This is a genomic window from Chromobacterium vaccinii (assembly GCF_000971335.1).
GTDB classification, from domain to species: Bacteria; Pseudomonadota; Gammaproteobacteria; order Burkholderiales; family Chromobacteriaceae; genus Chromobacterium; species Chromobacterium vaccinii.
This window is the reverse complement of the sequence record NZ_JZJL01000010.1, coordinates 55,719-110,668: the sequence shown is the minus strand read 5'-3', so window position 1 is coordinate 110,668 and position 54,950 is coordinate 55,719. Positions and strand designations below refer to the sequence as shown.

58 protein-coding genes, 1 other RNA gene and 2 riboswitches (2 of these 61 cut by a window edge) are annotated in these 54,950 nt (G+C 63.9%); of the genes, 47 read left to right on the top strand and 12 right to left on the bottom strand.

What is annotated here, in order from left to right; genetic code table 11:
* The 33 genes from VL52_RS07345 to VL52_RS23185 all read left to right on the top strand — a co-directional run.
* On the top strand, positions 1-2,095 hold part of the coding region annotated (locus tag VL52_RS07345) for a LysM peptidoglycan-binding domain-containing protein (RefSeq protein WP_046156420.1) (this coding region is incomplete at its 5' end). 8,933 nt of the annotated region lie to the left of the window's left edge; 2,095 of 11,028 annotated nt are visible.
* Positions 2,092-2,538, top strand: coding sequence for a hypothetical protein (locus tag VL52_RS24455; protein WP_144410183.1), 447 nt, complete (start codon positions 2,092-2,094; stop codon positions 2,536-2,538). The genes VL52_RS07345 and VL52_RS24455, both read left to right, overlap by 4 nt.
* A gap of 631 nt (positions 2,539-3,169) precedes the next feature.
* The gene (gene fliQ, locus VL52_RS07340) at positions 3,170-3,436 is read left to right on the top strand and encodes a flagellar biosynthesis protein FliQ (protein ID WP_046156419.1); all 267 of its coding nucleotides are present in this window, start codon (positions 3,170-3,172) and stop codon (positions 3,434-3,436) included.
* A 10-nt stretch (positions 3,437-3,446) separates the two neighbouring features.
* A complete protein-coding gene (locus tag VL52_RS07335; RefSeq protein ID WP_046156418.1) occupies positions 3,447-4,208 on the top strand; it encodes a flagellar biosynthetic protein FliR in 762 nt (253 codons plus the stop codon).
* Between the two features lie 3 nt (positions 4,209-4,211).
* Complete coding sequence (locus VL52_RS07330; RefSeq protein WP_046156417.1) at positions 4,212-5,273, top strand: EscU/YscU/HrcU family type III secretion system export apparatus switch protein; 1,062 nt, start codon at positions 4,212-4,214, stop codon at positions 5,271-5,273.
* A 37-nt stretch (positions 5,274-5,310) separates the two neighbouring features.
* Positions 5,311-7,362: a flagellar biosynthesis protein FlhA gene (gene flhA / locus VL52_RS07325; protein ID WP_046156416.1), complete on the top strand. Its 2,052-nt coding sequence runs from the start codon at positions 5,311-5,313 to the stop codon at positions 7,360-7,362.
* A 12-nt stretch (positions 7,363-7,374) separates the two neighbouring features.
* Complete coding sequence (locus tag VL52_RS07320; protein ID WP_046156415.1) at positions 7,375-8,055, top strand: flagellar hook-basal body protein; 681 nt, start codon at positions 7,375-7,377, stop codon at positions 8,053-8,055.
* Positions 8,056-8,079: 24 nt separating this feature from the next.
* Positions 8,080-8,859: a flagellar basal-body rod protein FlgG gene (gene flgG / locus VL52_RS07315; protein WP_046156414.1), complete on the top strand. Its 780-nt coding sequence runs from the start codon at positions 8,080-8,082 to the stop codon at positions 8,857-8,859.
* The gene (flgA, locus tag VL52_RS07310; protein WP_046156413.1) at positions 8,859-9,785 is read left to right on the top strand and encodes a flagellar basal body P-ring formation chaperone FlgA; all 927 of its coding nucleotides are present in this window, start codon (positions 8,859-8,861) and stop codon (positions 9,783-9,785) included. The genes flgG and flgA overlap by 1 nt, the downstream gene beginning before the upstream one ends.
* Positions 9,786-9,816: 31 nt before the next feature.
* The gene (locus tag VL52_RS07305) at positions 9,817-10,941 is read left to right on the top strand and encodes a flagellar basal body P-ring protein FlgI (RefSeq protein ID WP_046156412.1); all 1,125 of its coding nucleotides are present in this window, start codon (positions 9,817-9,819) and stop codon (positions 10,939-10,941) included.
* Between the two features lie 13 nt (positions 10,942-10,954).
* Complete coding sequence (locus VL52_RS07300) at positions 10,955-11,296, top strand: flagellar basal body rod protein FlgB (protein WP_046156411.1); 342 nt, start codon at positions 10,955-10,957, stop codon at positions 11,294-11,296.
* Positions 11,297-11,740 carry a flagellar basal body rod protein FlgC gene (flgC, locus tag VL52_RS07295; RefSeq protein WP_046156410.1) on the top strand — a complete coding sequence of 148 codons (444 nt, stop codon included), beginning with the start codon at positions 11,297-11,299 and terminating at the stop codon, positions 11,738-11,740. It begins immediately after the preceding gene.
* The gene (gene fliE / locus VL52_RS07290; protein ID WP_052717671.1) at positions 11,737-12,018 is read left to right on the top strand and encodes a flagellar hook-basal body complex protein FliE; all 282 of its coding nucleotides are present in this window, start codon (positions 11,737-11,739) and stop codon (positions 12,016-12,018) included. Before flgC ends, fliE begins: the two co-directional genes overlap by 4 nt.
* Before the next feature lie 35 nt (positions 12,019-12,053).
* Positions 12,054-13,457, top strand: a complete 1,404-nt coding sequence (gene fliF, locus VL52_RS07285) for a flagellar basal-body MS-ring/collar protein FliF (RefSeq protein WP_046156409.1) — start codon at positions 12,054-12,056, stop codon at positions 13,455-13,457.
* Positions 13,457-14,005 (top strand): hypothetical protein, encoded by a 549-nt coding sequence (locus tag VL52_RS07280; RefSeq protein ID WP_046156408.1) that lies wholly within the window; start codon positions 13,457-13,459, stop codon positions 14,003-14,005. Before fliF ends, VL52_RS07280 begins: the two co-directional genes overlap by 1 nt.
* On the top strand, positions 14,002-14,697 hold the full coding sequence (locus VL52_RS07275) for a FliH/SctL family protein (RefSeq protein ID WP_046156407.1): 696 nt from the start codon (positions 14,002-14,004) through the stop codon (positions 14,695-14,697). The genes VL52_RS07280 and VL52_RS07275 overlap by 4 nt, the downstream gene beginning before the upstream one ends.
* On the top strand, positions 14,697-16,016 hold the full coding sequence (locus tag VL52_RS07270) for a FliI/YscN family ATPase (protein WP_046156436.1): 1,320 nt from the start codon (positions 14,697-14,699) through the stop codon (positions 16,014-16,016). Before VL52_RS07275 ends, VL52_RS07270 begins: the two co-directional genes overlap by 1 nt.
* Entirely contained in the window at positions 16,016-16,456 is a 441-nt protein-coding gene (locus tag VL52_RS07265; RefSeq protein WP_046156406.1) for a hypothetical protein, read from the top strand. Before VL52_RS07270 ends, VL52_RS07265 begins: the two co-directional genes overlap by 1 nt.
* On the top strand, positions 16,453-17,109 hold the full coding sequence (locus VL52_RS07260) for a hypothetical protein (protein WP_046156405.1): 657 nt from the start codon (positions 16,453-16,455) through the stop codon (positions 17,107-17,109). The genes VL52_RS07265 and VL52_RS07260 overlap by 4 nt, the downstream gene beginning before the upstream one ends.
* 8 nt (positions 17,110-17,117) lie before the next feature.
* Positions 17,118-17,534: a flagellar hook assembly protein FlgD gene (locus VL52_RS07255; protein WP_046156435.1), complete on the top strand. Its 417-nt coding sequence runs from the start codon at positions 17,118-17,120 to the stop codon at positions 17,532-17,534.
* Positions 17,531-18,730: a flagellar hook protein FlgE gene (locus VL52_RS07250; protein WP_082113671.1), complete on the top strand. Its 1,200-nt coding sequence runs from the start codon at positions 17,531-17,533 to the stop codon at positions 18,728-18,730. The genes VL52_RS07255 and VL52_RS07250 overlap by 4 nt, the downstream gene beginning before the upstream one ends.
* On the top strand, positions 18,727-19,506 hold the full coding sequence (locus VL52_RS07245; protein WP_046156403.1) for a FliM/FliN family flagellar motor C-terminal domain-containing protein: 780 nt from the start codon (positions 18,727-18,729) through the stop codon (positions 19,504-19,506). Before VL52_RS07250 ends, VL52_RS07245 begins: the two co-directional genes overlap by 4 nt.
* Positions 19,503-19,820, top strand: coding sequence for a FliM/FliN family flagellar motor switch protein (locus tag VL52_RS07240; RefSeq protein ID WP_052729202.1), 318 nt, complete (start codon positions 19,503-19,505; stop codon positions 19,818-19,820). Before VL52_RS07245 ends, VL52_RS07240 begins: the two co-directional genes overlap by 4 nt.
* Positions 19,821-19,845: 25 nt before the next feature.
* Entirely contained in the window at positions 19,846-20,253 is a 408-nt protein-coding gene (locus VL52_RS07235) for a flagellar biosynthetic protein FliO (RefSeq protein ID WP_046156402.1), read from the top strand.
* On the top strand, positions 20,250-20,972 hold the full coding sequence (locus tag VL52_RS07230) for a flagellar type III secretion system pore protein FliP (protein WP_200895970.1): 723 nt from the start codon (positions 20,250-20,252) through the stop codon (positions 20,970-20,972). Before VL52_RS07235 ends, VL52_RS07230 begins: the two co-directional genes overlap by 4 nt.
* A 6-nt stretch (positions 20,973-20,978) precedes the next feature.
* On the top strand, positions 20,979-21,698 hold the full coding sequence (locus VL52_RS07225) for a sigma-70 family RNA polymerase sigma factor (RefSeq protein ID WP_046156401.1): 720 nt from the start codon (positions 20,979-20,981) through the stop codon (positions 21,696-21,698).
* Between the two features lie 150 nt (positions 21,699-21,848).
* Positions 21,849-22,529 (top strand): flagellar basal body L-ring protein FlgH, encoded by a 681-nt coding sequence (locus VL52_RS07220; protein WP_052729201.1) that lies wholly within the window; start codon positions 21,849-21,851, stop codon positions 22,527-22,529.
* 40 nt (positions 22,530-22,569) lie between these two features.
* Complete coding sequence (locus tag VL52_RS23195; RefSeq protein ID WP_160298924.1) at positions 22,570-23,145, top strand: tetratricopeptide repeat protein; 576 nt, start codon at positions 22,570-22,572, stop codon at positions 23,143-23,145.
* Positions 23,146-23,173: 28 nt separating this feature from the next.
* Positions 23,174-23,551 (top strand): hypothetical protein, encoded by a 378-nt coding sequence (locus tag VL52_RS24450; RefSeq protein ID WP_144410182.1) that lies wholly within the window; start codon positions 23,174-23,176, stop codon positions 23,549-23,551.
* Positions 23,548-24,708: a tetratricopeptide repeat protein gene (locus tag VL52_RS23190; protein WP_052729199.1), complete on the top strand. Its 1,161-nt coding sequence runs from the start codon at positions 23,548-23,550 to the stop codon at positions 24,706-24,708. The genes VL52_RS24450 and VL52_RS23190 overlap by 4 nt, the downstream gene beginning before the upstream one ends.
* A gap of 228 nt (positions 24,709-24,936) precedes the next feature.
* Positions 24,937-25,527: an Ntn hydrolase family protein gene (locus VL52_RS07195; protein ID WP_046156396.1), complete on the top strand. Its 591-nt coding sequence runs from the start codon at positions 24,937-24,939 to the stop codon at positions 25,525-25,527.
* Positions 25,524-26,408 (top strand): Hsp33 family molecular chaperone HslO, encoded by an 885-nt coding sequence (gene hslO, locus VL52_RS07190; protein ID WP_144410181.1) that lies wholly within the window; start codon positions 25,524-25,526, stop codon positions 26,406-26,408. The genes VL52_RS07195 and hslO overlap by 4 nt, the downstream gene beginning before the upstream one ends.
* A 263-nt stretch (positions 26,409-26,671) precedes the next feature.
* Positions 26,672-29,293, top strand: coding sequence for a M9 family metallopeptidase N-terminal domain-containing protein (locus tag VL52_RS23185; protein WP_052729198.1), 2,622 nt, complete (start codon positions 26,672-26,674; stop codon positions 29,291-29,293).
* Positions 29,294-29,370: 77 nt separating this feature from the next.
* Here VL52_RS23185 and VL52_RS07180 read toward each other — a convergent pair whose 3' ends face one another.
* Positions 29,371-30,444, bottom strand: a complete 1,074-nt coding sequence (locus tag VL52_RS07180; protein ID WP_046156394.1) for a hypothetical protein — start codon at positions 30,442-30,444, stop codon at positions 29,371-29,373.
* 107 nt (positions 30,445-30,551) lie between these two features.
* On the opposite strand from VL52_RS07180, the gene VL52_RS07175 reads away from it, so the two are divergent.
* The 6 genes from VL52_RS07175 (at position 30,552) to VL52_RS07155 (ending at position 35,432) form a co-directional block, all read left to right on the top strand.
* Complete coding sequence (locus VL52_RS07175; protein ID WP_046156393.1) at positions 30,552-31,274, top strand: GAF domain-containing protein; 723 nt, start codon at positions 30,552-30,554, stop codon at positions 31,272-31,274.
* A 60-nt stretch (positions 31,275-31,334) separates the two neighbouring features.
* Positions 31,335-31,952 carry a GTP cyclohydrolase II gene (gene ribA, locus VL52_RS07170; protein ID WP_046156392.1) on the top strand — a complete coding sequence of 206 codons (618 nt, stop codon included), beginning with the start codon at positions 31,335-31,337 and terminating at the stop codon, positions 31,950-31,952.
* A 69-nt stretch (positions 31,953-32,021) separates the two neighbouring features.
* Positions 32,022-32,386: a transfer-messenger RNA gene (gene ssrA, locus VL52_RS23820) on the top strand.
* 270 nt (positions 32,387-32,656) lie between these two features.
* A complete protein-coding gene (gene nirK, locus VL52_RS07165; protein ID WP_235429227.1) occupies positions 32,657-34,087 on the top strand; it encodes a copper-containing nitrite reductase in 1,431 nt (476 codons plus the stop codon).
* The gene (locus VL52_RS07160) at positions 34,084-34,860 is read left to right on the top strand and encodes a formylglycine-generating enzyme family protein (RefSeq protein WP_082113669.1); all 777 of its coding nucleotides are present in this window, start codon (positions 34,084-34,086) and stop codon (positions 34,858-34,860) included. Before nirK ends, VL52_RS07160 begins: the two co-directional genes overlap by 4 nt.
* Positions 34,857-35,432, top strand: a complete 576-nt coding sequence (locus VL52_RS07155) for an SCO family protein (protein WP_046156390.1) — start codon at positions 34,857-34,859, stop codon at positions 35,430-35,432. The genes VL52_RS07160 and VL52_RS07155 overlap by 4 nt, the downstream gene beginning before the upstream one ends.
* Positions 35,433-35,441: 9 nt before the next feature.
* On the opposite strand, the gene VL52_RS07150 is transcribed toward VL52_RS07155, so the two are convergent.
* From VL52_RS07150 to VL52_RS07130, 5 genes are all read right to left on the bottom strand, one after another.
* Positions 35,442-36,134, bottom strand: a complete 693-nt coding sequence (locus VL52_RS07150; RefSeq protein ID WP_046156389.1) for a TIGR02117 family protein — start codon at positions 36,132-36,134, stop codon at positions 35,442-35,444.
* Between the two features lie 190 nt (positions 36,135-36,324).
* On the bottom strand, positions 36,325-36,939 hold the full coding sequence (locus VL52_RS07145) for a trimeric intracellular cation channel family protein (protein ID WP_021478083.1): 615 nt from the start codon (positions 36,937-36,939) through the stop codon (positions 36,325-36,327).
* A gap of 151 nt (positions 36,940-37,090) precedes the next feature.
* Positions 37,091-37,188: riboswitch (glycine riboswitch) on the bottom strand.
* 4 nt (positions 37,189-37,192) lie between these two features.
* Positions 37,193-37,278: riboswitch (glycine riboswitch) on the bottom strand.
* 65 nt (positions 37,279-37,343) lie between these two features.
* Positions 37,344-39,938, bottom strand: coding sequence for a DUF3141 domain-containing protein (locus VL52_RS07140; RefSeq protein ID WP_046156388.1), 2,595 nt, complete (start codon positions 39,936-39,938; stop codon positions 37,344-37,346).
* Between the two features lie 132 nt (positions 39,939-40,070).
* Positions 40,071-40,622 (bottom strand): GNAT family N-acetyltransferase, encoded by a 552-nt coding sequence (locus VL52_RS07135; protein ID WP_052729197.1) that lies wholly within the window; start codon positions 40,620-40,622, stop codon positions 40,071-40,073.
* A 43-nt stretch (positions 40,623-40,665) separates the two neighbouring features.
* The gene (locus VL52_RS07130; RefSeq protein ID WP_046156386.1) at positions 40,666-41,607 is read right to left on the bottom strand and encodes a LysR substrate-binding domain-containing protein; all 942 of its coding nucleotides are present in this window, start codon (positions 41,605-41,607) and stop codon (positions 40,666-40,668) included.
* Positions 41,608-41,714: 107 nt separating this feature from the next.
* Between VL52_RS07130 and VL52_RS07125 the strand changes: the two genes are divergently transcribed.
* On the top strand, positions 41,715-42,323 hold the full coding sequence (locus tag VL52_RS07125) for an FMN-dependent NADH-azoreductase (protein WP_021478078.1): 609 nt from the start codon (positions 41,715-41,717) through the stop codon (positions 42,321-42,323).
* A gap of 55 nt (positions 42,324-42,378) precedes the next feature.
* Here VL52_RS07125 and VL52_RS07120 read toward each other — a convergent pair whose 3' ends face one another.
* From VL52_RS07120 to VL52_RS07095, 6 genes are all read right to left on the bottom strand, one after another.
* Complete coding sequence (locus VL52_RS07120; protein WP_046156385.1) at positions 42,379-43,191, bottom strand: substrate-binding periplasmic protein; 813 nt, start codon at positions 43,189-43,191, stop codon at positions 42,379-42,381.
* Complete coding sequence (locus VL52_RS07115) at positions 43,188-43,985, bottom strand: substrate-binding periplasmic protein (protein WP_082107099.1); 798 nt, start codon at positions 43,983-43,985, stop codon at positions 43,188-43,190. Before VL52_RS07115 ends, VL52_RS07120 begins: the two co-directional genes overlap by 4 nt.
* Positions 43,986-44,090: 105 nt before the next feature.
* The gene (locus VL52_RS07110) at positions 44,091-44,930 is read right to left on the bottom strand and encodes a substrate-binding periplasmic protein (protein WP_144410180.1); all 840 of its coding nucleotides are present in this window, start codon (positions 44,928-44,930) and stop codon (positions 44,091-44,093) included.
* 208 nt (positions 44,931-45,138) lie between these two features.
* Positions 45,139-46,626 carry an aldehyde dehydrogenase gene (locus VL52_RS07105; RefSeq protein ID WP_046156382.1) on the bottom strand — a complete coding sequence of 496 codons (1,488 nt, stop codon included), beginning with the start codon at positions 46,624-46,626 and terminating at the stop codon, positions 45,139-45,141.
* A gap of 44 nt (positions 46,627-46,670) precedes the next feature.
* Positions 46,671-47,063 (bottom strand): VOC family protein, encoded by a 393-nt coding sequence (locus tag VL52_RS07100; protein ID WP_046156381.1) that lies wholly within the window; start codon positions 47,061-47,063, stop codon positions 46,671-46,673.
* Between the two features lie 12 nt (positions 47,064-47,075).
* On the bottom strand, positions 47,076-47,621 hold the full coding sequence (locus VL52_RS07095; RefSeq protein WP_021478072.1) for a cupin domain-containing protein: 546 nt from the start codon (positions 47,619-47,621) through the stop codon (positions 47,076-47,078).
* A gap of 212 nt (positions 47,622-47,833) precedes the next feature.
* Here VL52_RS07095 and ald point away from each other — a divergent pair, with 212 nt between their 5' ends.
* From ald to VL52_RS07060, 7 genes are all read left to right on the top strand, one after another.
* Complete coding sequence (gene ald, locus VL52_RS07090; RefSeq protein ID WP_021478071.1) at positions 47,834-48,958, top strand: alanine dehydrogenase; 1,125 nt, start codon at positions 47,834-47,836, stop codon at positions 48,956-48,958.
* A gap of 17 nt (positions 48,959-48,975) precedes the next feature.
* Positions 48,976-49,731, top strand: a complete 756-nt coding sequence (locus VL52_RS07085; protein WP_046156380.1) for a gamma-glutamyl-gamma-aminobutyrate hydrolase family protein — start codon at positions 48,976-48,978, stop codon at positions 49,729-49,731.
* Positions 49,732-49,843: 112 nt separating this feature from the next.
* Positions 49,844-51,178 (top strand): glutamine synthetase family protein, encoded by a 1,335-nt coding sequence (locus VL52_RS07080; protein ID WP_046156379.1) that lies wholly within the window; start codon positions 49,844-49,846, stop codon positions 51,176-51,178.
* Positions 51,179-51,303: 125 nt separating this feature from the next.
* A complete protein-coding gene (locus VL52_RS07075) occupies positions 51,304-52,683 on the top strand; it encodes an aspartate aminotransferase family protein (protein ID WP_046156378.1) in 1,380 nt (459 codons plus the stop codon).
* A gap of 172 nt (positions 52,684-52,855) precedes the next feature.
* Positions 52,856-53,710, top strand: coding sequence for a flagellar motor stator protein MotA (gene motA, locus VL52_RS07070; RefSeq protein WP_046156377.1), 855 nt, complete (start codon positions 52,856-52,858; stop codon positions 53,708-53,710).
* 18 nt (positions 53,711-53,728) lie between these two features.
* On the top strand, positions 53,729-54,646 hold the full coding sequence (motB, locus tag VL52_RS07065) for a flagellar motor protein MotB (RefSeq protein ID WP_046156376.1): 918 nt from the start codon (positions 53,729-53,731) through the stop codon (positions 54,644-54,646).
* A 4-nt stretch (positions 54,647-54,650) separates the two neighbouring features.
* A protein-coding gene (locus tag VL52_RS07060) for a hypothetical protein (RefSeq protein ID WP_046156375.1) crosses the window boundary here: on the top strand, positions 54,651-54,950 show its 5' end (the start). Its footprint extends 441 nt past the window's final position; 300 of the gene's 741 nt are visible here — the first part of the coding sequence; its start codon is at positions 54,651-54,653; its stop codon lies off the right edge, out of view.

The following is a 54,950-nucleotide window of genomic DNA, read 5'->3' as shown; positions in this document are numbered from 1 at the left end:
CTTGGCGCCACTGTTGGCCCCAACCTTGGTAAGCACGGCCGGTGTCATGGCATCGGGGATGGCGGTGCTGACGAGCGCAAGTACTTTAGGTGCCTTGGCTGCTGCGGGCATTGCTGGCGCGGTCGGCTCTATCGTTAGCCAAGGCGTCGCGATGGCGATGGGCATGCAGGACAAGTTCTCATGGGGACAAGTCGGTTTGTCAGCCTTCTCCACAGCGGCTACTGCCGGATTGGCCGGCGGGTATGGGCCATCTGCTTTTGCCGGTAAGGAGATGGGCGCTACCGTCGCGCGAACGATGGCGGTGAACGCCGCCACCCAAGGCGTGGCGATGGCGACGGGGATGCAAAAGTCGTTCAGCTGGACCTCGGTGGCGGCCTCGGGCGTGGCGGCTTGGGCGACAAGCGGCATCAAGCCAGATGTGGAAACCAATCCGCTTGCCAACATCGGCTATGGCACGATGCGGGGCATGGCCGGCGGCGCCATCCAGTCGGTGTTGGGCAACGATCATCAGCCGAACTGGAGCAGTCTGGCGGCCAACTCGTTTGGCAGCGCGGTGGGCGATCAGGTGGTAGGCAGTTTGCAGGCTACGGAGCGGGATCGTTTCTCGAAGGCTGATGCGGCAAGAGGACTCTTCTCTTACAACGAAGCCTATGATCTGAAACCGCCGGTTGCCGACGATGCCACGGCCCGGGCCTTGGGCTTCCGGGGAGACGATTGGGCATTGATGCCGGAGCGTGGGGATGAGGGACCGACCCGGTATATCGTGCGGAAAGGCGATACGTTCACCAGCATTGCGCGCAATACGGATCGCACGGCGGCAGAAATCGCGCTGGCCAATGATGTTAATCAGTTCAACCTGCGACCGGGCCGACCGTTGGCCATCCCCGGAAAGGGCGCGTATAGCGATGATGAGCTGGCCGCCGCAAGCGCGTTCATGGACAAGCAAAACCGCCAGCGCATCGCCGCGCAGAATGCGGCGCGTCAGCAGGCATTGACAGAGAAAATCCGCGCAGGCGTGCCTTTGCTATCGCTGAAATCGTCGTTTACGCCTGAGAATCTCACCGATGGGCTGTTGATGACGTTCGGCGCGGCGGCGCAGATAGTTGGCAATGGTGAGCATGCTGGTCAATCTACCCAAACTGCACTGGGCTCATACAGGGCTGGCTATGCGGGCCGTGATTTGGGCGTTATGGATGGGTATCCCGACTGGGCTGCGGCTGGGCAGCTAACGGCAAGAGCTGGGCAGGCGTTCGCAAGCTATGGATTAGGTGCGATAGGCTACACGGATATGCAAGCCGCTCGTCAAAGTTGGTCGAATGGATCTTATGGCAGTGCTATCGGATATGGTGTCGCCGCGACCGTAAATGCGGCATTGACGGCGGGGACTGTGATTTCCTTTGGGATGGACTCGCCGTTGACAGAATCGGCTCGTGCAGGGTTCACGTGGTTGCGCGCGGAAGGCAGGGGGCTGTTTGCAGAAGGGCGGGTAGGGAATGGGTTTGGGCCTGTGCTTGATCGGATGTATGATAAGTATGTTCCATTTGGACGATCATATGTCGTATCACCAGAAAGTGCTCCAAGCACGGTTTTTGTGAGTCCTGTAGTTGAGTCAGAGCGTGCGGTCTTGCAACGGATGGGTGTTAATAATCGAGCCGGTACACCGTGGGCTGATTTGCGACAAGCCTACCAACAAGCTCGTGGACAAATCGATTTTGCACACATTGAAGCAGATGTTGTATTGAAAGCTAACGGTCGTTACACCGCACAAGGCGGGCACTTCTCGACATCACCTGTAGTTAATATCGTTCCTGGAACTGAAAATGTTGGTGCTAATGGAACTATTAATGCTCAGGTGAGGTTGCTTGGATCGGATGGTAACTTCTATATGAAGACTAACAATGGTGGATTCTCAAGTTTGACACCTGATTCTTGGTCCTTGGCTCAGGCAAAGGGGGAGATGAGTCAGGCATTTTTGGGGCGGTCTCAACAGCCAAATGGCCAATGGTTTGGAAGTTCAAATGGAGTCGACTTTCGTTTCTTCTCACCAACGAACAAAGTGCCTTTATGGCGCGGTTATCCGATTTATACACCATGAAAATTGTCGCAGAAGTATTTAAGCTGCCTAGTGGCTCTCTGATTCCTCAACTTTACTGCGTAGGTAAGGGAGGAGATGTGGAAAGGGGTACGACTGATACACTTCTTGATCTAATTGCAGAGTCTCTTCCATATCAACTTGAGAAGCTGGTAGCTATTCTTGTCGCTGCACGGAGTGGAAAGTATGAACGATCTGATCCAGATTTGGCAGATTGGAGCGTAAATGATAAGTTCGTCTGGATCGGGCCGCCTCGAGCAGAGATAGGGTTTCTCTTCATTTCCAATGAAAATATTCCTGATTTTTCATCCGATGAAGGCGAGCCTCAAAAGTTTTCCATTGAGCAGTTTCTGAATGCGTTAGCTCATTGGGAAAAATTTTGCAAGATTATTTCTGAGCGTGGTAGAGAGAATGTAGTGGGGGTGCGGTTTGAGATTGTAATTTGAGGTAATTTAGCAAGCTAGAGACGAAAAATGCTCCATACAGCGCCGTCAGTTAAACTTAGCTTGCGAAGCCCAACACTCACCCCGATTTATGGCGATCAATATTTATGCGGTCGTGTATTTTATCGGTAAGCGTTGTGCTCCATTGAATTCAGCCCAAGCTACGGTACTGGCACAAGGTCATTGGCGCCCCGGCGCTGGCATGATCTATCACATAAACGGCGCATCCCCTTAATGGCGATGCGCCGTTTTCTTTTGGCTCAAGAACTCCTTAACAAATTTCGTGGCAAGCCAGGAGCAAACCGTGTCGACGGTGATGGCGCGTGTGGAGGAGGGGCCGCTGTGACGAAGCAGGATCTTGGCGAGGGGCTGGGCCGCATCGGCCGTTGCCCGTGTGCCGGAACGGCTGTCTTTTGAGGTGGCAGGCTTGCCACATTTACATGTAGCAAAATTACGTTGAGAATCAATGCTATGTCAGATTGAATATCATTTATTGAGAAAATATTACATTAAGATATTGTGAAGAAGTGTGAATATTGTTAATATCAATACCTTTCGTATTTATATGGCTTGACTGCTGGGTCGACTGTTGATGCGCGGCCAGTCAGGGTTGATGTGTTAAGGATGGATGGGGATGACGGGCGATCAGTCGCTGCAGTTGATGTCGCAGATGATGTGGATGGCGCTGGCCATTGCCGCGCCGGTGCTGTTGTTCAGCCTGGTGGTGGGGATTCTGGTGAGCGTGATCCAGGTGGTGACCCAGATTCAGGATGCGTCGCTGGCTTTTGTGCCCAAGTTGTTGGCTGTGTTTGCCGCCTTGCTGCTGTTTGGCCCGTGGATGTTGAAATCATTGGTCAATTACGCTTCAGGGGTGATCAGCAGCATTCCGTCGCTGTTCTGAAGCCTTCCCTATGTCTTTTCCGCTGGATATCGGTTGGTTGTACGCGGCTTTCCTATTGTCGGTGAGATTGGCGCCGGTGCTGCTGCTGACGCCGGTGCTCGCCACCGCCAACGTGCCGGGCGTGGTGCGCGGCTTGCTGGGCTTGAGCCTGGCGGCGCTGATGGCTTATGGACTCGAACTGCGGCTGGCGGTGCCGACGAGCGGGTGGGTATTGGCCGGGCAGGCTCTGACGGAGCTGTTCATCGGCGCGCTGCTCGGCTTTGGCGTGCAGTGCGCGTTTGGCGCGCTGGCGTTCGCGGGGCGCTTGCTGGATACCCAGATCGGCTTTGGCCTGTCCAGCGTGATCAATCCCATGACCAAGCAATCCAGTTCGGCGATGGGTTTGGCGTTTGAGTTGCTGGCCGTGGCTTATGTGTACGCGGTGAACGGCCATCACATGTTGCTGCAGGCGATGGCGTTTCTGTTGGAAAGCCTGCCGGTGGGGCAGCCGGTCAGCCTGATGCTAGCCGAGCGGGCGGTGGCGCAGTTTGGCGTGTTGTTTTTGCTGGCGCTGTCTTTGGCGGCGCCATTGTTGATCGCGCTGTTCGCCATTGATGTCGGCGTGGCGCTGATGTCCCGCTCGATGCCGCAGTTCAACGCCTTTGTGATGGCGATGCCGGTGAAGGTGGGCGTGGGCTTGGCCCTATTGGCGGTGATGCTGCCGCGGCTGGGCGGTTTTTTTGAGCGCTGGCTGGCCTCGATGCTGGATTATCTGGCGGCTTTCGGAGGCTAGGCGGTGGCGGAGCAGGAACAGGACCGGTCGGAAGAAGCGACGCCGCATAAACGCGAGGAAGCCCGCAAGAAAGGGTCGGTGGCGCGCAGCCAGGATGTGCTGGGCGCGGTGTCGGCGTTGACGCTGCTGCTGGCGCTGATGACCCTGGGGCCGGGCATGGCCCGCCATTGCCTGGGTATTTTCGCATCGCTGCTGTCTCATGCCGGAGAGTGGTCGTTTTCGCAGGATGCGCTGTCGGTCTGGATGCGGAATCTGGGTGTTGAACTGTTCCGGACCATGGCACCCTTGTGGTTTCTGCTGGCATTGACCGCGGCGTTGGCGGGGGCGGCCCAGGTAGGCCTGGTGTTTTCCGCTGCGCCGTTGAAGCCGGATTGGGAAAAGCTGAACCCGCTGGAAGGCTTCAAGCGTTTGTTCACGCTGCGCTCGCTGTTTGAAGCGGCCAAGTCCAGCGTCAAGTTCCTGGCGTTTTCGCTGGCCTTGTACTGGATCATCCGCGGCATGCTGCCGGACTGGATGCTGCTGACCGGAGCGGGCGCGGGGCGGGTGGCGGACGCCACTGGCGCGGCGCTGCTGCAGGTGTTGCGTTACATGGCGTTGGCCATGCTGGTGGTGGCCGCCGCGGACTGGCTGTTTGTGAAGCGGACGCTGAGCAAGAAGCTGAAGATGTCCAAACGCGAAGTGAAAGAAGAATACAAACGGCGCGAGGGCGATCCGCGGATCAAGTCCAAGCTGAAGGAGATCCGCCAGCAATTCCTGCAAAAGACGCGTTCGGCGTCGCGGGTGAAAGAGGCGGACGTGCTGGTGGTGAATCCGCGCCATTTGGCGCTGGCCATCCAGTACAAGCGGGGCGAGATGGCCGCGCCCATGCTGCTGGCGAAAGGCGCGGGCGAGATGGCGTTGAAAATGAAAGAAACAGCCAGGCGGCATGGCGTGCCGATCTTGGAAAACAAGCCGCTGGCGCGTGGACTGTTTCGCGATGTGGATGTGGACGAGTGGATTCCCGACGCTTATTTCGGCGCAGTGGCAAAGGCGCTGGTCTGGGCGTTTCGGGTGAAGAAGGGCTGAGCCGCTCGATTGGGAGCGGCGTCGCAATGGCGGTTAGATGAGTAGTCTGGTCAAGTTGTTCAAGGAAGGGGCGAATGTTTCGATCATCTTGCTGATGGTCGGCATTCTGTTCGTCCTTTTCACGCCGGTTTCGGCAAGGGTGCTGGACGCGCTGCTGCTGGGCAATTTCAGCCTGGCGCTGTTCGTGCTGCTGCTTACCTTCTATGTGCGAAAGCCGGTGGATTTCTCCACCTTCCCCTCGGTATTGTTGATCGCGACGCTGTTCCGCCTGTCGCTGAACGTGTCCGCCACGCGCCTGATCCTGTCCGACGGCGAGGCCGGCCGCGTGATCGGCGCCATCGGCTCCTACGTGGTGGGCGGCAATTACGTGATCGGCGTGATCGTGTTCCTTATCCTGGTGGTGGTCCAGTACGTGGTGGTGACCAGCGGCGCGCAGCGCGTGGCCGAGGTGGCCGCCCGCTTCACGCTGGACAGCATGCCGGGCCAGCAGATGAGCATCGACGCCGATCTGAACATGGGTTTCATCGACCAGGCCGAGGCGCAGCGCCGCCGCAAGGAGCTGGAAAAGGAAGCTGGCTTCTATGGCGCGATGGACGGCGCCAGCAAGTTCGTCAAGGGCGACGCCGTTGCCGGCATCATCATCATGCTGATCAACGTGATCGGCGGCTTCGCGGTGGGCGTGGCGCAGCACGGCCTGCCCTGGCAGGAGGCGCTGCAGACCTACACCCTGCTGACCATCGGCGACGGCATTGTCACTCAGGTGCCGGCGCTGGTCATCTCGGTGGGCACCGGCATCATCATCACTCGCTCCGCATCCGACGGCCGGCTGAGCAGCGAAGTGCTCGGCCAGTTCACCGCTTATCCCAATATTCTGTTGATGCTGGCGGGCGCGTTTTTCCTCATTGCGTTCCTGCCTGGTCTGCCGGCCTTCCCCGCCTTGTTGTTGGCGGCGATGTTCCTGGCAGGCGGCTTGCTGCTGCGCAAGGTCCGCAAGCCGGAAAGCGATGACGAGGACGCGTCTGCCGAAAAGGCGGAAGAGGCGGCAGGGGATGCGTCTCTATATGACGAATTGAAAGTGGACTTGCTGTCTATCGAGCTGTCGCCCGAGCTGGCGCCCTTGATGGGGCAGGACGGCAGCATTCTGCTTGAGCGGATTTCCCTGTTCCGCAAGCAGTACATGCTGGATTCTGGCCTGGTGCTGCCCAAGATGAAGGTAAGAGAAAGCAAGACGCTGCACGACGGCGCCTACCAGATCCATCTGCAAGGCGGAAAAGTGGGCGAGGGACGCTTGGAGCCGGGATGCTGGCTTGCCATCCATCCAGGCGGCGAGCGCGCCAAGCTGGAAGGCAAGCCCACTACCGATCCCGCCTATAACCTGCCGGCGATATGGATTCAGGACGCCCAGCGCAGCCGGGCGCGCGAATCCGGCTACACGGTGGTGGACGCCGCGACCGTGTTCATGACCCACTTTTCGGAAATCGTCAAACGCCAGTCGGCCGCGCTGCTGACCCGGGACGAAGTGGAGCGGCTGGTCCGGCACCTGCGGCAAAGCCAGGAAAGCCTGGTGGACGAGCTGGTGCCGAACGTGATGACGCTGAGCGACATCCAGAAGGTGCTGCAGGCGCTGTTGCAAGAGAAGGTTTCCATCCGCCGGCTGGACACCATTTTGGAAGTATTGGTGGACGCGGGGCGCGCCGGCAAGGATGTGGACGAGCTCACCTCCCGGGTGCGCCAGCGGCTGGGCAATGTGATCTGCGCGCCGCTGGTGGACGGCGATGGCGCGCTGCACGTGATCACGCTGGACGGCGGCATCGAGCAGACCTTGTACGACGGACTGCGTCGCAGCGAAAGCGGCGCGTCGTCGCTGGCGCTGGACCCGCGCTTCGCCGAGCAGCTGCTGAAAAAGATGCTGGCCGAATCAGAGAAGATGGCGGGCGCCAACCGCATGCCGGTGGTGCTGTGCGCGCCGGAGGTGCGCGCCAATCTGCGCAAGCTGACCGAGCGCATGATCCCCCATCTGCACGTGCTGGCGCTGAGCGAGGTGCCGCCGGGCGTCGGGTTGAAATCTTTTGCCGCGGTAACGTTTTGACGGGATGGCGAGATGAGCGAATTGATGAGCGTGATGGCGGCGTCGATGCAGGCCGATGTGAACCGGGTGAACACCGTGGCGCACAACATGGCCAACAGCAACACCGCAGGCTTCAAGCGCCAATTCACGCTGGGCGGGGATTTGCAGTCCGGTCCGTTGGCCGATACGCGACAGGGCGCGCTGAGCCGCACCGGGTCGGACATGGATCTGGCGATAGAAGGCGCCGGTTACTTCTCCGCCTCGGAAAACGGCAACAGCTATGTCAGCCGAGGAGGCGCGCTGCGGCTGGACAGCCGCGGACGGCTGGTGCTGACGCAGTCCGGCTTGCCGCTTGAGGGCGAGCAGGGCGAGATATTTCTGAAACCCGGCGCGTTCCGGGTGGATGACCGCGGCCAGGTGTTCCAGGGCGAGCAGAACGTCGCCCGCATCAAGCTGGTTTACCCGGCCAAGGACGCGCTGCTGGAGGCGACGGGCAACGGCCTGTACCGGGTGCGCGGCGCGATGGCCGATCCCAAGGATCTGGGCGGCGCGGGGCGGCTGCGTCAGGGTTTCCTGGAGATGTCCAACGTCAACTCTACTCGGGAAATGGTGGAGATGATGGAGGCGACGCGGCATTTCGAGTCGGTGCAAAAAGCGGTGCAGGGCATGGACGCTGTCTGGGACAAGGCATTGAAGACCCTGGGCGAATTTTGAAGGCATTGAAGCAAGGATGGAATCGTGATTGACGCACTGTACGTGGGCGCGACCGGCATGGCGGCCCAACAAGGCAGTCTGGAGGCGGTGGCCAATAACCTGGCGAACATGAACACGCCGGCATACAAGCGTTCGCAGGCGGTGTTCGACGACCTGATGTACCGCGAGGCGGCGCAGCAGGCGGCGGCCCAGGGCGAAGCGCCCGGCGTCGTCAGGCAGGGCCTGGGCACCCGGCTGAGCGCGGTGGAAAAGGTTTTCAGCCAGGGCGACCTGCGCCCGTCCGAGTCGGATTTCGACGTCGCGATCAATGGCGACGGTTTCGTCGCCGTCAGCAATCCGGACGGCTCGCTGGCCTATAGCCGGCTGGGTTCGCTGCGCGTCAGCGAGGATGGCCTGCTGCAGCTGCGCGGCGGCCAGACGCTAGACCCGGCCATCACCTTGCCGAAGGACACCCGCACGTTGAAAGTCGGCGAAGACGGCCTGGTTTCCGCGGTGACCGCGGATGGGCAGACCTTGGAGCTCGGCAAGATCGAACTGGCCATGTTCAGCAATCCGGCTGGATTGAAGCCGGTGGGCGAGGGCCTGTATCTGCCGACCGAGCAATCCGGCGCGGCGCAGATGGGCCGGGCAGCCGAGGATGGCCGCGGCAAGCTGGCGCAGAAATATCTGGAAGGCTCCAACGTGAAGATGGCGGACGAGCTGGTCAACATGATGCTGGCCCAACGGGCCTTTGAGGCGAGTTCCCGCATCATCCAGGCCGCCGACGAAATGCAGTCCATCACCAACAATCTGCGCCGCGGTTGATGCGCGCGCTGCCGCTGCTGCTGGCCGCATGGGCGGGCGCCGCCGCGGCGGAGGCGCTGGTCGTTCCGGCCTCGGTCGAGGTGGAGGGGCGGTCGGTCAGCTTGGCGCAATTGGTAAGCGGGCCTGCAGCCGAGGAGTGGCGCGTTCAGGCCGCCGCCAAGGTGCTGATAGGCGATTTGCGGGCGGGCGAAAGGCGGGATATCCCCGGCGCGCGTTTGCAGGCCGCCTGGAAGCTGGCGCTGGGCGCCGGCGCCGCGCGCTGGACCTTGCAGGCTCCCGAGCGGGTGAGCGTGACGCGAAAAGCCGGCGAGCCCGCGGCTGAGCGGCTGGCGAAGGAAGGTGAAACGGCATTGCGGGCGCGGTTGGACAGCTTCTGCTCCAAAACCGCGCTGCGTCCGGAGGGCTTGCCGAATGCGGCGATGCTGCCGGGCCAGGGCGCCGGCATCGTCGCTCGCCTGTCGCCGCAGCCCGCTTTGGCGCGACGGATGGTGGTGTGGCTGGATGTGTTTGAGGGGCGGCAGCTGTATGGCAGCTGGCCGGTCTGGTTCGAGGTGTCGTGCGAGCGGACCGTGGTGCGGGCGCGGCGGGATATCGCCAAGGGCGAGGCCCTGGCTGCGGGCAATGTGGAGCGAACCATCGCCGACGTCGTCGATGGGCGGTTGTTGTCCGGGTTCGAGGACAAGATCGCCGCGCGGGCGCTGTCCGCCGGCAGCGTGTTGCGGGAAGCGGATGCCGCTGCCGCGCCGATGGTGCGCAAGGGCGGGAGAGTCGTGGCCCGCTTGAACAGCGGCCCGGTCCGGCTGGAGCTGGAGGCGGTGACGATGGAAGACGCCGCGCTGGGCGAGGTGGTGTACGCCAGGCGTCCCAAGGAGCAGGCGGTTTTCAAAACCCGGGTAGCCGGGGCTGGCATGGTGGATGTGTTGTGAAAACAGGCTGTGTGATAGGGCCGGAGTGGACATGAACAAGAACAAGTGGTGGGTCCGGATTCTGCAGGGCGGCGCGTTGCTGGTGCTGTCCATCTCGCTGGCCCAGGCCGGCGAGCGCATCAAGGATCTGGGCCGTTTCGGCGGCTGGCGCGACAACCAGCTGATCGGCTATGGCCTGGTGACGGGTTTGGCCGGCAGCGGCGACAGTCCGCGCAGCCAGATGACCCAGCAGTCGCTGGCCAATATGCTGAAGCAGTTCGAGGTCAATCTCGGGCCGGATCAACTGAACAGCCGCAACGTGGCTGCGGTGATGGTGACGGCGAACATGCCGCCCTTGCTGGAGCCGGGCGCGCGGCTGGACGTGACGGTGACTTCGGTCGGCGACGCCCGCAGCCTGCTGGGCGGCAGCTTGCTGCAAACGCCTCTGAAAGGCAGCGACGGCCAGGTGTATGTGCTGGCGCAGGGCGCGTTGTCGGTGGGCGGCTATCGCTACGACAGCAACGGCAATATGGTGCAGAAAAATCATCCTACCGTCGGCCAGATTCCGGCGGGAGGCATCGTTGAGCAAGCTGTGGCCACCAGTTTCGTCCGCAACAATATGGCGGAATTTCTGCTGTCGTCTCCGGACTTCACCACCGCCGAGCGCGTCGCGAAGGCGATCAACCGCAAGCTGGGCCGCAGCGTCGCCATTCCGCTTGGCGCAGGCAAGGTGGGCATTAGGGTGGGAGGAGAATCCGCCGCCGGGGTGACCGACCTGCTCAGCCGGATCGAGGCCATCGAGGTGACGCCGGACGAGCGCGCCCGCGTGGTGGTGAACGAGCGCACCGGCACGGTAGTGGCAGGCGGCAATGTGATGCTGTCGGCGGTGACGGTGGTGCATGGAGATTTGAAGATCTCCGTCGAAACCGACTATCTGGTGTCGCAGCCGCCGCTGGTGGTGGGGGGCGGACGCGAGGTGAGGACGGCAGTGGTGCCGCAGACGCGGATCACCGCCCAGGAAAAACCGCTGCCGGGCATCAGCCTGAAGGGCAGCTCGACCATCGCGGATCTGGTGGCGGCATTGAACCGCATCCGCGCCACGCCGCGCGACGTGATCGCGGTGCTGCAAGCGGTTCGCTCCGCCGGCGCGCTGCATGCGGAACTGGTCATTCAATAAGTTAGGACGGGATATGCAAATCGGTTCGGTAAGCAATGTGGTGACCCAGGCGCTGGATGGCCTGACGCTGCGCCAGCAGGTGATCGCCCAGAACATCGCCAATCTCAATACGCCGGGCTACACCCCGCTGCGCGTGGACTTCGAATCCGCATTGCAAGGCATGGAGGGCGCCGGCCCCCGCATCCTGCCCGATACGCGGATGACTCCGACGGGCAGCCCGTCCGGCGCGGCGGCGGAGCTTAGCCGCCAGGTTTCGCAGCTGGCTGACACCGCGTTGCGTTATCAGACCCTGATCAAGGGCATCAACAAGCAACTGGCCATCATGCAGCTGGTGGTGTCGGACGGGAGGCGCTAAATGCCCGGGATCTGGCAATCGCTGGCCATCAGCCAAAGCGGCATGGATGTGGAGCAGCTACGGGCGGAAGTGGCCGCGCGCAATATCGCCAACGCCAATGTGGCGGCGGCGCCGGGCGCGGCCCTGGCAAAACCGCTGCGGGTCGTGGTGCAGCCGGTGAGCGCGGGTTTCGGCCAAGCGCTGTCGCGCGCCGAGTCCGATCAGCCGCCGCCGGGCGGCGTGCGCGCCGCGGTGGTGGAGTCCGACGCGCCGGCGCGCAAGGTGCTGGATCCATCCAGCCCGCTGGCCGACGCCCAGGGCTATGTGCAGTACGCCGGCGTGAACACGCTGGAGGAAATGTTCGCGATGACCATGGCCGTCCGCTCGTACGAGGCGAACGTGACGGCTTTCAATGCCGCCCGCTCGATGATGCAGAAGGCATTGGATATAGGAGGCAAGCAATGATAGAGGCCATCGCCGGCAGCGCGTTCGCCGACTCCCTGTCGGCGGCCGGAGCCGCCAAGCCGGGGCCGGCCAGCGGTTTCGAAAACGTGCTGACTCAGTTGGAGAAGTCTGAAAACTCGCTGGGAACCTTGCTTAACGATGTCGCGACCGGGCAGGCGGGCAGCCTGCATCAGGTGATGTTGAAGATGGAAGAAACCCGCATGCAGTTCGAACTGTTCATGCAGGCGCGGAACAAGGTTCTCGAAGCCTATCAGGAAGTCATGCGGATGCAGGTGTGACGCCCAGGCGGAAATTTTGATTGGATAGGCAGACGATGGTGGATTTTATCAAGGCGCTCTGGCAGCGCTCTTCTGGGGCGGGCCGGGCTTTTCTGTTGGCCGGCGCGATCGCGGCGGTAGCGGCGCCGGTGGGCGCGTATTGGTGGATGAGCAAGGCGGATTACCAGGTGCTGTTCTCCGACCTGGACGCCCGGGATGCGGCTAGCATCGCGGCCGCGCTGGAAAAGCAGAAGACGCCTTATGTCCTGTCCGACGAGGGCAAGACCATCCAGGTGGAAAAGGACGCGCTGTACAAGACGCGGATGAAGCTGCTGGGCAGCGGCCTGGATTTGAAGGGCTCTGTCGGTTTCGAATTGTTCAACAACGCCGAGTTCGGCGTGACCGAGTTCGCGCAGAAGATCAACTACCAGCGCGCGCTGCAGGGCGAGCTGGCGCGCACCATCATGGGTTTCGACGAGGTGCAGAACGCCCGCGTCCACCTGGTGTTGCCTGAGGGCGGCATGCTGCGCAAGCGCGGCGCCAAGGCCAAGGCTTCGGTCTGGGTCACCCTGAAGGGCGGCAAGAGCCTGCAGCAGGAGCAGGTGGCCGGGGTGCAGCGCTTGGTGGCCGCCTCCGTGCCGGAAATGGACGCCGCCGCCGTCACCGTGCTGGACCAGCGTGGCGTGGCGCTATCCGCGCGCGAAGCCGGCGAAGATGGCGTGACCGGCGGAGACGCCGGTTTGCAGCTGAAGAAGGAAACCGAGACCTATCTCGTGGACAAGGTGACGCGGATTCTGGACACCGCTTTGGGACCGAACCAGGCGGCGGTCAGCGTGGACGTGGCGCTGGATCTGTCTTCGCAGAAGCTGACGCGAGAGTCGGTGGTGGGCGATAGCGGCGACAAGGGCGTGCTGGTGCGCAGGCGCGAGCAATGGCAGGGCGATGGCGCGGATGCCGGCCACGCATCCCAGGCCATGCCGGCTATGGGCGGCGCGGGCGGCAACAAGTCGCTTGATTCCGAATACCAGGTGGGCCGCGAGCTGAAACAGACCAGCATGGCGGGCGGCGCGGTTAAGCACATCAGCGTCGGCATCATCACCAACGCCAGCCTGTCCGACAGCGCGGTGGAGCGCTTGCGCGAAGTGATCGCGATGGCCATCGGCCTGGACAGCGGCCGCGGCGACGGCATCGCTTTCTCGGTGATGGACAATGTGCAGGCGGTGGCCGCGCCGCAAGGCGACGCCAAGAAGCCGGCAGAGGTCGCGGCCGCTAAAGCCGAGCTGGACGCCGGCCCGGCCATTTGGTGGGCGGCAGTGGCCGCGCTGCTGACCCTAGGGGCTGCTGGAGGTTGGTCGCTGCGCCGCCGCATGGCCAGGAAGACGCTGGACGAAGCGGAGCGCGAGCGCTTGCTGCGTCAAGTGCGGCGCTGGCTGGTGGAGCAGCCGGAGGGCGGCAAGTGATGGCGGCGGAGCAGAATAGCCTGCGCGCGGCGCTGGCGGTGTCCGCGCTGAGCGCCGATGACCGCCGTTGGCTGGAGTCCCGCTTGTCGGAAGATGAGCGCGGCCGGCTGGGGTTGGCATTGTCGCAGCTGGACGAGCGACCGCTGGCGGAGCAGGCCGAGGCCATGAGTGAGCATGCAGGCATGGCGTTGCAAACGAGCGAGCAGCGGCTTGCGGGCCGCATAGGCGCGCTGGCGGCTGCGATCGCGGCGGAGCCCGCATGGCTGCAGGCCGCGATCGGACATGCCTTGGGCGCGGAACTGCGCGGCCGCGTGCTTGCTTTCATGGAAAGCAGCGAGGCATGGAGTGGCCGCACCGCAGAACTGCGTCGTAGTTGGGCCGCGAGTCCGGAGCGCGAAGCGCCGGCGCTGCGCGCGGCGGTGTTGGCTGGCTTGGCCGCGTCGAGCGCGTTTTCGTCCGGAGCCGAGCTGGATGTCCCTGTTCGAGAGGACGCGGGTGGCTCTATGTGGCTTGGCCTGGGCGCCTGGCTGAAGAAAGCGATGTCATGAGCGATATCATCCGCAGCCCCCTGATCCGTTCCCGGCCGGAGGCGCAATCCAGCAGCGGTTTTCAAGCCGCCGCGCAGCGGGCGGTGCAGCAACCTGAAGCGGTTCGCCCAGTAGATGCCGAGGCGGAAATCCGCGCGATGCGTGCCCGGGCGATGGCCGAGATAGAGGCTATGCGCGCCAAGGCCAAGGCCGAGTGCGACGCGATGCGCGCCAACGCCGGTGACGAGGGTTACCGGGCCGGCATGGCGAAGGCTGAAGCGGAAATCCGCGATCAGCTGGGCCAGGCGGCCCAGCATGCCAAGGCTTTGCTCGCCTCGATGGAGGACGGGCGCGCCCAGATGCTGGGCGAAATGGAAGACATGGTCGCTCCGGTGGTATTCGAGGCGTTGATCCGCGTCGTCGGCGACATCCCGCAATCGGCGGAGTTGGTCCGTGCCGGCGTGCGGCGGGCGTTGCGGGAAGTCGTTGGCCGGGAACCGGTGCGCGTTCTCCTGCATCCGGCCGACGCGGCGCTGCTGGGCGACGGCGGCGAAATATCCGGCGAGCTCGGCCGGCAAGTCCACGTGGCGGCCGACGACACGCTGGCGAGAGGGGGCTGCATGGTCGAAACCGCTCATGGCGATATCGATGCCCGCTGGTCTACCCAGCTGGAGCGTTTGCACCGGGCATTGCGCGAGGCCGGGCGGGCATGATGCTTAAGCTCGAGCGGCTGCTGGATGCGGTCAAGTCGGCGGATCTGGTGGAAAAGGTCGGCTATGTGAGCCGCAAGGTGGGCCTGTTGGTTGAGTCCAGGGGACCAGCCGGCGTCGGCTTGGGCGATCTTTGCCATATCGAGATGTCGGACGGGCGTCCCCATGTGCTGGCCGAGGTGGCGGGCCTGGACAGCGACCGCCTGCTGCTGTTGCCGTACGGTCCGGTGGATGGATTGCTGCTCGGCGGCCGGGTGGTCTCGGCCGGCCGGGCGTTTTCCATCCCGGTGGGCGATGCCCTGCTGGGGCGGGTGGTGGACGCGTTCTGCCGGCCGCTGGACGACAAGGGATGGTTATCCGAGGAGAGCCGTCGGCCGGTGCGAAGCGCGCCGATCCCGGCGCTGAAGCGCAGCCGCATCGATCAGGTGATGGAAACCGGCGTCAGGGCCATCGACTCCATGCTGACGATAGGCTACGGCCAGCGCCTTTCCATCATGGCGGGCAGCGGCGTCGGCAAGAGCACGCTGCTGGGCATGCTGGTGCGCAACTGCGCCGCGGACATCGTGGTGGTGGGCTTGATCGGCGAGCGCGGGCGGGAAGTGCTGGAGTTCCTCGAAGAAAACCTGGGCGAGGCGGGTTTGGCCCGTTCCGTGGTGGTGGTGGCGACGGCGGATGAGCCGGCGCTGGTGCGTGAGGCCGCGGCGCTGAGCGCGGTCACCATCGCCGAGCATTTCCGCGACCAAGGAAAGTCCGTATTGCTGATCGTGGATTCGCTGACCCGCTACGCGATGGCGCGGCGCGAGGTCGGCCTAGCCACCGGCGAGCCCGCCACCTCGCGCGGCTACACCCCGTCGGTGTTCTCCGAGCTGGCCGGCATGTTGGAGCGTTGCGGCACCCGCAAGGAAGGCGGCTCCATCACCGGGCTGTTCACCGTGCTGGTGGAGGGCGACGACATCCACGATCCGGTGGCGGACAGCGTGCGGGGCATCGTCGACGGCCACATCGTGCTGTCGCGCGATCTGGCCAATGTCGGCCATTTCCCTGCGATCGACGTGTTGGGCAGTGTCAGCCGGTTGGCCTCCGCGTTGGCGACCGAGGAGGAGCAGGCATTGATGCGTGCGTGCCGGAAAACCATGGGCTTGCTGTCGGGCAGCAAGGATTTGCTGGAGCTCGGCGTATACAAGCCGGGCGGCAATCCGGATCTGGATGACGCGCTGGAGCGCAAGCCGGGCTTGGAGCGTTTTCTGCGGCAAGGCACGCATGAGCGCAGCGAACGCAAGGCGGCGCTGGCGCAGCTTGCGGCGATGCTGGGAGGGCGCTGATGCGGAAGTTCCGCTATCGGCTGGAGGCCTTGATGCGGTTTCAGGAATCGTCGCTGCAGCCGTTGAGACAGGCTCTGCAAGAGGCCGAGCACAGATTGGCATCCGACCGAGCGGCCATGCGCGCCGCGGAGTTTGAGGTTTCCAGTTGCGAGCGAACGCTGCCGGCCTTGGTGGGCAACCAAGCGCTGTACCTGTCCGCGCTGGGTTTCATCCGGGAGCTGCGCCTGCGTTGTCGGCAACTGGCGCACATCGTCGAGGATTCGGAGCAATTGAGAGAGCAGGCGATGGCTGCTTTGCTGGAGGCTCAAGCCCGCTTGCGCCAGTTTGAGAAACATGAAAACAGGCAGCGCGCGTCGTGGATGGCTGAGGTTCAGCGCGGCGAATACCGCGAGCAGGACGATGCGTGGCTGCAGCGCCGCATGGCGGGAGAGCGCGCATGAATGTGGGATGGGTAGAGATGGAACGGCGCGGCGCGGCGCCGGGGTCGGAGCGGGACTCATTGGATGAGCGGTCCGGACGGCGGTGGCAGAGGCAACTGGACGATGAGTTGGCAAACCACAGCGTGTGCCGCGCGATCGAGCTTGGCGGCGCGGCGCTTTCCAACCCGGCGCCGGAGAGCGGCATCGCGGCGGCGGGTAAAGATAATGTGGGTTCGACGCCATCTCCTGACGAGCCGCGGGCGCAAGCCGCCGGAATCGACCGGGGGACTTTGGCCCGACAGGCCCTGGCTTTCCGCGGACAAGCGGCTGTGGCGCGAAGCGCGGCCGCCGCGTCTTACGGTTTGTCTGGCGCGCCGCTCGAGCTGTCTGCGCGGGCGGAGGAGACTGGCGCTGCCGAGCGGATCTCGATGGCGAGCGACGCTGAAACCATGCTCCGGTCCTGGCTCAAGCCCTGCAAGATCACGGTATTCGCCGACCAGGGGCAGCTCAGGGTGTGGGTGCGCGACGCGCGCATGGACGCGGGCGAAGCTGAGGCCCTCGGCCAGCGGCTGGAGCGACATATCAGAGAAAAGGGTGGGCGGCTGGCGATGCTGGCCGTCAATGGCGCGGTGGTCTATAGCAACGCCGCCGCCGGCTTGAACGTTTTGAAATAGAGGTGAACATGGCGACAACAGGTTTGGGCATTTCCGGCAGCGACAGCATCGCGCAGACGCGGGGCATCACCCAGCAGGACTTCTTGCGCATCCTTTCAACGCAGCTGACCTTCCAAGACCCGCTGAAACCGATCGACAACCAGCAATTCATGGCGCAGATGGCGCAGTTCTCGTCGCTGGAGCAGACGCGGATGTCCAACGAGAAACTGGATACCCTGCTGGCGCAGCAAGCTGCGAACCAGTCTATCGGCCTGATCGGTAAGACCGTGGAAGTGCAGACGGCCAACGGCAATGTCGCGGGGCAGGTGACGACCATCTCCTTTTCCAGCGGCCAGCCGATGCTGACGGTGAAAGCGGCGAGCGGCGAGCTGATGACCGATGTCGCGTTGACCCAAGTGGCTTTGGTGAGAGGGAGCGCGACATGATAGACACCATGTTCGTCGGCCTGAGCGGCTTGCGTACCTTCCAGAAGGGGCTGTCCAACATCGGCAACAATGTGGCCAATCTGAACACCCCGGGCTTCAAGCGGACCTCGCTGCAGTTCACCGACATGATGTATCAGTACGATGCGCAGGGCGGGCAAGGCGGGCAGCACGGCGAAGGCGTGAAAATCGGGGTGTCCTCGACAGACTTTTCCGCGGGTGAGCTGCAATCGTCGACCAATCCGCTGGATGTGGCGGTGGACGGCGGCGGCTTTTTTGTTTCCAAGAACGGCGAGCAGATCAATTACAGCCGCGTCGGACAATTCGAGCTGAACGCCGATGGCGCGCTTATTAGCCGTCAGGATAAGTCGCGCATCCAGATGTTCGACCCCGCCAACGGTCTGTCCGACTTTTCCGTCGGGACGCTGCGCAGCCAGATGGCCAAGCCGACGGCCACGATCAAGTTCGCCGACAACCTGTCCACCGGCGCGACCAACAGCAGCGCGGAAACCACCGTCTACGACAAGGACGGCGCTCAGCGGCAACTGAAGATCAGCTTCACTAGCAATGCCTCCACGACACCGCGCAGCTGGAAAGTGGAGGTGCAGGACAAGGTGTCACAGAGCGCGGTGGGCAGCGGCGAGATCCGCTTCGATCCCGATGGCTCGCCATCGTTTGCGTACAACCAGCTGACAATGAAGCTGAAAAGCGCTACCGGCGGCGAGTCTGACCTGAAGCTGTTCTTCGGCCAGCCGGGCTCCATTTCCGATACGACCAGCCTGTCCGGCGGCACCTCGTCGACTATCCGGGTGGCCAGCCAGGATGGTTACGGCGCGGGCGCGCTGACCAAGCTGACCTTCGATGGCGAGGGCAAGGGCCAGATCAGCTACTCCAACGGCCAGACCGCGGTGGCGGGACGTTTGGCACTGGCCTGGTTCTCCCAGCCCGACCACCAACTGGAGCGGGCCGGCTCCGGATACTACCGCGCCCTGGCCGGCCAGAGCCCGGAATACGGCGTGGCCGGAGGCGGCGTGTTCGGCAAGGTGGCCGGCGGCAAGCTGGAGCTTTCCAATGTCGAGCTGTCGTCTGAGTTCAGCGACATGATGATCACTCAGCGCGGCTATCAAGCGGCCTCGCAACTCATTTCCGCCGCGAACGAGATGATGCAGCAGGCGCTGCAGATGAAAGGCTCCCGATGAGCCGCGCGTTGCCATTCCGGCTGTATGCCCGAAAAGAGCTGGATGCGGTCGAAGCCGGCATCGAAAAGCGCTATTCGGCTTGGCTGCGGGAGTGGGGGCTGGCGGACGGCGAGGCTCAGGTTTGCGTCCGGCCGGTTTCGTTGGCGGATGCTTCCGCCGGGAAATGGCTGATGGCGGGCGGGGCCTGGCCTGCCATGTCGGATCAGGCAGGCTTTTTCGCCCGTGTCTGCCTGGGCGTGGACAAGAGTCGGGCGGCTATCGAAGGCTCGAATCTGGCGGCGTCCGCGATTCGCGCGGCGCGGGACGCGCTGGCCGCCGCGATCGCGGGAGCGGATGCGCCCCAGAAGGCCTATGACGATCCGAGAGACGGTGGCCAGCTGAACCCGGTGTTTTCGTCCACAGGCGCTTTACGGGCAGAGTTGCGTCATGCGGATCAGACCTTGGTTTTGCTGTTGTCTGCGGACCAGGCGAAGTGCTGGCTCTCCGCACCGCGGCAAGCGGCGGCGCTGGAGCCGATATTGCTGCGCTCGCTGCCGGTGGATGGCCTCGTCGAATTGGAAGTGCGCGCCTCCCCCGCGCAGTTCTCCATTGAGGACCTGGGCTCTCTGCGTCCAGGCGATGTGATCCGTTTGGATCAGAAGGCGGGGACGCCGTTCGACCTGCGCCTGCAAAGCGGCGAACTGCTTGGGCGCGCTCAATACGGGCTGCATCAGGGTCAACCGTCGGTCAAGGTTCGCCGGGCCGACAAAGCAATCAACAAGAGTGGAAAAGCATGAGCAAGGAAGTGGAAATCTTCAGCCCCCCGCAACTGGACGGGAAAACCGAGGCCGGCGCGGCAGGCTTGCTGCAAGGCCGGATGGAGCTGTTGAAAGAAGTGCAGGTGGAGCTGGAAACCCGAATCGGACGCTGCCGCTTGAGCATCGCGGAGCTGGATGCATTGAAGGAGGGTGAGGTGTTGGCTCTGGATAAAGCGCCCGGCGACGCAGTGGAGATTTTGCTGGGCGGACAGGTTGTGGCGCGCGGCAGTCTGGTTGTGGCGGGAGATCATTTCGGCGTCCGCATCGAGCAGGTGGCGCAGCTTTCCGCGTGAATGGCAGATTGAAATGAGATATCTGATGCAGCCGTTGCTGGCCTTGGCGCTTGGTTTGGCGGTATTGAGCGCCGCTGCCGTCGGCGCACCCTGCGTGCAAGGCGCGTCTGCGCCGGCGTGCGGGGCTTCCGCTTCCGAGCCCGTCCACGCGCCCTTGCGGTTCCGCAAGGAGCCCGCTGTCGGCGCCGCAGCCTTGCTTGGGCCTTATGAAATTCTCGGCGGCCTAGCCCTGATCGGCGCGGCTGCATGCTGGTGGCGGCAGCGTTATATGAAAGGGCCGCGGGCAGCGGGCGCGGAGGAGCTCCGTTTGCTTGCCAAGCGCAGGCTGTCGGCGAAGTCGTCGCTGTATGTAATCGAGCATGGAGGGCGGGAAATCATGCTGGCTGAAAGCGAGCGCGGCATCACGGTCATCCGGGATGATTCAAAGCCATGAAGAGATTGCAGAAACTGATGTGGCTGCTGGCTTGCCTGCCTGCGGTCGCGGACGCCAAGGGACAGATGGTGGATGTGGCCTTGAACGGCGCGGGCGTGAGCCAGGCGGTCAATATCGTCCTTGCGCTGACCTTGGTTGCGTTATTGCCGGGCATGCTGGTGGTGATGACCTCCTTCACGCGCGTCATCATCGTGTTGTCGATGCTTCGGCACGCCATCGGCATGCAGGAGACGCCTCCCAATGTGGTGCTGATCATGTTGGCGGCATTCCTGACGCTGCTGTCGATGGGCTCCACTTTCGAAAAGCTGGATCAGCAAGTGGTGACGCCGCTGTACGCGCAGCATATGCCTGCGTCGGCAGCCCTCAAGCAGGGCGGCGCCATCATGAAGGAATACATGGTCAGCCGGACGCGCGAGCAGGATATGGGCTTTGTGCTCGGCATAGGCGGCAAGGACATGCCCGACGATGCAGAGTCCATCAGCCTGGTGCATGTGGTGCCGGCTTTTCTGTTGAGCGAGCTGAGGTTGGCGTTCCAGATAGGCTTCGTGATTTTCTTGCCGTTCCTGTTGGTGGACATCATTGTTTCCAGCGTGCTGATGGCGATGGGCATGATGATGGTGCCGCCGGTGTCCATCGCCCTGCCGATCAAGATATTGATGTTTGTGTTGATAGACGGCTGGACCCTGGTGGCCCGTGCGGTCTTGTCGGACAGCATGTGACCTGCGATGCCTGTCCTGGATTCTCCATCGGCCGGGGGTACGGAGCGGACGCCGGGCGGCGGAGCCGGAGAGGAGGCGCGGGAAGACCTCATTGAGCGCCACTTGCCTTTGGTGCGCATTCTGGCCGCCCAGATTTTCGCGAAACGGATTGGGGAAAGCTTTGAGTTCCACGATTTGTTTCAGTGGGGAATGATAGGTCTGCTGGAGGCGATAAACCGGTACCGTCCCGATAGCGGAGTGGGATTCAAGACCTATGCCGAATATCGCATTCGCGGCGAGATATTGGATCACCTCGCCAGCACGTCGGAAGTGGCCAGCCAGATGTCGGCCCGCAAGAAAGCCTTGCGGGAGCGGGCTCAGAATCTGGATGTCGATGACGATGCTTCCGACCCGTTTGAGATGCTGAAATCCTTGTCCATCGGTTTTGCCATCGGCTTCATGTTGGAAGACAGCGGAATGTACCGGGCGGAAGATGAGCCTGAGGGTCAGGATCTGGCGTATCAGTCCCTGGAGCTCAAGCAAATGAGGCGCAGCTTGCTCACGCATCTGCTCTCTTTGCCGGCCGCGCAGCAGAAAGTGCTGCGATTGCATTATCTGCAGGGGGTGGCGTTCGCGGAGATCGCCGGCGTTCTGAATGTCAGCAAGGGCCGGGTTTCGCAGTTGCATAAAGACGGACTCACGGCTTTACGCTGTCATCTGGCCGGAGGCAAAGGCGGAGAAGGATAATTTTGACGGCGTGCGGCTAAACTTTTCCGCTGAAAGCAGGATAAGACTGTTGTCAGGATGGCGGATGATTTTGAAACGAGTGGGGAGCCGGCGGTATCGCCGCGGCGTCCTCATGCAATAGAAAGACCGATTATGTCTTGTTATGCCAGAATGGCGCCATTGCTGGCGTTGGCATTGGCCGCGTGCGGCAGCGTGCCGCCCAAGCCGCTGGTGGTCGGGCCGACCTCCGCCTCCCCTCAGGTTGTTCCGCAAATGCAGCCGACTCCGGGCAGTTTGTACCAGCCAGGAAGGTATCGCTCTTATTTTCGCGACGATGTGCCGTCCCGGATCGGCGACAATCTGACTGTGGTGATTCAGGAGAGGGCCAGCTCCAGCCTGTCGGAAGAGTCCAAGGGCAGCCGCAATACCGATATCGAGAATGGACTGGATGTAGGCCTGGACGCGCCGGTCATCAACCGCATGTTCGGTTGGGCGCCGGGCAAGAAAACCGTGTCCGGCAAGTTGGGCGCTTCCGGCGGCGAAAAGGTGGATGGCCGCGGCAGCCGCAGCAACAACAGCAGCTTTACCAGCTCCATCTCGGTCACCGTGGTGGATGTGCTGGCAAATGGTTATCTCAGGGTCAGCGGCGAAAAACAGGTGCAGATCAACGATGACAACGAGCAGATCCGTTTGTCGGGAACGGTCAATCCCCGCGATATCCAACCGGGCAGCCTGGTGTCGTCTACCAAGCTGACCGACGTGCGCCTGGAGCAGCAGACCGCCGGCAATCAGCGCCTGTTCACCAACCCAGGCTGGCTGACTCGTTTCTTCATGAGTGTGCTGCCGTTTTGACGTGATAATTTGTTGAATTGGAGTCGTAATGGATTACGCAATGCTGGATCAGGAAGAGTTGTTTCGATTGGCTGTCAACGCCATGGAAAGTCAGCAGCATGCCGAAGCGGTCGTTCTGCTGAAGCAAGGCGTCGCGAACGACGGGCAGGATGCCCGCCTGCATTACCTGCTCGGAGCCGAATACGCGCAGATCGGCATGCCGGACCGCGCGGCGGCTTCCATGGAGCAGGCGGTGGCCTTGCAGCCCAATCTGGTCATGGCGGCGTTTCAGTTGGGCCTGCTCTACCTGACCCAGGGCCGGCCGGACGATGCTAGGCGAGCATGGCTGGGGCTGGACATCCTGCCGAAGGATGCGGCGCTGCAGTTGTTCCGTCTGGGGCTGGAGCACTTGATCCGGGATGAATTCGCCGAATGCCGCGCGCTGCTGACGGAGGGCATCGCGGCGAATCAGGAAGTCCCGGTGCTTAATGCCGATATGGAGCGTATTCTCCAACAGATTGCTTCCCATGAAGCGGAAGCCGCCCAGACGGCCAGCCAGGACGAGGCGTCTTCAGGCTCTGCAAGCAGCCTGTTCCTGCGTGGATACGCGGCATCCGGGGATGAGCAGCTGCATTGATCCCGTCCGCAGTGCCGAAGGGGAATAGATGGAGCCGATAGACAAGGCTGGCATTTTACAGAGGCTGCTGGGTGGAAAGCCGGCAGCCGGCAGCCGTAAATCAGCGGCGGGGCGCAAGGCGCCCGATGGCGGCAAAGCGCCCGACGCCGCGGTTGTCCTGCGTAAGCAAATCGCCGGCCAGTTGAGATCCATCGATCCCGCTTGGCCCGATGCGGAGCAACGCGCGCTGGAGGTGCATGTGCGCGCATTGCTCGCGCAGGAACTGGGCGCCGGCGCCGCATCGGATCCCGCCTTCGGCGGTTTGGTGGCGGATGTGGCGGAAACCATACGGCAGCATCCCAGGTTTGAAACGCTGGCCGCCTATCTGCGGCAGCAATTGCAACAAGCTCATAAACAATCATCATGACCGAACCTACTCAGCGGCAGCGCCAGCTGCATGCCTATCTGGAGGCCGATCCGGCCAACACCCATTTATTGTTTGAACTCGCGGACCTCTATTTGCAGTCTGGGCAGACGCAGGCATGTGAAGAGATTTTGAACCGCTTGCTCGCGGCGGATCCTGGACATTTCGGGGGGCGCTCTCTCGTAGGGGTCTGCCTGATGAGGCAGAACCGTTTGGATGATGCCATCGCGGCCTTTGATGATTTGCGCGGCGAGGGATGGGAAGAGCCTGCGCTGTTTTACAACTTGGCATATGCGTTGATGTTGCAGGGCCGTTATGCCGAAGCGGAGGTTAACGCGGCCAGAGCAGCGTCGCGGCTGGATGTTTTGCCGCAGGCTGGACCGCTGTACGCGCGCGCGCTGCATTTTCTGGGCAAGGTGGATGAGGCCGTTGCGGCGTGTGAGCAAGCCTTGCGCGAGCATCCGGAGCTGTTGCCGATGTATGGCTTGCTGGCAACCCTGTATCTGGATCAGGAAAACCTGGCTGCCGCGGAGATCGTCGCGCGGCAGGTGCTGGATGCGGCGCCGAAGGATCCGGACGCGGCAACCGTGCTGGGCATGCTGGCGATCAGCAAACAGGATCTCGACGTGGCCATTCCCATGTTGGATCAGGCGTGCGCCGGCAGGCCGAATTCCGGCCGCGCCTGGATGGGGCAGGGGCTGGTGTCCATGCTGCAGGGCGATTTGGAGCAGGCCGCGGACCGGGTAGGCGAAGCCCTGCGGCATATGCCTGGGCATGTGGGAAGCTGGCATGTGCTTGCTTGGTGCCGGATTTTGCAGCAAAAACCGGGAGCCGCCAAAGAAGCATTGCTGGAGGCATTGAGGCTGGATCGGAATTTTGCCGACACGCACGGCGGCTTGGCTATTGTCGCGATTATGGAAGGCAAGGCAGTAGAGGCGCAGCAGTCAGTGAAGCGCGCTTTGGGTTTGAATCCCAACAGCTTCCCGGGACTGTATGCGCAGAGTCTTCTGCTCCAGGCCGCGGGCCAGCCAGCGCAGGCGCAAGCCATTCATGGGAAATTGATGGAAAGCGCCGTTTTGCCGGATGGAACCAGTCTGCAGCAGGCCGTTGCCCGAGCGGTGGCGCTGTCGCCATTTGGAAAAGATACGCCTGCCGGTTGAGGTCGCTTTGCAAAAACAGTAGCCGCCCTATGCATGCATGGGGCGGTTTTTTATTGATGTAATTTTTCTCTAATGCGCAGCAGGCATTGGGCGGGCTTTTAGGGCGCGTCACGGCTTGTAGGACGGCTTATGGTAGAATCACCGGTTTCGCTTTGCGCCGGGATTGCAAAATGCCGGCTTCGGTCCCATCTTGAAGGACTGTTTTCAAGAATATGACAAGGTAGCCGCATGACAACCATCGTGGCCGTGCGCAAGGGCGACCAGATCGCCATCGCCGCCGACAGCCAGACCACTTTCGGCGATGATCAGAAGCTTCTCGCGCCGTACGACTGTTTCCACAACAAGATTTTCCGCCACGGCGACAACTATCTGGCCGTGTCCGGCTCCGCCGCGCACGACCTGGTGCTGCAGGGCGCGTTGAAAGAGCTGAAGAAAAAGGATCTGAGCAGCCGCCAGGGCATCTTCGACACCTTCCGCAAGCTTCACCCGAAGCTTAAGGACGCGTTCTACATGCGTCCGGAGGAGGATGAGGAAGATCCGTACGAGTCCAGCCAGATGATGGTGGTGATCGCTAACGCCCACGGCATTTTCGGCGTGTATCCGATGCGCGAGATCTACGAATTCTCCCGCATCTGGGCGATAGGCTCGGGCCGCAAGTTCGCGATGGGCGCGATGCACGCGGTCTACGACCAGGATCTGTCGGCCCGGGAGATCGCCGAGATCGGCGTGCGCGCCGGCTGCGAATTCGACGTCAGCTCCTCGCTGCCGATGTCTGTCTATACCGTTGAAGCGGCCGCCGCGGCGGCCAAGGAAGCATGAATATGAACCACCACGACAAACTGCAACGATTCCTGTTCGATGGCGCGCCGGTGCGCGGCGCGCTGGTGCGCCTGGATGGCGCCTGGCAGCAGGTGCTGGCGCGGCGCGCCTATCCGCAAGCGTTGAAAACCGTGCTGGGCGAGATGATGGCGGCCTCGGTGCTGATGGCGGCCAACTTGAAGTTCGATGGTTCGCTGATTCTGCAGATCCATGGCACCGGCGCGTTGAAGCTGGCTGTGGTCGAGTGCAACAACGACCGCACCGTGCGCGCCACCGCCAAGTGGGATGGCGAGCTGGATGACAAGCCGCTGGCCGAGCTGCTTGGCCAGGGCGGCAAGTTCGTGCTGACGCTGGAGCCGCGTCTGGACAAGAACCAGACTTGGCAAGGCATCGTGGCGCTGGAGGGCGATTCCGTCGCCCGGATGCTGGAAAACTACATGCTGCGCTCCGAGCAGCTGGATACCGCGCTGATTCTGGCCAGCGGCGACAATGCTGCCGCCGGCATGCTGCTGCAGCGTCTGCCGGAGGGCCATGGCGAGGCCGAGGGCTGGGACCGCGTCCAGATGCTGGGCCGCACGCTGAAGGCGGAAGAGCTGCTGGATCTGGGCGCCGAGGACATTCTGCATCGTCTGTTCCATGAGGAGCAGGTGCGGGTGTTCGAGCAGGAAACCGTCAGCTTCAACTGCAACTGCTCGCGCGAGCGCGTCAGCAATATGCTGACCATGCTGGGCGGCCAGGAAGTGGGCGATGTGCTGCTGGAGCAGGGCAGCGTGGAAATCGTCTGCGACTACTGCAACCAGCGCTATGTGTTCGACGAGGAAGATGCCAACCAGTTGTTCGACTACGACGTGGTGGCGGCGGCGCGCGAAGCGCGTCATTGATTCCAGCAACTTCCGTTCAAAAAAGCCGCTTATGCGGCTTTTTTTGTATTTTCTTAAGCCGCAATTGAGCGTGAAAATTAACTGGCCTGTTTTGTTGTTTAAGATCACGATCTGGCCTTAAACACAATATTCAATATCAGTGATATCCATTATGCTTCGCGACGCTTGGCTGATTAGCCTGGCGTCATTTGAACAAGCCATTGGATGACTGAATGAATACAACAACACTACCGCGTCGGTATCGGGCGTGGGGACTTTCCGTGATGGTGCCGTTGGCGCTGTCCGCCTGCCTGACGACGACAGGCGGCGGCCAGGCCGGCTCGCAACAACCCGCGCCGCAGGCCAATCAGCCCAGCGCGCGCTATTCCTCCCACTCCCCGGCGCTGTCGGAAAAGCCGGACTACCCGCACGGCCTGCCGCCGGCGGCGCCGGATAACGGCGGCGCGCAGCCGCCGGCCAAGCCGCAGGGCCAGCAAGCCCAGATCGCGCGCAAGGCGGCCCGGGCGGATGCGGCCGCGCCGGCCTATGCCGACTGCGACGAGGCCAAGCTCGGCCAGCTGTCCGGCCAGGCGCTGGTGCGCTACGTGGCCAGCGTGGACGGCACTTGCATGAACCGCCTGTTCCAGGCGGACAACTTCAGCTACCGCGTGGTGTCGCCGGCCAATATGCAGCTGGTGGCGGCCGAAGCGCGCCAGCGCGCGACTGCCTGGGACGGACAGAACGCCAACGGCCTGTGGCCGCTGGCGGTGTTCCTGAAGGCGGGCTACTTCCTGCAGTACAGCCACGCCAAAGAAGTGGGCGATTACGGTCCGGCGGTGGATCAGCCGGTGATGCAGGTGGTGGAGGCGATGGCCGCCAATCCGGCGCTGTGGAACGTCAAGGCCATTGACAGCCGCGGCGACCGCGACGCCTGGTTCCGCGAGCGCGACGCTAGGCAGAGCGTGGCGGAAACCTTGATCCTGGCGGACTCGGTGCGCAAGGCCGAGTACGCGCTGCCGCTGCTGAACCGCTTCTTCGGCCGCTATAACGCCGCCGCCAAGGACAATTGGGCGCGCTTCGCGTTGCATCCGATGCAGACGCTGCTGTTCAATATGCATTACCAGCCCGAGTTCGCCCAAAAGGTGGAAAAGGGCCAGCTCGATGGTCTGGTGGCCAGCCTGGCAGGGCTGACCCGCGCCGGCCAGCCGGCTTTCGCCGACGAGCAGATGTTCCTCAACACCCTGCGTGAAACCGGCCGCTTCATGCAATACCCGCGCACCGCGCCGCAAGCTGAATCCGCCGTCGCCCTGCATCTGAAGGGCGAGAAGTTCGGCGCCGCCTGGGCCGAGGCCGTGTACGCGCTGAAGAAGCTGGGCAAGGTGCCGTGCGAGCGCTACGGCATCTGCCAGGCCGAGCAGGAGCTGCGCGCCAGCTTGTTCCCCAACCGCTGGAGCTTCGACAACGGCAAGCTGGTGTTCGAAACCCCGCTGAGCCTGGCCGAAGTGGAGCCGCTGTACTATGCGATGAAGCAGGTGCAGACCCAGCTGTTCCGCGTGGCCGGCACCAAGGAGGCGGTGGCGAACGATCCCAACGAAAAGCTGAAGATGGTGATCTACGGCACCAAGACCGCCTACCAGCGTTTCCAGGGCCTGCTCAATGAGCTGTCCACCGACAACGGCGGCATCTACATCGAGAAGGACGGCACCTTCTACACCTTCCAGCGCGAAGTGCCGCGCGAGAGCTATCTGACCCTGGAAGAACTGGTGCGCCACGAGTATGTGCACTATCTGTCCGGCCGCTACATCCAGCCGGGCATGTGGGGCACGTCCGAGTTCTACCGCGACGACCGCCGCATGCCGTGGTATGACGAGGGCTTCGCCGAATTCATGGCCTGGAGCACCTCGCGCGACGGCATCAAGGTGCGCGGCCACGTGGTGGACGTGGTGGCCGGCGGCTGGCCGAACAGCTTCCTGGAGCCGTCCCGCATCATGCGCTCCAGCTATAGCGACGGCTGGGACTTCTACAGCCATTCCGCGCTGTGGTTCTACTACCTGAACCAGCAGCAGCCGGGCAAGATCGCCGACATCCTGGCTTCGCTGCGCGCCGACGACGTCAAGCGCTTCGACGCCTTGGTGAACAGCATGGGCGGCGACGCCTCGCTGGTGTCCGGTTTCCGCCAGTACGTGGAGCAACAGGTGCAAGCGGCCAAGTCCGGCCAGCTGGGCAATACTTCGACTGAAGAGGGCGTGGACTGGGTGGCCAAGGACAAGTGGCAGGCCGGCGACGCCGGCGCGGTGGAAGCTGCGATGCGCCGCTCGCTGCCGGTGGGCTGCCAGGTGTGGGCCGACGGCGAAACCAGCGCGCTGCGCCGCTTCGAATGCAGCGGCACGCTGCCGCTGTCCGCCAGCGACAACACCCGCGCGCGCCAGGAGCTGGACAAGCTGTTGGACGGCGCGTTGCAGAACCTGGTGAAGACCGGCGGCATCAATAACCTGATGGCGACCAACTGCTCGGCCACCGACTACGACTTCAAGCGCAAGACCGCCGTGCTGCGTTGCGAAGGTCCGCTGGGCCTGGCCGGCAGCGCCAAGCCGCAACCGCCGCAAACCGGCGAGCTGAACCTGGCCAAGCTGAGCTACGCGGGGCCGGCGCGCTGCCTGCGCGGCCAGCTTGAGGGCGTGGGCGGGGTGGAGCGCTACCAGCTGGTGCAGGCGCCGCAGCTGGGCCGCGCGGCGATGTCCGACTGGGGTTCGTTCACGTATCGCCGCGACCTCGATCAACCGGGCGTGGCCGACAAGATGACCGTTCGCCTCAGCAAGGGCGCGCAATCGCGCGACGTGGTGGTGGAGCTGAACGCCACGCCGCGCGACATGCCTGAAGAGCAGTGCTGGGCGCAGGCGGGTTGATGGGTTCCTCTGTTTAGAGCATTAGAAAAGCCGGGCTCGCCCGGCTTTTTCTTTGGTCCGCGGCAAGGCGCAGGCGTTTACAGCGGCTGCACGGCGATGGAGCCGGGCTTTTCCAGCCACTCGAGAAAAGCGTCGCCCAACCGCTGGCTTTCCGCCGTGGCGGCGCGCCAGTGCTGGCGGCGCAATTCGTCGCGTCCCAGGTAACGGCGGAAATCCTTGCGGTCTGGCAGGCGGCGGCCGGGGAGGGCGGCCAGGTAGTCGCGCGACGGCGCCAGCAGCACGGTATTGGCGTGATTGGCGGCGCCGGGCTTGCGCCAGGGCAGCGGCTTGTCGAACCAGCCGGGCACGATGCGGTCGGTGAAGTGCGGATACAGCGCGATGTCGTCGCCGTGGGCGAAGGGAAAATCGATGTGGTAGTCGGTGAGCCCGCCGTCGCGGTAGATCGCCGCCGGCGCGTCCGGCAACTGCACGCCGTGCAGTACGCCGGGTATCGCCACCGTTCCCATCAGCGCCTGTTCCAGATTGCCGGCGGCCAGCGGATAGAGCCGGGTGGGAATGGCGTCGGCCGGCTGGAAGCGCAGCTCGCTGCGCGGATCGTGGCAGATCACCCGGCTGAATGCGTGGCGGATCAGTGGGCGGGAGACGGCGTTGAGCGCCGCCGCCAGCGCCAGGCCTGGCAGCAGCGAGGATTTGGCCTCGCGGTTGGCCAGCCCGCGCGATTGCACCAGCAGCAGGCTGAGCCGGTGATGGGGGTGCGCCAGGATGAGCTCGAAGCCATCCGGCCCCAGGATGTCATGCAGCATCCGCCGCGTCTGCGTGGTGATCTGAGCGACGGTGACGCCGGGATGGTAATGCTCGGCGGTGTAGCGCTCGGCCAGCCGCGCCAGCGCCTGGGCGGAGTCCGGCTGCATCGCGCAGGCGAAGCGCCAGCCGCCTATCGATGCGCCCACCAGCTCGCGTTGCCGCGGCGCGCCGGCCAGCCAGTTGAACACCGCCTGGTCCAATCCGGTGAGACCCACGGCCTTGGGGCCGCCAGCCGCGCCGGGCAAGATGCCCACCTGGGCCGGATGGAGTCCCTGTTGCAGCAATCGGCGCGCGCGGGCGCCGGCCTTGATCACGAGCGGGGCTTGGCGGATATGAATGGCGGTCATTACGATATAAAGTGGCGAAATGGCGAAGCGTGGCCGGGTTTGATATCCTGTTGCGTTTCGAATTCAAGCGCGCTGCGACGCGCGGCAGCTCAGGAGCTCCCCCCCCCATGATACCCGCAAGCCATCTGACCGACTATCTGCGAGAGCAGGCGCTGAATCTGGACCTGACCGATGTGCAGATCGCGGTGATGACGCTGCAGGCCGTCATCGCTGTGGACAAACCGATTCCGCAGCGCGATGTGTACCGTTACAAGGTGCCCAAGCTCGGCGAGGGCGGGAGTTGCTCGCTGTTCGACGAGCTGGACGAAACTCCGTACGACTTGTCCGCGGCGCTGGGCGGCGAATCGGTGGAAACCACCGCGGCGCTGGTCAACCTGAACGCCTTGCTGGACTCGGTCAACGCCAAGATCGGAGCCGACTGGTTGGGCATCTATCGCAAGCTCGGTGTCGGCAAGAGCGCGGTGCTGGTCAAGCTGGCCTACAAGGGCGTGGAGAGCCGCGCCGAGTTCCCGCTGACCGAGGAATTCGCCGAGTTCAGCAACAACAGCCGCGTCGGCCTCACCGGCTGGGCGGTGGTGGTGGAGGACGTGGAAAAGTGGCGCGCCGACGGCGGCGGCTACTACGAGTGCGACCCCAAGGTGAAAAGCGAGATCTGCCTGCCGGTCTTGCGCCGCGACGACAACGTGCTGGGCATCATCGACGCCGAATCGTTCACTGCCGGCCACTTCACGCCGGAGCGCCAGGCATGGCTGGCGGCGCTGGCCATCGTGCTGCCGCAGATCCTCGTCAATCTGCCGCCGCTTGAAAACGGGGGAAGCCTCCCCAACTAAGCATCATCACAGGCCGCTGCGCGGCCTTTTCGCATTGCATTCCTCAGCGTTGGAGAAGTCATGTCGCCGCACCCGCAACCCGCTCCCGAACCCATCATCCAGTACATCGCCAGCTGCAAGCTGCCCACGCCGTGGGGAGAGTTCGCCATGCATGGCTTCGAGGAGGAAAGCGGGCAGGAGCACGTGGCGCTGACGCTGGGCGAGGTGGGCGACGGCCAGCCGGTGCTGGCGCGGCTGCACTCGGAATGCCTGACCGGCGACGCGCTGTTCTCCTTGCGTTGCGATTGCGGCTTCCAGCTGGAGGCCGCGATGGAGGAGATCAGCAAGGCTGGCCGCGGCGCGCTGCTGTATCTGCGCCAGGAAGGCCGGGGGATCGGCCTGATCAACAAGATCCGCGCCTACAAGCTGCAGGACGGCGGCGCCGATACGGTGGAGGCCAACGAGCGGCTGGGCTTCCCGGCCGATATGCGCGATTTCCGCATCGCCCGCCACATGCTGGAGCATCTGGGCATAGGCAGCGTCAAGGTGATGACCAACAACCCCCGCAAGCTGGCTACGCTGGAGACTGCCGGCATCAAGGTGGTGGAGCGCGTGCCGCTGCAAGTGGGCCGCAATCCGTACAACGACCGCTACCTTGACACCAAGGCCGCCAAGCTGGGGCATATGTTGTTCAAGTAGGCGGCGCTTGGCGGTGATGGCCGGACTCGCCAAGCGATGATAGTTGTAATATAATGAACATTCTTATCTGGGGGCGACCTGGTTTCGACGGGGGTTGCGAAGCAGATGGGGGCATACCGGGATTTCAGTCACCCCGTAAAACACTGAATTTTTTTAGTCGCAAACGACGAAACTTACGCTCTAGCAGCCTAACGGCCGGCTAGACACTACAACGGTTCGCAGATGGGCCGGGGGCGTCAAAACCCTGTAGTGTCACTCTACATCTGCTAGTGCTGTTCCGGGTTACTTGGTTCAGTGCGAAATAATAGGTAACTCGCCAAAGTCCAGCCTGTCCGTCGGCGTGGCGGAGGTTAAATCCAAATGACACGACTAAGTATGTAGAACTCACTGTAGAGGACTTTCGGACGCGGGTTCGATTCCCGCCGCCTCCACCAGTTTCCAGCCCCGGCTTTCGCCGGGGCTTTTCATTGCCTGAAAGGGCGTTCTGCAAAAAAGCGACGGGCGCTTAGCGGCGACTTGTTCTGCATCAAGCAATCATGCCATTGATATTTTCCTCGAGAACCCAATCCGGCAGACTTTAACATGTATTAATTATGCATTTTAAGGCGGGCCCTTGCGCCCACGGTGTCAGTCTGGCGTGTCCGGCGGCTGCGTCCTTGCTGCATTCGCCTCCGGCTCGCCGATATCAGGCGAGGAGTGTTGCGGTGAAAAGATTGCTGAAGAACGGGTTCCCCTTGTCCGGCGTTTTGGCGGCGGCGCTGTCCTGTTTGGCCGCGCCGGCGGGCGCAGGGCCCTTGCCTATCGTCCATCAGGCGCTGGTGGCGCCGCCCATGACGCCGCCGCCGATCATGCGCAAGACGCCGGCCCGGGTGGTGGTGGATTTGACGGTGGAGGAGGTGGAGCGCGAGATCGCGCCGGGCTCGCGCTACATGTTCTGGACCTTCGGCGGCACGGTGCCCGGCAAGATGATACGGGTGAGGACCGGCGATACCGTGGAGCTGCATCTGAAGAATCTGGCCAGCAACAAGCTGCCGCACAACATCGACCTGCACGCGGTCACCGGGCCGGGCGGCGGCGCGCCGCAGACGCTGGTGGCGCCGGGCAACCAGGCGGTGTTCAGCTTCAAGGCGCTGAATCCGGGCCTCTATGTCTACCACTGCGCCACTGCGCCGGTGGGCATGCACATCGCCAACGGCATGTACGGCATGATTCTGGTGGAGCCGGAAAAGCCGCTGCCCAAGGTGGACCGCGAGTACTACGTGATGCAGGGCGAATTCTACACCGGCACCGGGTATCGGGCCGGCGGGCTGCAGCCCTTCGACATGCAGAAGGCGATAGATGAAAAGCCGACCTATGTGCTGTTCAACGGCGCCGACCGGGCGCTGGCCGGCAACAAGGCGCTGACCGCCAAGGCCGGCGAAAAGGTCCGGATCTATTTCGGCGTCGGCGGCCCCAACCTCGCTTCCAGCTTCCACATCATCGGCGCGATCTTCGACAAGGTGTACAACGAGGGCAGCGCCCATTTCCAGCGCAATGTGCAGACTACGATGGTTCCCGCCGGCGGCTCGGCCATCGTCGAGTTCACGCCGAGGGTGCCGGGCAGCCTGACCCTGGTCGACCACTCGCTGACGCGGGCCTTCAACAAGGGGGCGATCGGCCTGTTGACGGTCAGCGGCCCCGAGCGGCCCGATATCTATTCCAAGGGCGTGATCAGCGCGCTGGGCGCGGCGTCGCCGGTTTCGGCGAAACCTTCCCCGGGCGAAGACGCGCCGGTCAACGCCGAGCCGCCGCAAACGCACGAGGCCGCGCCGGCCGATCATGGCCGGGCGGTGTTCAGCAAAAACTGCGTGGTCTGCCACCAGGCCAATGCCCAGGGGCTGGATGGCGTGTTCCCGCCGCTGGCCAATTCCGATCTGATCCAGAAGCGTCCGCTGGAGGCGGCCAGAATCATCCTGGGCGGCCGCGCGGGACCGATCACAGTCAACGGCGTCAATTACAACGGCGTGATGCCCGCGCTGGATTTGTCGGACCAGGAGGTGGCCGACGTGCTCAACTATGTCAGCGCGCAATTCAACCATGGCAAGCCCGTGGTCACGGTGGACGAGGTGAAGACGCTGCGGGCACAGCGGCAATGAGCGCGCGCCTGGCGCTCGCGCTGGCGTGTTGCGGGCTCTTGGCGTGCCAGACGGTGCCGGCAGCCGACTATGCGGCGGTATCCGGCGGGGCTTTTCGCAGCGCCTTGTCTCCGGATGGCGCGACCGTAGCGGTCAAGCCATACCGGCTGAGGGCGAGGCCCGTCACCAACGGCGAGTTCCTGCGCTTTGCGCAGGCGCATCCTGAGTGGCGGCGAGGGGTGGTTCCCGCCCTGTATGCCGGGGCGGGATATCTCGCCGACTGGCGCGCCTCGGACGATTTTGGCGATCTTCCGGCGGATGCGCCGGTCACTCGTGTCAGCTGGCATGCGGCGCGCGCCTATTGCCGCAGCGAAGGCGCGCGCCTGCCGACGTGGCACGAGTGGGAGATGGCGGCGGCGGCCGATGCCGGGCGCCGCGACGCCCGGGATGATCCGCAGTGGCGGGCGCGCATTCTGCAATGGTACGCGCAGCCGACTGGACGGCTGCTGGCGCCGGTGGGGCGGGAGCCCAATGTCTGGGGCGTCAGCGACTTGCATGGCTCCATCTACGAGTGGGTGGAGGATTTCAACGGCCTGTTCGTCACCAGCGACAGCCGCTCCCAGGGGGAGCAGCGCACACTGGCCACCTGCGGCGCGGCGGCCTTGTCGCTGGGCGACCGGGAAAACTACGCGATCCTGATGCGCATCGCGATGCTGGCGGCGCTGAACGCCGCCGACACCGTGGGCACGGTGGGCTTTCGCTGCGCCAGGGATGAACCGGAGGAAAAGTCATGAGGGGATGGAAAAGCGGCCTGGCCGCATGTTTGCTGGCGCTGGCATCGAGCGGGGCCTGGGCGGGGAATGATCTGCCGGGCGACTCGCTGTACCGGCTGGACGCGCCGCTGACCACGCAGCGCGGCGATGCGCTGCAGTTCTCGGATCTGGCCGGCAAGCCGGCGCTGATCACCATGTTCTACGGCGATTGCAAACTGGCTTGTCCGATCGTGATGGGGGGCGTGAAATCCATCATCGCCGCGCTGCCGGCCCGGGAGCGGGATCGGGCGACGGTGCTGATGGTGAGCCTGAATCCGGGGGGCGACACGCCGGCAAGCCTGGCGCACCTCGCCGGCGAGTATGGGATCCAGGCGCGGAACTGGCTATTGGCGGTGGGCAAGTCCGACGAAGACACCCGCGGCGTGGCGGCCGCGCTGGGCATACGCTATCGGCGGCTGGATAGCGGCGAGATCAACCACTCCACCCGCATCGTGGTGACGGACCGGCAGGGCCGGATCGCCGCTTCCACCGAGGATATCGGCCCCAAGCCTGATCCGGCGGTTGTCAAGGCCTTGCGCGCGCTGCTCAAGTAAGGGAGGCGATCACTTTTCCAGTTGCCAGAACAGCGGCTGGACAAAAGGGGACCACAGCGCGGTGCGCACGCCGGCCTCGGCCAGCGCGTCGCGCGTCCATTGGTTGCAGGTGACGATGGGGTTGTAGCGGCCATGGGCGGCGTAGAAGGCGTCGTTGTCGCCGTAATGGTGTCCGGTTTCCTGCAAGGTCCGGCCGTGGGCGTCGAGCGGCGCGCTTTGGCGGATGAAGTCCGCCAGCCGGCGGTATTGTTCCGGGCTGATCAGGATGCGCCGGGTGTCCTTCCCCTCCTTGGGCTGGGGCAGGTATTCCACGTGCAGCACGCTTTGGTCGAACGCCAGCGCGGCCAATGCCTTGCCGGCGCTAAGGTCTTCCCAGTTTTGTATGGTCAGGAAGAATACCTTGCTGCCCCAGCCGATGGAGATGTAGGGCGAGCGCGCGTACAGGTCTGGGCGGCGGATGTGTTCCGGAGGAAAGGCGGCGGTCCAGTCCTGCGCATCGGTCTTGACCGGCATGATCACGCTGGTGTGCACGCCGTTGCTGTCCAGGTAGATGGGTATGCCGTTCGCGGGCGGAGCCCAGCCGCGGTTGCTGGGCAGCAGTCCCAGCGCCAGCGCGGCGAGCAGATAGCAGATCAAGAGCGCGGGGATGGCCAGCGGCAGGCGCAGGATAAGGCGGCGAAAGGCGGGACCGGAAATGTGCATGGTGATGTCGGCTGGTCAGCGGCGGGATATCAGGGGCCTCTTATTTACATTGGGTGGCTGGCGTGTGTCAAATATCCATTGTCATTTGCGCGCGGGGCGCAGGGCACGCCGGGTCTGGAGCTTGCGGCGGCGCGGCGCGGGTGCCCGGAATGCGAAACACCCCGCCAGGGCGGGGTGTTTGTCTTGGGGATCAGTGGTGGTCGTGCCTGTAGGCGAACACCGGCAGCTGCCATTCGCGCCACAGCGCGACCAGGCGCAGCGCCAGGCCGAAGGCGAAGCTGGCGATCACGTTCCAGTCGTGGGGCATGGCCAGATGGTTGAGGCCCAGGTACAGGATGGCCACCAGCAGCGACACGCTGGCGTACAGCTCGCGGCGGAACACGATGGGCACGCGGTTGCATAGCACGTCGCGCAGGATGCCGCCGGCGATGCCGGTGATCATCCCTGCCATCACGATGATGACCGGGTGGTAGCCCATGCCCAGCGCCACGTCGCAGCCTATGATGGTGAACGCCACCAGGCCCAGCGCGTCCAGGATCAGGAACAGGCGGTTCAGATGGCGCATGTAGCGGGCGACCAGGACCGCGGCCAGGCCGCCGGCCACCACCAGCAGCACGTATTCCGGATGCTGGGTCCAGCCTATCGGATAGCGGCCCAGCACGATGTCGCGCACGGTGCCGCCGCCCAGCGCGGTGAGGAAGGCGATGACGGCTACGCCGAAAATGTCCATGTGGCGGCGGCCGGCCGCCAGCGCGCCGGTCATCGCTTCCGCGGTGATGGCGATCAGGTAGATCAGGGTCAGCATGATGAAATCTTATGGGGGTGGAACGATGGAACGCCAGCCGGAGCGATGGCGCGCGGATGGCGGAAAACGGAAATGAGGCGCGAAAGGCTCGCGCCGAGGCATGGATGAGCGGACAAGGCAAACTCCTGGACGGTTTCCGGGTTGGGTAACAGCCTCTCCCCTTGTCCTTTTACCTGAGAGTTGCGCGGCCTTTGGCCGCTTGCCCCTTCGGTGGGCCGCGCGCGGCGGCCTCTCTCCAATCGGCTTGAATCGATACTGCGCTGCGGTACGTTTGCCTGAGCGATTATGGGAGCTTGCGTCTTCGGCGGGGGCATTGCCCCTCTCTCCCGCAGAACCGGAATATTAGCTTTCGCTATTGCAATAGTCAATGCGGGAACCGAGTCGCCCCGGTTCCCGCGCATGGCTTACGCCTTGCCTCGCTTGCCGGGCGCGGAAGCGGCCGGAGACGCGCCTGGCGCCTGGCCGTTGGCCTTGCCAGTAGGCTTTCCCGCAGCGCTTGTCCGCGCGGCAGGCTTGGCTATCGGCTTGCTTTGGTCCGACGTTGGCTTCGGCGCCGCGGGCTTGGCGGTTTTTCCAAGCGTTTTGGCTGCCGGCGAGGGCTTCGCTGTGGCCGGTTTGCTTGCTGCCGGTTTGACGGTTTTCGCCGATGGCTTGGCAACTGGCACGGGTTTCGCCGGGGCGGGTTTGCTTGTCGCTGCCTTCGCAGAAACGGCTGTGCCGGCGACGGGTTTGGCCGCGGAGGGATAAACGGCGGGGGCGGTCTCGGCAAGGACCGGCGAATCGGCCGCAGTCTCCGCTTCAGTCCTCTTTGAGGAAGAGGCGGCGCGGAGCGCGGCGGCGGCGTCGAGTTCCAGCGTCTTGGCCGCCAGGTCCAGCCGCTCCTGGTGCTCGGCCGGGATGGGACCGTTCAGCGCCAGCAGATCGCGGGCCAACAGCCAGGCTTGATGGCGGCGGCGGGCATCCGGCAGCAGCAGGGGCAGGCCGCGCAGCGCGCGCGGCGCGTCCAGCCGCACCAGCGCCACCTGGTGGCGGACGATGTCCTTCAATTGCATCAGCGTCAGCGGGTATTCGTGGCGCACGTCGCGCATCACCCGGCGGATGGCGTTGAAGGGCCGTTCGTCCACCACGCCTATGCCGATGCTGACGTAGAGCAGCAGCCGCACGAAGCCGTCTGCCAGCGTGCCTTGCTCGAAGCTAGGGTCCAGCGCTTCGCGCTTCAGGCGGGCCAGTTCGCGGCTTTCCCAAGTCAGCGCCTGGCTGCGCGACTCGCCGGCCGGCGCGACGCCGACCAGGGTGGCCAGCTGCGGCGATTCGTAGATCGCGCGGAACAGCTGCTCCTGCGCGGCGTCGCGCAGATCGCGGTAATGGTCGAGCGACTGGACGATGAAGCCGGACACCTGTTCCTGCCACAGCCACAGCGGATTGTCGGCCGCTAACGGCCGGCGCTGCGCGCGCACCTTGTCGGCCAGGTCCGGCAGCCACCACAGCCACGGGTTTTTCGGCGAGACCAGCGTCCGTTCCAGCCGGGCCGGGTGCAGCTCGCGCAGCAGGCGGGCGCCAGCCTCGTTGCTGGCGGCGCGCAGCGTAGGCGAGACGTAGCGGTCGTACAGGCCCTGGTTGATCTCGGATACCCGCTTCACCACTTCGAAAGCGCGCTCGTCGTCGCGGCCGTCGTCCAGCGCCAGGATGTCGGACACGTCGCGGGCCTCGAAACGGATGATGTAGCGGCCCTCGATGTACTCCTGGCCCGGCGCGTCCGGCGCGATGTCCTCGATGACGGCCTCGTACAGCCCGGGGGCCAGCACGTCGATCAGGTCCAGCGCGCTGGCGAATTCGCTGTGTTCCTTGTTGGCGACGCCGGCGGACACGAAGATGCCGAGGTGGCCCACCTTGTTGTGCAGGCAGTAGACGATGGTCTGTTCGTTGTTGCGGATGTCCTCGGCGTTGTCGTAGAGATCGGCGATCCAGTTCAGCGCCTGTTGCGGCGGGGTGATGTTGTCGCCCCAGGACGCGAACACCATGATGGGCGAGCGGATGTTGCGCATGTCCACCCGGGCCTTGCCGTCATGGCTGGTGATCTTGCCGTGGACCAGCTCGTTGCCGACGAACAGCTTCTGGGTGATCCACTCCATTTCCGCCTTGTTCAGCAGGTAATGGCCGCCCCACCAGCGCTCGAAGTCCAGATAGCGCTGCGGCTCGGTGTCGATCTTGGCGTACAGGTTGTAGGACTTTTTCCACAGGGTGTTGGCCGGATCCAGCTTCTCGAAGTTCTCGACCAGGTGGGCGCCGTCGAAATGGCCATTGCCCAGATCGCCGGCCAGCGACGCGGTCCAGGTGCCGCCGTTCAGGCCGCCGGCATAGCGCATCGGATTCTTGCCGCGCACGCCGGCCCAGTACGACAGCGGCGAGCCGGCCAGCAGGATGGGGCCGACCAGCTCCGGCGCCACCGACGCCAGCATCGCCAACGCCCAGCCGCCCTGGCAGTTGCCGATCACGAAGGGCTTGCCGTCGCTGTCCGGGTGCAGCTCGTTGACGCGCTTGAGGAAGTGTCCTTCGGCCTTGGCCACGCTTTCTATGGTCTGGCCCGGCACCGGCTGGGGGAAGAACATCACGAAATAGCAGGGATGGCCCTGTTGCAGCGCGATGCCGATCTCGCTGTCCATCTTGAAGCCGCCGATGCCCGGCCCATGGCCGGCGCGGGGGTCGATGACGACGAAGGGGCGTTTGGCGGGATCGGTGGGCGGGCAGTTAGACGGCGGCTGGATCGCCGCCAGCGCGTAGTTGGCCGGATCGGGCAGCTCGCGGGCGTCCATGATGATGCGGTAGTCGAAAACCAGCACCGGCGGTTTGCCGCTTTCGCAGTGCTCCAGGTAGGCTTCGCCGCGGCGGTACAGCGTGTCCCAATACAGGATTCCGCGCTGGCAGGCGTCCAGCCAGTAATCAAACAACGGTTGAGGGAACGGGAACTTCCCGCCTTGAACTGCAGCAGTTGACCACATTGCAACCCCTTGTTCTTGAACGGTAGGAAAAGACGCGACGGCTCATCGCGAGCCATGGCCGTCACTGTACTCGTTATCTGCTGCGATGCAATAAATGCGAATGGTCTGGCGCCGATATGTGGCGCGCAGCCATCAATTTGTTGCAGCGCAAACAGAGGTTCGAGTCGCGGCGGCCGCTTCCAGTTCCTTTTCCAGTTCCTTGACCATCACCACGCTGGCGTAGGCTTTGTCCGGCCATTGCAGCGGCGCCTCGACGCGGTAGCCGCGCTTGCCGTAGCGTTCCACCAGATGGGAGGCGGGCTGGGCGGTGTCCAGGCGGATGCGAAGATAGCCCTGGCTGCGGGCCCAGGCCTCTGCGGCATCCATCAGCTGCGAACCTAGACAGCAGCCTTGCCAGGCGGGATCGACGCCGAACTGCATCAGCACCGCTCCGTCCGGCTGGCGGAATTGCGGGCAGGGCGAGGCCGGTTGCGGATGATGCACCGTGATGGTGCCGGCCAGCTCATTCCCGCGCCATGCCAGCAGGCAGTGGCCGCTGGCGATGCGACGGCGGGTCACGGCCACGCTTTGGTCCACCGCGGTGTAGCGCAGGCCCATCGCGGCCAGTTGGGCGTAGGCGCGGTGCAGCAGCTCGGTCAGTTGTTCCAGGGAGTCGGTTTCGGCCAGCGGGCGCAGCGTGAACATGTCTTCAACCATCGGGTGCGGGAAACCGGGGGTGAAGCAATTGTCATGCCGGGCGGATGTCCGCGCGCTGCCAGTCGCCGGCCATTTCCTCGCTGATCAGCTGTTCCGAGACGAAGTCGATGAAGGCGCGCACCGCAGGCGACAGTCCGCGGCGGGTGGGGAAGGCGGCGTGCAGGATGCCCCAGGGAAAGTCGTACTGCGGCAGGATGTGCCGCAGCCGTCCGTCCGCCAGCGCCTGGTGGCAAACGTTGGCGGGCAGCGCGGCGACGCCGATGCCGGCGATGGCGGCTTCCAGCAGCACGATCATGTCGTCGGTCATCAGTCTGGGCGCGTCCAGGTGGATGGTGTAGCTCTGGCCGACATTGTCCAGCAGCACCCATTGGCCGCGGCCGTCTGGCCGGCTCATGGCCAGCGCGGGCAGGGAGGCCAGCCGTTCCGGCGTTTTCGGCTCGCCGTGGCTTTCCAGGAAGGCCGGGCTGGCCACCAGGATCACCCGGCTTCTGCCCAGCCGGCGCACCACCAGGCTGGCGCTGTCCTCAATCACGTTGCGCACCCGGATCGCCACGTCCACGCCTTCTTCTATCAGGTCGACGCGGCGGTTGGTGGCGTCGAGGATCACCCGCACCTGCGGGTGGAGCGCCAGAAAGCGCGGCAATACTGCGCTGAGCATGGTCTTGGACAGCAGCTCCGGGCAACTGACGCGGATCAGGCCGCGCGGCTCGGCGCTGCTGTGCAGCACCGCCTCGTCGGCGGCCTCGGCCTCGGCCAGCATCGCCTGGCAGTGCTGGTAGTACTGGCCGCCGATCTCGGTCAGCGACAGCCGGCGCGTGGTCCGCTGCAGCAGGCGCACGCCCAGCCTCGTTTCCAGCTCGGCCACGCGGCGGGACAGTTTGGACTTGGGAATGCCCAGCGCGCGTCCGGCGGCCATGAAGCCGCCGTGCTCGACGACTTTGGCGAAGTACAGGAGATCGTTCAGGTCCTGCATGATTGTCTCACTGATGGAACAATGTTTCCGATTTTAACAGTCTAGTCCTGATTGTTCTGGATATCTATCATCCACTCATCGCAATCGAACCCCGAAGGATCCAGACCATGAAACTGCTTCACCTCGACTCCAGCATCTTGGCAGACAACTCCGTCACCCGCGAACTGTCCGCCGTCGTCGCCAACACCCTGCGCCAGCGCCACGCCAACGTGGAAACCAGCTACCGCGACCTGGCCGCCAACCCGATCGCCCACCTGTCCGGCGAAATCGTCGGCGCGCGCTTCGCGCCGGAATCCGATTGGACCGCGACCCAGCGCAGCGAGGCCGCGCTGAGCGACCAGCTGATCGAGGAATTTCTGGCTGCGGACGTGCTGGTCATCGGCGCCCCGATGTACAACTTCTCCATCCCGACGCAGCTGAGAAGCTGGATCGACCGCGTGTTCGCCGCCGGCCGCACCTTCAAGTACACCGAAACCGGCCCGGTGGGCCTGGTGAAGGACAAGAAAGTGGTGCTGGTGTCCGCCCGCGGCGGCGTGCACAGCGGCGAGCAGGGCAGCCTGATGGATTTCCAGGAAGACTATCTGGTGAAAGTGCTGGGCTTCCTGGGCGTCAGCGATGTGGAAATCATCCGCGCCGAAGCAGTCAACATGGGGCCGGACAAGCGCGCCACCTCCATTCACATGGCCAAGGAGGCCATCGCCAAGCTGGCGCTGTAATACCGGCTGGCCATGAAAAAGCCCGGCTTTCGAGCCGGGCTTTTTTGCGTCCATGTCATTCCAGCGGCAGCTTCAGCACTTGATCCGCGCTGGCTTCGCTCAAGTAGCGGCGCAGGATCGCGCGCAAGGTGCCGTCGCGGTACATCTTGCGCAGCTCCTGATGCCAGAGCTCGGCGGCGGCCGGCGTGAAACGCGCCTTGCTCAGCGCGATGGAGCCGGAGATGGTGTCGGCGTCGGGGAAGAAGTCGCGCGCGTTGATCAGTTGTTCGGCGCGGTGGGCGCGAAACCATGGATCGTAGCTGATGGGGTGTGCGAGAACGACATCCACCAAACCGTTGATCAGCATGCGATACAGGTCGTCTTCGCTTTCCGCGATCACCAGCTTGTGTTGCTGGGCGAGGTCGTTCAGCAGCCGATCCTGGGCGGGGCTGTGGCGATAGCCGCGTATCACTCCCCAGCGCAGGGAGGAGGACTTGAGCAGGTCGTCCAGCGAATCGGCCCGGCTGGCGCGCGGCAGCAGCACCATGTTCTTGCTGTGGTTGTAGGGATACAGCCACAGATAGCGCTGGCGTTCCGGCGTGATCAAGGTGGAGGAGCCGATATCGGCCAGTCCGATTTCCAGTTGCTTGAGCGCGCGGATGCGCGGGTAGTCCGTCTCCGTGCGGATCGGGCAATCAAGCCGCCGAGCCAGCTCGCGCACCAGGTCGACATCGTAGCCCTTTCCCTGGTGGTAGGCGACGCCGAAGTCGTAGTAGGCGATGGCCAGCGGGCCCTGCGGACAAGCGGGGTTGCCGGCCTGCGCGGCCAGGGACAGGAGGAGCGGAGTCAGCCAGCCGGCCAGGCGCTGCGGGGAGAGTTTGCGTGTCATTCCAGCGGCTTCTGCATCATCTGTTTGGCGGCGCTCTCATTCAGATAGCGGCGCAGGATGTCGTACAGGCTGCCGTCCTGATACATCTTCAGCAGCTCTTGATGCCATTTCTCGGCGGCGGCGCGGCTGAACCGCGCCTTGCTCAGCGCCAGGCCGCTGGCGATCATGTCGGTTTCCGGATACAGGTCCAGCACCACGATCTGGTTGGCGTTGGGCAACTCGCGCAGCCAGCGTCCGTAGCTGAAAGGCTGGGCGAAAACCGCGGTGACCACGCCGCTGCCCAGCATCTTGTACAGATCGTCCTCGTCGGCGGCGATCACCACCTTGCGCCGGGCGTTCAGTTCTTCCAGCAGCTTGTCTTGCGAGGGGCCGTGGTGGTAGCCGCGTATCGCGCCCCAGCGCAGCGCCGGGTCTTCGCGCAGCGCGGCCAAGGTTCTGGCCTGGACGGCCGGGTTCAGCAGCACCATGTTCTTGGTGTGGTTGTATTGGTAAATCCATGAGTATTGCAACCGGTCCGGCGAGGCCAAAGTGGAGGGGCTGACGTCTATCTGCCCGCTGGACAGCATTTTCAGCGCGCGCAGCCGGGGCAATTCGGTCTCGCTGGCGATGGGGCAACCCAGCCGGCGGGACAGCTCCCTGACCATGTCCACATCATAGCCCTTGCCGTCGCGGTAAGCGGCGCCGATCTTGTAGTAGCCGATCTTGAGCGGACCGTTGGGGCAGGCAGGATTGGCCGCGGCCAGGCTGGTCGCGGAGAGCAGCAGGGCAAGCAAGGGTGGAATGTTTCGCCGCATTTCGTATGTCACCTCTGAATATTGCTTCTTCTTCCCCTGGGCATATCGCTGACACACCGGTTTTCATCGCCGCCGCAGGCCTGGGCGTGGACGGCTTGGCCATCGTCAGAGAACCGGCGCGCGCAGCAGGTAGTCTGTGGTTTCCTCGCTCAGGAAACGGCGGAATATCTCGCGCAGGCTTCCGTCGCGGTACATTTTTTTCAGTTCCGCATGCCAGAGTTCGGCCGCCGACTCAGGAAACCGTTTTTTGCTGAGCGCCACGCCGCCGGCAGTCGCTTCGACATCGGGAAACAGATCCAGCACGACGACTTGCTTGCGGATGCTGGGGGCTTGAAGCCAGTCGTCATAACTGGTCGGATGCGCAAGCGCGCCGGTGATCACGCCTGTAGTCAGCATTTTGTACAGATCATTTTCATCGATGGCCGTCACCACCTTGTTTCTCTTCGCCAGCTCGGACAGCAGCTGGTCCTGCATCGGGCTGAATTTCCAGCCACGGATCACGCCCCATCGGAGTTTAGGATCGCTGGGCAAGGCGGCCAGCGTGCGGGCCTGCACTTCCGCGCGCAGCAGCACCATGCTTTTGCTGTGTTTGTAAGTGTAGATCCAGGCGTATTGGAGGCGGTCCGGCGTGGGGGTGGCGGAAGTGGCGATGTCGATTTCGCCGATTTGCAGCAGCTTGAGGGTCCGGATCCATGGAAAGACGCTTTCGTTGGCGATGGGGCAGCGCAGGCGGCGCGCGATTTCGCGTATCAGGTCCACGTCGTAGCCTCGTCCATCGTGGTAGGCCAGGCCATATTCGTAAAATCCCACTTTTAGCGGTCCGGAGGGGCAGGCGGGATTGCTTTCCGCCGCATGGGCAAAGGACGTCAGCCATAGCAGGCCGACAAGGGCAAGTCTGTTGATTCGCTGCATGCTAACGCGCCATCCGGAAGTCTTTGATTTCAATCATAGCCGCGCTGCCGGCGGCTGCTACCCCCGGCTGGAGGCGGCAAGGGCGCTTGTCGAGCCTGGCGCGGCGGCTTTGGGACGGGCTAAGCGGGAAAACGGGCGAGGCGGATGCTCCGCGATGGGATGCGGCCGGCTTGGGGAGGGCGCCATCCGGCGCGGGCGGGACAGGCCGCCGGCCGGAACTGAGTCCGGCCGGCGCGGAGGGTTACAGCTTGATCAGCGTGCTCTTCAGCTCGGTGTATTTCTCCAGCGCGTGCAGCGATTTGTCGCGGCCGTTGCCGGACTGCTTGTAGCCGCCGAAGGGGAAGTTCATGTCGCCGCCCTCGTCATAGCAGTTCACCCACACGGTGCCGGCGCGCAGGCGGCGCGACACTTGGTGGGCGGTGCTGACGTTGGAGGTCCACACCGCGGCCGCCAGGCCGTAGGCGGTGTCGTTGGCGATGCGGATGGCGTCGTCCAGCTCGCTGAAGGTGATCACCGACAGCACCGGTCCGAAGATCTCCTCGCGGCAGATGGTCAGGTCGTCGCTCGGGCAGTCGAAGGCGGTGGGCTCGATGAAAAGGCCCTTGTCGGTGTGCACGGCCTTGCCGCCCAAGAGCAGGTTGGCGCCTTCGCTCAGGCCTTTGTCGATGTAGTTCAGCACCTTGCGGTACTGGATCTCGTCGACGATGGCGCCCATGCTGGTGGCCGGATCGAGCGGGTCGCCGGGGAAGAAGCCGGCGGCGGCCTTCTTGAACTCCTCGAGGAAGCGTTCCTTGATGTCCTTGTGCACCAGCACGCGGGAGCCGGCGGTGCAGACCTCGCCCATATTGTAGAAGATGCCGCTGGCGGCGGAGCGCGCGGCGCGAGCCAGGTCCGGGCAGTCCGGCAGGATGATGTTGGGCGACTTGCCGCCCAGCTCCAGCCACGCCCGCTTGAGATTGGACTGGGCGGCGTAGCCGGCGATCAATTTGCCCACATTGGTGGAGCCGGTGAAGGCGACGCAGTCCACGTCCATGTGCAGCGCCAGCAGGCGGCCGACGTCGCCGGCGCCGGGCAGCACCTGGAAGATGCCGTCCGGGATGCCGGCCGCTTTGGCCAGCGCGGCGACGCGGATCGCGGTCAGCGGCGATTTTTCCGACGGCTTGACGATGACGGCGTTGCCGGCGGCCAGCGCCGGGCCGAATTTCCAGCTCGCCATCAGGATGGGGAAGTTCCACGGCACCACCGCGGCCACCACGCCTATCGGCTCGCGGGTCACCAGGCCGACCAGCTTGGGATCGACCGGCACGACTTCGCCGCCCACCTTGTCTATCGCCTCGGCGAACCATTCCACGCAGTAGGCGGAGGCCGGCACGTCGACGGCGGTGGTGTCGCCGATGGGCTTGCCGGCGTCCAGCGTTTCCAGCAGCGACAGTTCATCGGCGTGCTCGCGAATCAGCGCGGCGAAGCGCTTGAGCACGGCGGCGCGCTTGAGCGGCGCGAGTTCGGACCAGACGCCGGACTCGAACGCGCGGCGCGCTGCCTTGACCGCGGCTTCCACGTCGGCTTCGCCGCAGTGGGCGATCTCGGCCAGCTTGGCGCCGTTGGCGGGGTTGACGCAATCGAAGCGCTTGCCCTCGGCGGCGTCGCGGTACTCGCCATTCACGAAGGCGCGGCCTTCAATCTTCAGTTCTGCTGCAAGTTGCTTCCATTCGGCGTGACTGCGGGCCATGCTGCTCTCCTCGTCGAGTGATGTTGTTGAGCGGAATTAAGCTTTCAGGCTGAAACGGGACTGCAAAGTTCGATCAGCGCGCCGTCGGGCGCGCGCACGTAGGACACGGTCTGTCCCCAGGGTTTTGTCTTCGGCGGCGACAGCTCGGCCGCGCCGTGAGCCAGCGCTTTCGCATGGGCGGCTTCCACGTCGCCGGTGACCAGGCCGATCTCCATGCCCAGCGGCCTGGCGGACTCGTCGGCGCGGACGTGACCGTCGGGCAGGTTGCCGGCGGCCAGCTCATGGTGGGCGAAGGACAGCGTGGTCTCGCCGGTGTCCAGCTCGCCGTAGGTTTCGGATTCGTGCAGGAATTTGCGCTTGAAGCCGAAGGCGGATTCGAAGAAGCGCAGCGAAGCCGGCACATCCGGCACGTAAATAATGGTGTAAGCCAGCTTCAAAATGTTTCCCTCTTAGAATGTGGGCGGCGAGCTGGCGCTCACCACCTCGCAGATGTCGTCGCCGACATTGCGGAAGCGGTGCGGCAGCTTGCTGTCGAAGTAGTAGGCGTCGCCCGGGCCCAGCACCCGGCTGTCGTTGCCCACCGTCACCTCTATGCTGCCGCGGATGATCACGCCGCCCTCCTGGCCCTCGTGCACCAGCATGTCCGGGCCTGTGTCGGCGCCGGGCACGTAGCGCTCGCGCAGGATGGCGATGTCGCGCTTGTCGTGCGCGGTGCCCACCAGCATCAGATTGATGTCCTCGTTGCCGAGGTTGGGCAACTCGTCCGCCTGGTAGAACACGCGCGGCTGCGCCGGCTCGGCGTCGAAAGTGAAGAATTCTGCCAGGGTTATCGGCAATCCTTCCAGCACCTTCTTGAGGGAACTGACCGAAGGGCTTACCCGGTTCTGCTCGATCAGAGAGATGGTGCCGTTGGTGACGCCCGCGCGTTTGGCCAGCTCTCTTTGCGACAATCCGAACCGCGTTCTGACCATTCTCAAGCGTGCGCCGACGTCCATTCTTCCTGCTCCATCAGTATGTTAATAATTTTAGACAACTGCGGCATTGTAGCGCGATAGAAGGCAAATGTGCTTGCTGCGTCGCAAAATCGAATATCTTTGCAACGGCCAGATTTTATAGTCAGAATCAAGTTGAAAGGGCAAGCGCGATGTGAATTTTCTTAAACGGCGTTTGTCTGCCTGTGCAGGGCAAAAACCAGTTGGAGACGACTATGTTGATCGGCGTTCCGAAGGAAATCAAAAACCATGAGTACCGCGTGGGTCTGACCCCGTCCGGTGTCCGCGAGCTGGTGGCGAACGGGCACAAGGTACTGGTGCAGACCCACGCGGGTCTCGCGATCGGCTTTACCGACGAGCAATACATCCAGGCCGGCGCGTCCATCGCCTCCAATGCGGAAGAGGTGTTCGAGCGCGCCGACATGATCGTCAAGGTCAAGGAACCGCAGCCGGTGGAGTGCCGGATGCTGCGCCCGGGCCAGATTCTTTTCACTTACCTGCACCTGGCGCCGGACCCGGAGCAGACCAAGCTGCTGATCGAGTCCGACTCGGTGGCCATCGCCTACGAAACCGTCACCGACGAGCGCGGCGGCCTGCCGCTCTTGGCGCCGATGTCCGAAGTGGCCGGCCGGATGGCGATCCAGGCCGGCGCGCACGCGCTGGAAAAGGCGCAGGGCGGCCGCGGCGTGCTGCTGGGCGGCGTGCCCGGCGTGGCGCCGGCCAAGGTGGTGGTGATAGGCGGCGGCGTGGTGGGGCTGAATGCCGCGCGGATGGCGATGGGCGCAGGCGCCGACGTCGCCATCCTCGATAAATCGCTGGCCCGGCTCAAAGAGATAGACATGGTGTTCGGCGGCCGGATCAAGACCCTGATGTCCAACGGCGCCAACATCGACGACAGCATCCGCGACGCCGATCTGGTGATCGGCGCGGTGCTGATTCCCGGCGCGGCCGCGCCCAAGCTGGTGACGCGCGCGATGCTGAAGACAATGAAGCCGGGCGCGGTGCTGGTGGACGTGGCGATAGACCAGGGCGGCTGTTTCGAGACCAGCCGGGCCACCACCCATCAGGACCCGATCTACACCGTGGACGGCATCGTCCACTACTGCGTGGCCAATATGCCGGGCGGAGTCGCCCGCACCTCCACCCAGGCGTTGACCAACGCCACGCTGCCGTACACGCTGGAGTTGGCCAACAAAGGCTGGCGCCAGGCGCTGCTGGACAACGCCCACCTGCGCAACGGCCTCAACGTTTGCCGCGGGCGAGTGACTTACCAGGCGGTGGCGCGGGACCTGGGCCACGCTTACGTCGATCCGATAGAGGCCATCAAGGCCGCAAGCTGATAGGAGCGCAGCAAGCCATGTCGCAAGCAATGATAGGCATCCCGTGTGATCTGAAAATGATCGGTCTGTTGCCGTTTCACGCGGTGGGCGACAAATACATCGCCGCCGCGGCCGGCGGGGCGGGCGGCCTGCCGGTGTTGATTCCGTCGCTGGGCGACGACGCGCTGCTGCGCGCCACGCTGGCGACGCTGGACGGCGTGCTGCTGCCGGGCTCGCCGTCCAATGTGGAGCCGCGCCATTACGGCGGGCCGACCAGCCGCACCGGCACGCTGCACGACCCCCGGCGCGACGCCACCACGCTGCCGCTGATCCGCCTGGCGCTGGAGGAGGGCGTGCCGCTGCTGGGCATCTGCCGCGGCTTCCAGGAGATCAATGTCGCGCTGGGCGGCGAGCTGCACCAGCACGTGCAGGAAGAGCCGGGCCTGCGCGACCACCGCGAGGTGGAGGGCGACGACATCGCCGCGATGTACGCGCCGGCGCATCGGGTGGACTTCGTCGAAGGCGGCTTGCTGGCGGAATGGTCCGGCGCGCGCGAGGCGATGGTCAATTCGTTGCACCAGCAGGGCATCAAGCGGCTGGCGCCCAGCCTGATCGCCGAGGCGCATGCCGAGGACGGCTTGGTGGAGGCTTACCGCGTCCGCAACTCCAAGGGCTTCGCCTTCGCCGTGCAATGGCACCCGGAATGGCTGTATTGGGACAATCCGTTGTCCCTGGCCATCTTCCATGCCTTCGGCGAGGCTTGCCGGATGAGGAGGGAAAGCCGCAAGGGATGAATCCCATGCGCGCCGGACGAGGAACCCGGCGCGAGTCTCGATGACTCATAAAGTAGCACCTCCCGATCCAGAGCCGCAGCCCAGCGGCCGGGGAGACCATAGAGGAAGCGTTATGAATCACCAGATCAACGAGTGGTTGCGAGAGCACCGCATCACCGAAGTGGAATGCATCGTGCCGGACATGACCGGCATCGCCCGTGGAAAGATCGTGCCCAAGGACAAGTTCGTTTCCGATCCGGAAATGCGCCTGCCCGAGGCGGTGCTGATCCAGACCGTGACCGGCGACTATCCCGACGACAGCCTGCTGGACCTGACCGACCCCGACATGGTGCTGGAGCCCGATCCGAACACGCTGCGCTACGTGCCGTGGGCGGTGGACCCGACAGCCCAGCTGATCTACGACTGCTGCCGCGCCGACGGCAGCCCGGTGGACGTGGCGCCGCGCAACGTCCTCAAGCGCGTGCTGGGCCTGTTCGACGAGATGGGTCTGGAGCCGGTGCTGGCGCCGGAGATGGAGTTCTACCTGTTGTCGCCGAATCCCGACCCCGACATCCCGCTGGCCGCGCCGATCGGCCGCACCGGCCGGGCGGAATTCGGCCGCCGCTCCTATTCGATCGACGCGGTCAACGAGTTCGACCCGCTGTTCGAGGACATCTACGACTATTGCCACGCGCAGAATCTGGAAGTGGACACGCTGATCCATGAGATCGGCACCGCGCAGATGGAAATCAACTTCCTGCACGGCAACCCGCTGGACCTGGCCGACCAGGTTTTCCTGTTCAAGCGCACCGTGCGCGAGGCCGCGTTCCGCCACAATATGTATGCCACCTTCATGGCCAAGCCGATGGAGAACGAGCCGGGCAGCGCCATGCACATCCACCAGAGCCTGGTGGATAAGAATACCGGCCGCAACGTGTTCACCAATGAGGACGGCAGCCCGTCCGACATCTTCTTCCACTTCATCGCCGGCCTGCAGAAATACGTGCCTCAGACCATGCCGCTGTTCGCCCCCTACGTGAACTCATTCCGTCGTTTGTCTCGCTACACCGCGGCGCCGACCAATGTCGAATGGGGTTACGACAACCGCACCGTGGGTCTGCGCATCCCGCACTCGTCGCCGGCCGCGCGCCGCATCGAAAACCGGGTGCCGGGCGTGGACGTCAATCCTTACATCGCCATCGCCGCCACGCTGGCCTGCGGCTACCTGGGCATGGTGAACAAGCTGCGGCCGGCCGAGCCCAGGCAAACCGACGCCTACGAGCTGCCTTACCAGTTCCCCAACAGCTCGGAAGAGTCGCTGCTGCAGCTGGCCGGCTGCAGCGAGATCGCCGAAGTGCTGGGGCCTCGCTTCGTCAAGATGTACGTGGCGATGAAGGAAAAGGAGTTCGCCGAGTATTTCCGCGTGATCAGTCCCTGGGAGCGCAAGTTCCTGCTGCTGCACGTGTGATGCGCGGATCATCCGCGCAAGGTTAGAATCGCGGAACAGACAGGACAAACGAATAGAACGACGCCGCAGGCGCAGGAGGGGCGGGCAAGGGCCCGCCCCGTCGGAGAAAACTGGAAGGAAGTGTTATGCAGAAGCAACGTACGACCAGCCAATGGCGCGAACTGGATGCCGCCCATCACCTGCATCCGTTTACCGATACCGCATCGCTGAACCAGGCGGGCGCGCGCGTGATGACGCGCGGAGAAGGCGTCTATCTGTGGGATTCGGACGGCAACAAGATCATCGACGGCATGGCCGGCCTGTGGTGCGTGAACGTCGGCTACGGCCGCAAGGATTTCGCCGAGGTGGCGCGCCGCCAGATGGAAGAGCTGCCGTTCTACAACACCTTTTTCAAGACCACCCATCCGGCGGTGGTCGAGCTGTCCAGCCTGCTGGCCGAAGTGACGCCGGCCGGCTTCGACCACGTGTTTTACACCAACTCCGGCTCCGAGTCGGTGGACACCATGATCCGCATGGTGCGCCGCTACTGGGACGTGCAGGGCAAGCCGGAGAAGAAGACGCTGATCGGCCGCTGGAACGGCTATCACGGCTCCACCATCGGCGGCGCCAGCCTGGGCGGCATGAAGTACATGCATGAGCAGGGCGATCTGCCGATTCCGGGCATGGCCCATATCGAGCAGCCGTGGTGGTACAAGCACGGCAAGGACATGACGCCGGACGAATTCGGCGTGGTGGCCGCGCGCTGGCTGGACGAGAAGATCCAGGAGATCGGCGCCGACAAGGTGGCCGCTTTCGTCGCCGAACCCATCCAGGGCGCCGGCGGGGTGATCATTCCGCCAGCCACCTACTGGCCGGAAATCGAGCGCATCTGCCGCAAGCACGATGTGTTGATTGTGGCGGACGAAGTGATCTGCGGTTTCGGCCGTACCGGCGAATGGTTCGGCCATCAGCATTTCGGCTTCCAGCCCGACCTGTTCACCGCGGCCAAGGGCTTGTCATCGGGCTACTTGCCGATCGGCGCGGTCTTCGTCGGCAAGCGCGTGGCGGAAGGCCTGATCGCCGGCGGCGACTTCAACCACGGCTTCACCTATTCCGGCCATCCGGTCTGCGCCGCGGTGGCGCACGCCAATGTGATGGCGCTGCGCGACGAGGGCATCGTCCAGCGCGTCAAGGACGACATCGGCCCTTACATGCAGCAGCGCTGGCGCGAAACCTTCAGCCAGTTCGAGCACGTGGACGACGTGCGCGGCGTCGGGCTGATCCAGGCATTCACGCTGGTGAAGAACAAGGCGAAGCGCGAGCTGTTCCCCGATTTCGGCGAGGTCGGCACGCTGTGCCGCGACATCTTCTTCCGCAACAACCTGATCATGCGCGCTTGCGGCGACCATATCGTATGTTCGCCGCCGCTGGTGATGACGCGAACCGAAGTGGATGAAATGCTGGGGGTGGCGGCGCGTTGCCTGGCCGAGTTCGAGCAGGCGCTGAAGGCGCGCGGACTGGCCTAGCGCCGGCTATGCTGGTGTGGGGGCGGCCTCGCCCCCGCCTTTTTTGCAGGGAATGAAGCGGGTTGATACAATTCCACCCGCTTTTTCTATTATTTCTATAATGAATTGCAAAAAGGCATGCTGTAATACAAATAACGGCATGAGGCAATAAAACAAATACAGGACTTGGCGCATGTTCGTCGCAATCGGGTATCTCATCATTCTGGGCTCGGTGCTTGGGGGCTTCATCGCCGCGGGGGGCCATGTCGCCGCGCTGATGCAACCGCTGGAGGTCGTGATGATCGCCGGCGCGGCCATCGGCGCTTTCATCGTCGCCAATGGCGGCGCGCCGCTGAAGGCCACCACCAAGGCGCTTCCCACCGTGTTCAAGGGCAGTTCCTATGGCAAGGCCTTCTACATGGATCTGTTTTCCCTGCTGTTCGAGATACTGACCAAGGTGCGCAAGGAAGGCCTGATGTCGATCGAAGCCGACGTTGAAAATCCCGAATCCAGCCCGGTTTTCTCCAAGTATCCCACCATCATGCATGACCATCATGTGGTCGAGTTCATTTGCGACTACCTGCGGCTGATGGTCGGTGGCAACCTCAACGCCTTCGAAATCGAGAACCTGATGGACGTCGAGATTGAAACCCACCACCACGAGGGCGAGGTGCCTGTGTCGGCGGTCAAGGGACTGGCCGATGGCCTGCCGGCTTTCGGTATCGTGGCCGCGGTGATGGGCGTGGTCCACACGATGGAATCGGTGGGCGCGCCGCCGTCCGAACTAGGCATGCTGATCGCGCACGCGCTGGTGGGCACCTTCCTCGGTATTTTGCTCGCCTACGGCTTCGTCGGTCCGCTGGGCACCATCCTGGAGCACAAGCTGGCCGAAGGCACCCGCGTCTACCAGACGATCAAGGTGACGCTGCTGGCCAGCCTGAACGGCTACGCGCCGCAGGTGGCGGTGGAGTTCGGCCGCAAGGCGCTGTCCTCGATGGACCGCCCGTCGTTCAAGGAACTGGAAGATCACGTCAAGCAGAAGAAATAAGCCGGGCAGGGGACAGAAATGGCCGATGAATCGCAACGACCGATAATCGTCAAGAAAATCAAGAAGGGGGGGCACGGCCATCACGGCGGCGCCTGGAAAATCGCCTATGCCGACTTCGTGACGGCGATGATGGCGTTCTTCCTGTTGATGTGGCTGCTGGGGTCCGCGTCGCAAGGCACTTTGAGCGGCATTTCCGAATACTTCAAGACGCCGCTGAAAGTCGCCATGTCCGGCGGCGCGGGCGCGGGCGACGCCACCTCGGTGGTCAAGGGCGGCGGCAACGATCTGACCAAGCAGGCCGGCCAGGTCAACAAGGCCGGCTCCAAGCAGGAAGAAATCATGCAGAAGCAGAAGGAGCAGGCCAGCCTGAACCAGCTGCAGCAGAAAATCCAGCAGACCATAGACCAGAGCGATCTGTTCAAGCAGTACAAGAATCAGCTGAAGCTGGAAATGACGCCGGAAGGGCTGAAGATCCAGATCGTCGACGAGCAGAACCGGCCGATGTTCGATTCCGGCAGTTCCCGCATGCTGCCGCATACCCGGGTGCTGCTGCAGCAGCTGGCTTCGGAGCTGAATCAGCTACCCAACAGGATCAGCATTTCCGGCCATACCGACGCCAAGCCTTTCGCAGGCGGACAAGGCGGCTACAGCAACTGGGAGCTGTCGGCCGACCGGGCCAACACCGCCCGCCGCGAGCTGGTGGCCGGCGGCCTCTCCGAGAACAAGATCCTGCGCGTGGTGGGCTTGTCGTCAGCCAATCCGCTGATCAAGAGCGATGTATTCAGCCCGGAGAACCGCCGCATCACCATCGTGGTGCTGAACAAGGACGCCGAGTCGTCGATACTCAACGACGGCTTCAAGCCGCAGATGAACCAGGAAGTGATAGGCGGGCCGCAGCAAGGCGGCGAAGCGGCTCCGCAGCCGAACGAGCCCTGAGCGCATGAGGCGGCTGCGCCATCCGCTGCTTCAGTTGCTCGCCTGCGTCGGCGCCTGGATTTTCATCGCGCCGGCTTTGCATTTATTGCCTTGGGCCGCGCTGCAGGGGCTGTTGGCGGGCTTGTGCGCCGTCGCCTTGCGCTTGCCGGGCTGGCAGCGCCTCGCGCATGGATTGTTTGTGCCTGCGGTGGCTCTGGCCAGCCAGGCGGGCGTCGCGCCGGGTTGGTATCTGGCGGCGTTGCTGCTGACGCTGGCGCTGGGGCGCAACGCGCTGGTGGAACGGGTGCCGCTTTACCGTTCCGCG

Excerpts from the sequence above, each read along its gene's own strand:
- fliF (WP_046156409.1), top strand. The coding sequence starts at position 12,054 with ATGGTGGATTTTATCAAGGCGCTCTGGCAGCGCTCTTCTGGGGCGGGC.
- fliE (WP_052717671.1), top strand. The coding sequence starts at position 11,737 with ATGATAGAGGCCATCGCCGGCAGCGCGTTCGCCGACTCCCTGTCGGCG.
- VL52_RS07075 (WP_046156378.1), top strand. The coding sequence starts at position 51,304 with ATGCAGAAGCAACGTACGACCAGCCAATGGCGCGAACTGGATGCCGCC.
- VL52_RS07280 (WP_046156408.1), top strand. The coding sequence starts at position 13,457 with ATGGCGGCGGAGCAGAATAGCCTGCGCGCGGCGCTGGCGGTGTCCGCG.
- VL52_RS07175 (WP_046156393.1), top strand. The coding sequence starts at position 30,552 with ATGATACCCGCAAGCCATCTGACCGACTATCTGCGAGAGCAGGCGCTG.
- VL52_RS07305 (WP_046156412.1), top strand. The coding sequence starts at position 9,817 with ATGAACAAGAACAAGTGGTGGGTCCGGATTCTGCAGGGCGGCGCGTTG.
- VL52_RS23195 (WP_160298924.1), top strand. The coding sequence starts at position 22,570 with ATGCTGGATCAGGAAGAGTTGTTTCGATTGGCTGTCAACGCCATGGAA.
- VL52_RS07120 (WP_046156385.1), bottom strand. The coding sequence starts at position 43,191 with ATGACACGCAAACTCTCCCCGCAGCGCCTGGCCGGCTGGCTGACTCCG.
- VL52_RS07195 (WP_046156396.1), top strand. The coding sequence starts at position 24,937 with ATGACAACCATCGTGGCCGTGCGCAAGGGCGACCAGATCGCCATCGCC.
- VL52_RS07245 (WP_046156403.1), top strand. The coding sequence starts at position 18,727 with ATGAGCCGCGCGTTGCCATTCCGGCTGTATGCCCGAAAAGAGCTGGAT.
- VL52_RS07140 (WP_046156388.1), bottom strand. The coding sequence starts at position 39,938 with ATGTGGTCAACTGCTGCAGTTCAAGGCGGGAAGTTCCCGTTCCCTCAA.
- VL52_RS07225 (WP_046156401.1), top strand. The coding sequence starts at position 20,979 with ATGCCTGTCCTGGATTCTCCATCGGCCGGGGGTACGGAGCGGACGCCG.
- VL52_RS07125 (WP_021478078.1), top strand. The coding sequence starts at position 41,715 with ATGAAACTGCTTCACCTCGACTCCAGCATCTTGGCAGACAACTCCGTC.
- VL52_RS07085 (WP_046156380.1), top strand. The coding sequence starts at position 48,976 with ATGTCGCAAGCAATGATAGGCATCCCGTGTGATCTGAAAATGATCGGT.
- flgC (WP_046156410.1), top strand. The coding sequence starts at position 11,297 with ATGCCCGGGATCTGGCAATCGCTGGCCATCAGCCAAAGCGGCATGGAT.
- VL52_RS07260 (WP_046156405.1), top strand. The coding sequence starts at position 16,453 with ATGAATGTGGGATGGGTAGAGATGGAACGGCGCGGCGCGGCGCCGGGG.
- VL52_RS07160 (WP_082113669.1), top strand. The coding sequence starts at position 34,084 with ATGAGCGCGCGCCTGGCGCTCGCGCTGGCGTGTTGCGGGCTCTTGGCG.
- VL52_RS07270 (WP_046156436.1), top strand. The coding sequence starts at position 14,697 with ATGCTTAAGCTCGAGCGGCTGCTGGATGCGGTCAAGTCGGCGGATCTG.
- VL52_RS07275 (WP_046156407.1), top strand. The coding sequence starts at position 14,002 with ATGAGCGATATCATCCGCAGCCCCCTGATCCGTTCCCGGCCGGAGGCG.
- VL52_RS07300 (WP_046156411.1), top strand. The coding sequence starts at position 10,955 with ATGCAAATCGGTTCGGTAAGCAATGTGGTGACCCAGGCGCTGGATGGC.
- VL52_RS07180 (WP_046156394.1), bottom strand. The coding sequence starts at position 30,444 with ATGACCGCCATTCATATCCGCCAAGCCCCGCTCGTGATCAAGGCCGGC.
- VL52_RS07115 (WP_082107099.1), bottom strand. The coding sequence starts at position 43,985 with ATGCGGCGAAACATTCCACCCTTGCTTGCCCTGCTGCTCTCCGCGACC.
- VL52_RS23185 (WP_052729198.1), top strand. The coding sequence starts at position 26,672 with ATGGTGCCGTTGGCGCTGTCCGCCTGCCTGACGACGACAGGCGGCGGC.
- hslO (WP_144410181.1), top strand. The coding sequence starts at position 25,524 with ATGAATATGAACCACCACGACAAACTGCAACGATTCCTGTTCGATGGC.
- ribA (WP_046156392.1), top strand. The coding sequence starts at position 31,335 with ATGTCGCCGCACCCGCAACCCGCTCCCGAACCCATCATCCAGTACATC.
- VL52_RS07095 (WP_021478072.1), bottom strand. The coding sequence starts at position 47,621 with ATGGACGTCGGCGCACGCTTGAGAATGGTCAGAACGCGGTTCGGATTG.
- VL52_RS07255 (WP_046156435.1), top strand. The coding sequence starts at position 17,118 with ATGGCGACAACAGGTTTGGGCATTTCCGGCAGCGACAGCATCGCGCAG.
- VL52_RS07220 (WP_052729201.1), top strand. The coding sequence starts at position 21,849 with ATGGCGCCATTGCTGGCGTTGGCATTGGCCGCGTGCGGCAGCGTGCCG.
- VL52_RS07235 (WP_046156402.1), top strand. The coding sequence starts at position 19,846 with ATGCAGCCGTTGCTGGCCTTGGCGCTTGGTTTGGCGGTATTGAGCGCC.
- VL52_RS07250 (WP_082113671.1), top strand. The coding sequence starts at position 17,531 with ATGATAGACACCATGTTCGTCGGCCTGAGCGGCTTGCGTACCTTCCAG.
- VL52_RS24450 (WP_144410182.1), top strand. The coding sequence starts at position 23,174 with ATGGAGCCGATAGACAAGGCTGGCATTTTACAGAGGCTGCTGGGTGGA.
- motB (WP_046156376.1), top strand. The coding sequence starts at position 53,729 with ATGGCCGATGAATCGCAACGACCGATAATCGTCAAGAAAATCAAGAAG.
- VL52_RS07320 (WP_046156415.1), top strand. The coding sequence starts at position 7,375 with ATGAGCGAATTGATGAGCGTGATGGCGGCGTCGATGCAGGCCGATGTG.
- flhA (WP_046156416.1), top strand. The coding sequence starts at position 5,311 with ATGAGTAGTCTGGTCAAGTTGTTCAAGGAAGGGGCGAATGTTTCGATC.
- VL52_RS07240 (WP_052729202.1), top strand. The coding sequence starts at position 19,503 with ATGAGCAAGGAAGTGGAAATCTTCAGCCCCCCGCAACTGGACGGGAAA.
- VL52_RS07150 (WP_046156389.1), bottom strand. The coding sequence starts at position 36,134 with ATGCACATTTCCGGTCCCGCCTTTCGCCGCCTTATCCTGCGCCTGCCG.
- VL52_RS07080 (WP_046156379.1), top strand. The coding sequence starts at position 49,844 with ATGAATCACCAGATCAACGAGTGGTTGCGAGAGCACCGCATCACCGAA.
- motA (WP_046156377.1), top strand. The coding sequence starts at position 52,856 with ATGTTCGTCGCAATCGGGTATCTCATCATTCTGGGCTCGGTGCTTGGG.
- VL52_RS07265 (WP_046156406.1), top strand. The coding sequence starts at position 16,016 with ATGCGGAAGTTCCGCTATCGGCTGGAGGCCTTGATGCGGTTTCAGGAA.
- ald (WP_021478071.1), top strand. The coding sequence starts at position 47,834 with ATGTTGATCGGCGTTCCGAAGGAAATCAAAAACCATGAGTACCGCGTG.
- VL52_RS24455 (WP_144410183.1), top strand. The coding sequence starts at position 2,092 with ATGAAAATTGTCGCAGAAGTATTTAAGCTGCCTAGTGGCTCTCTGATT.
- VL52_RS07130 (WP_046156386.1), bottom strand. The coding sequence starts at position 41,607 with ATGCAGGACCTGAACGATCTCCTGTACTTCGCCAAAGTCGTCGAGCAC.
- VL52_RS07145 (WP_021478083.1), bottom strand. The coding sequence starts at position 36,939 with ATGCTGACCCTGATCTACCTGATCGCCATCACCGCGGAAGCGATGACC.
- VL52_RS23190 (WP_052729199.1), top strand. The coding sequence starts at position 23,548 with ATGACCGAACCTACTCAGCGGCAGCGCCAGCTGCATGCCTATCTGGAG.
- flgA (WP_046156413.1), top strand. The coding sequence starts at position 8,859 with ATGCGCGCGCTGCCGCTGCTGCTGGCCGCATGGGCGGGCGCCGCCGCG.
- VL52_RS07335 (WP_046156418.1), top strand. The coding sequence starts at position 3,447 with ATGTCTTTTCCGCTGGATATCGGTTGGTTGTACGCGGCTTTCCTATTG.
- VL52_RS07155 (WP_046156390.1), top strand. The coding sequence starts at position 34,857 with ATGAGGGGATGGAAAAGCGGCCTGGCCGCATGTTTGCTGGCGCTGGCA.
- VL52_RS07135 (WP_052729197.1), bottom strand. The coding sequence starts at position 40,622 with ATGTTCACGCTGCGCCCGCTGGCCGAAACCGACTCCCTGGAACAACTG.
- VL52_RS07105 (WP_046156382.1), bottom strand. The coding sequence starts at position 46,626 with ATGGCCCGCAGTCACGCCGAATGGAAGCAACTTGCAGCAGAACTGAAG.
- VL52_RS07230 (WP_200895970.1), top strand. The coding sequence starts at position 20,250 with ATGAAGAGATTGCAGAAACTGATGTGGCTGCTGGCTTGCCTGCCTGCG.
- fliQ (WP_046156419.1), top strand. The coding sequence starts at position 3,170 with ATGACGGGCGATCAGTCGCTGCAGTTGATGTCGCAGATGATGTGGATG.